Origin of the sequence: Brevibacterium sp. LS14, from assembly GCF_012027885.1 — a bacterium.
Taxonomy (GTDB): domain Bacteria; phylum Actinomycetota; class Actinomycetes; order Actinomycetales; family Brevibacteriaceae; genus Brevibacterium; species Brevibacterium casei.
The window spans coordinates 1-56,813 of sequence record NZ_SJXG01000056.1; the positions used below are offsets into that span (position 1 = coordinate 1).

The window sequence follows — 56,813 nt, forward strand, 5'->3', positions numbered from 1 at the left end:
GGCGATGTCAAGGCGTCGAAGCAACATGGGGCTCGCCGGCGAGCAGTCGAGCGAATGCCTCGGTGGGCGTGAGATAGCCCAGTCGGCGGCGGGGTCGATTGTTGATCTCCTCGGCGATGGTGGTGAGGTAGGGCTGGTGATCGGGGATCACCGTGCCCTTGGGCAGATACTCCCGGTAGAGCCGGTTCGTGTTCTCGTTGCTGGGCCTCTGCCAGGGCGAGTGGGGATCGGCGAAGTAGACCGGCATCGCCGTGGCCAGGGAGACCTTCGCGTGCTGGGCCATCTCGCTGCCCTGGTCCCACGCCAACGATGCCTTCATCATCTCGGGCAGGTCGTTGAAAAACTCGATGACCGCGTCAGCGGTTGGCTCGGCGTGTTTCGAGGGCAGGGCCAGCAGCCCGGTGAACCCGCTCATCCGCTCCACCAGCGTCGCCGCGCACGAGGTGCCGTTCTTCCCGATGATCAGGTCACCCTCCCAGTGCCCCGGCACCCGACGCTGGGCGGCGTCCTCACCTCGCTCCGCGATCGGGACCATACCTACGATTGGGCCACCGCGCGTCCGCCCGGTCGTACGTGGTCGGCGCTTGGTCCGCTTGGACTGCAGGAAGATGCCCTTGCGGGCGAGCTCACCCTTCGGGATTGCGTAGATGTACTGGTAGATAGCCTCACCGGAGACGGTTCGGCCGCGTGCGTCAGGAGAGTTCGCCATGCGTTCAACGGTCGGGTCTGTCGCCTCCAGACGCAACCGGCCCGCTATCTCGTTCGGCGTCCAGGACGCGGCCAGGTCGGCGTCCACCCTCGCCTGCAGCACCGGATCCCCCGCGACCTTCCGCTGCTGCGGGCGAGCTCGCCGACGCTGCGCTCTGACGTCTGCGGTCACGGCCTGGTAGCCGCGGGTCTTCGTCGAGTTCCGGTGAAGCTCCCGCGAGATCACCGACGGGCAACGCCCCAGGTGACGGGCGATCCTCCGCACCGACCAGCCCGCTTTCGAGGCCGCCGAGATCTCCGACCTGTCGCTGAACGACAACCCCACCCGCGCCATCTGCACACTCCACCGATCAGACCCCCGCCGACCGGGAGTGTTGCTTCGACGCTATGACACCACCCGCGACCTCTATCAGCTCTTCTGCGAGGGCGAGTTCCTCATGACCGATGCTCGCACCGCAGAACTGTCGAAGCTCACCGAGAACGCTTACCGCGACGTCAATATCGCCTTCGCGAACGAGCTGTCGATGATCGCCGACAAGCTCGACATCAACGTCTGGGAGCTCATCGACCTCGCCAACCACCACCCGCGAGTGAACATCCTTCAGCCCGGTCCAGGAGTCGGCGGACACTGCATCGCCGTTGACCCGTGGTTCATCGTCGCCACGACTCCCGACTTCTCTTCGCTCATCAAGACCGCCCGCGAGGTCAACGACTCGAAGCCGCAGTTCGTCCTCGACAAGCTCCTTCCGCAGGCCAACCGCATCAAGGATGTCAAGATCGCCGCGCTCGGCCTCGCGTTCAAGCCGAACATCGACGACCTTCGCGAGAGCCCGGCCCGTCAGATCGTCAATGAGCTCTCGGACAAGCTTCCCGACGCGACCATCATGGCTGTCGAGCCGAACATCGACGAATTGCCGTCCGATCTCGCTGAGCGGGCCAATGTCACCCTCACCGATCTCAACGATGCTGTGAAGGACGCGGACATCGTCCTGCTGCTCGTCGACCACACCGAGTTCGCACGCATTGACCGTTCGCTGCTCGCCCAGAAGATCGTCCACGACACCCGAGGCGTGTGGAACTGACCGCCTCTCAAACTAACTGAATGCGGCTGTGGGCGCCCGGATGATCCGGGCGCCCACAGTCGTTCGGTCAACTGATCGTCGACCTGAGCTCGGTCGACGACCACTCCCCTACTTGTACGACTCGTACTCCTTGACGACGTCGTCCGTGGGCCCGTCGGCTTTGAGGACGCCCTTCTCGATCCACAGCGTGCGGTTGCACGTGTCGCGAATCGAGCGCATCGAATGCGAGACGAGGAAGACCGTACCGGCGTTCTCGCGGATCTCACGGATCCGACCCTCACTGCGCTGCTGGAACTTCTTATCGCCCACAGCGAGCGCCTCATCGACGATGAGGATCTCGTGCTGCACCGCGGTCGCGATGGCGAACTTGAGGCGTTGCGACATGCCCGAGGAGTACGTGCGCATCGGCATGTCGATGAAGTCGCCAAGGCCGGTGAAGTCGACGATGTCGTCGAACTTCTCCTCGATCTGCGACCGCGACAGGCCCAAAGCCAGACCGCCGAGGACGATGTTGCGTCCACCTGAGAGGTCGGGGATGAGCGCGGCACCGACACCGAGGAGGTTCGGCCGGGCACTCGCATAGACCGCGCCTTGCGTCGTCGGAGTCAATCCGGTGATCGCCCGCATGAGCGTCGACTTGCCCGAACCGTTGCTGCCGATGACGCCGATCGACTCATTGGCGTGGGCAACGAAGCTCACGCCCTTGAGCGCGTGGACCTCGCGCAGTCCGCGGGTCTTCTGAAGCATGCCGCCGGCACCGCCGAGCTTGAGCTTCTTGCCCGTGGCCAGAGTCTTATAGATGACGTGAACATCGTCGGCGATAACGACAGGCGGGGTGGACTCGTGCACTTCGTCGTGGACCTTCTCTGCCTCACTCATCGCGACCGTACCTTTCCTCAGCCTGCCAGAAGAAGACGAACCCGAAGATGAAGATGCCGAAGGCCCAGATGGCGAAGTACCCGAAATACTCATAGGGGATCTCGTAGCCCTTCATAAGGATGCCGCGCGAGATCGAGAGCACCTCGTTGAGCGGATGCCAATCCGCGAAGGGCTGCAGCGAGGGATAGGTCTTCGCGATCATCTCGTTAAGGGAGAAGAACACGCCGGACGTGTAGAAGATCATCCGAGAAATGAACGGCGTCACCTGACTGAGGTCCCTGAAATGGACGGTGATACGCGCGAAGATGAACGCAATACCCTGACAGAAGATCCAGAAGAGGATGATGAGCGGGATGAAGAGCAACCACTCCCACGAAGGCCTCGCCCCCCACATGACCGCGACGATGATCATCAGCGCCATCGTCGGCATGAAGTTGAGCAGGTTCTGCATGACCGTCGCGATCGGCAGGACGATGCGCGGGAACGGCAGAGACTGGACGAGAGAGGCGTTCGAGATGATCGACTTCGCGCCGCCGTTCATCGACGAGTTGAAGAACTCGAGCATGAAGACGCCGATGACGACGAAGGGGACGAAGTCATCCGGCCGCATTCCGGCACCGCCGAGGATGACGCCGAAAATCACGCCGTAGATGATCGCCGAGAACGTCGGTCGCAACACGACCCAGAGCATGCCGAGCCGGTTGCGCTCATTCTCGGACTGAATCCGGTACCGGGACAGCGTCAGCGTGAAATCGCTGCGCTTCCACAGCTGCTTGATGTATTGGGGGAGAGACGGCCGCCCACCCACTCTGTCGAGTCCATGCTCGGCAGCAAGCTTGGCCATGTCCATGTAGGTAAAGATTCTCTCGTCGACAATGGGGGTTTGAACACAGGAAGTCTACGCGATGACTGCCTGCCGATCTCACAAGCGACTGTGAGCCTTGAAGTCGAATTCGGGATTCTCAAGTTGCGCTCTGGTGGGACGGTTGGACCCGGCGAGCACCCGCCGAGCCGCGGCCTGCATCGGCGGCCAGTTGAGCGTTTCGACGCCGACGAGCTCAGCTTCCGGCTCCGGTCCCGCGAAGTGGAAGACCTGGAACTTCGCCCCGCTGGGATCGCTGCGGACAATTGTATCCGTGGCATCGGGGCTGGTCAGACCCGCTGTGAAGACCTTCTCCGGGCCCTGGAAGCTCCAGTGCCACGGAACGTCGTCCCACGGCTCGACCCCCGCCGAGGCGGTCGTCCAGTCCCGTACGCCACTGTCGGCATCCTCGGCGAGGATCTGCTCGGCGAGGTACTTCCCGTGGCTCTCGGCCACTGGCTCGCACGCCCACGGATGGTTGAGCGGGAACCGGCCGCCGGTGATGTGGGCACAATCACCTGCCGCCCATACTCCCGGGTAGGCGGTGCGCAAGTGCGCGTCGACGTCCCACGCGAACGTCGGCGCCTCCCCCGCCACCGTGCCCTCGGGATCGGCAGGATGCTCGTCGGTCGTCGGCAGGGACCCGTTGATGGGGATCCGCACCGGGCGGGCGCCGACGCTCGTGACGAAGAGATCGTGGACGCCCTGCGGGATCGCCGCGGCATCGGTGTGCTCGGTGACGAAGCGGACGCCGGCTTCCCTGTGCTTGGCGAAGAGCGCCTGCCGCACCGGCGCCGAGAGCTGTCGGCGCAGCGGCTCGGTCCCGCGCAGGTAGACCGTCGCCTTGTGCCCGGCTGCGACCGCGGCACTGGCGACCTCGATCCCGAGGTACCCCGACCCGAGGACACCGACATCGAGCGGATCGCCCGCCTCGGCGACGAAACCGCGGATCCACTCCGCCTCGCCGAGGTTGTAGACCGGCAACGCATCCGGATACCCGGGGATCTCCGGCCGGTCCGCCTCCATTCCCGTCGCGAGGATGCAGTGCGTGAAGTCGAGGGTCTCCCCCGAGGCCAGGTGTACGGTTCCGGCGATCTCCGCCCCCGCCTCGGCGAGGGTCAGCGACACGGCGCGATGCCGGACAAAGGTGATGCCCTCATCGGACTCGAGGTGATAGGGCAGGTGGTAGCGGGCGTCGTCGAAGAGGTGCTTCGACAGCGGCGGTCGCTCGTACGTGTCACCCGCCTCCGGGTCGATGAGGGTGACGGGCCGGCCCGCCTGACTGAGTTCTCTGGCGGCGGTGGTCCCGGCCAAGCCGGCACCGATGATGACGATCTGCTTCCCCATAGCTCCATGCTAGACCGGGACCGCCACATGTCAGACCGGGTGAAGCGCGCTCCGGAGTGAGCGTCGTCACTGCCTGGCGGGTGGCTGGTTCGCTCGAGCACAAGCGCACTTTTCGCGCTCGATCAGGCCTGATCGACGAAGGTCTGGATCATCGTCGGCGAGGCGTGGATGCAGAGCATCCGCAGGTTGCCTTCCCCCGTGACACGGAAGCGGTGGACGGTCTCAGCGCCGACGGTGACGATGTCGCCCGGGCGGGCGTCGACGCTCTCACCGTCGGCTTCGAGCAGGGCCGAACCCTCGAGGACGACCCACGTCTCGGTGTAGGGGTGCCAGTGGAAGTCCGGGCCCTTGCCGGGGGCGGCGTCGACCCAGAAGAAGGAGACGTCGGCGCCGTGGTCGTCGCCGATGAACCGCGCCGTCGCCGATCCGTCGAGCAGTGTGTCCTCACGTGTGGTCACGGTGATCATCGGAGTCCCTTCGGCAGCGGGCACCACGGTGTGCCTCAACGTCTGCACGCTATCCGTGCCGGGCGACCCGGTCAATGGTCGCTGCTACCGCTGGCGCGCGTCCGCCTCTCGGCCCGCCAGCTCCTCATTGTTCGCGCGTGCCACGGCGACGGCGGCCGGCGGGTTCTCCCCCGTCCACGCGTCGGCGCCGCGGATGCCGAGTTTGATCGGATCGAAGACCGGGTCGAGTCCCGCCTTCTTCTGCGCCGTGTAGTCGCGCAGCACCTTCGCGACGAGCGGGGCAAGGAAGACGAGGCAGACCATGTTGATCCAGCCGAGCGAACCGTAGCCGATGTCCCCGATGCCCCAGATGAGGTCCGCGGGAAGGATCGCCGAGAGGAACGCGATGACGACCATGAGGACCTGGAGGATGCGAGTGACGATCCGCAACGCTGTGCCCTTGAAGAGGTATGCGGCCGCCGAGGTGGAGATGTAGTTGAACGCGATGAGCGTCGTGAACGCAAAGAGGAAAAGGGCGAGGGCGACGAAGACCGAGCCGAATCCGGGGAAGACGGAATCAAGGGCGACCTGGGTGTTCTCCGTGCCGGGTTCGATCCCGGGCATGTTCTCCACCAGGGTCTGCCCCGCCTCGGTGACGACGTTGTAGCTGTCGGTCATGAGGATCATGATCCCCGTCGCCGAGCACACGAGGACCGTGTCGACGTAGATCGAGAACGCCTGGACGATGCCCTGTTTTGCCGGGTGGGAGACCGACGCCGCCGCCGAGGCGTAGGTGCCTTCACCGACGCCGGCGACGTTGGAGAACACGGCCCGGCGCACACCCCACGCCACGGCCGCGCCGACGATGCCGCCGAAGACCTCGTGGACGCCGAACGCCGAGCTGAAGACGAGCGCGATGACCGCGGGCACCTTGTCGAGGTTGACGACGATGACGACGATCGCGAGCAGGATGTAGCCTGCGGCCATGAACGGCACCGCCTTGTCGGCGACCGCGGTGATCCGCTTCGTCCCGCCGATGACGATGATGCCGAAGACGACGGCGACGATGAGCCCGGTCACCCATTCGGGGGTGCCGAAGGCGACGTTGGCGCTGTTGGCGATGTTGAAGCTCTGCACTCCAGGGGCGAGGATCGCGTAGAGGATGACGGTGGCAGCGGCGGCGATGACGGCGAGCCACTTCTGTCCGAGGCCGCGTTCGATGTAGTAGGGGATGCCGCCGCGGTACTCGCCGTCGATGCGGCGCTTGAAGACCTGGGCGAGCGTCGACTCGGCGAACGCCGTCGCCCCACCGAGGATGCCCATGACGATCATCCAGAACAGGGCACCGGGCCCGGCCACGGCGATCGCCGTGGCGACACCGGCGATGTTGCCGACGCCGACGCGGCTCGAGAGCGTGAGGGCGAGCGCCTGGAAGCTCGAGATCCCTCCCTCGTCGCCGGCAGAGCTCTCCTTGAGGATCTTCACGAGATCGGGCAGCCGGCGGATCTGCACGGCCCCCGTCCAGATCGTGTAGAGCAGTCCGAGTCCGAGGGCCATATAGGCCATGGGATTCCAGATGCCGGTGTTGATCGTGCCGATGACCTCGAGCAGGTCGTCCATAGGTCTACTCCTTTGTGACATGGACTCAGTGACAGGGGCTGCGGAAACGGGACCGTTGAACGGTGAACCGGTGAACGTGACACACGCCACTCCATGTGTGTACCATTGCACAGTAACATGTCACACCGCATTAAAGAAGATGCGATCGAACCAGAGGGAGAACCCATGTCGACCAAGCCCTGGCACGGTGTCATCGTCGCCACCGCCCTGCCGTTCACCGACGACTACGCCGTCGACTACGACGCCTTCGCCGAGCACGTCGCGTGGCTCGCCGCCAATGGCTGCGACGGCGTCGCCCCCAACGGCTCGCTCGGCGAGTACCAGACGCTCTCCGACGACGAACGCGCCCGTGTCATCACCACCGCGGTCGAGGCGAGCCCCGCGGGCTTCCACGTCATGGCCGGCACCGGCGCCTACGGAGCCCTCCAGTCCCAGCGGTGGGCGGAGCAGGCAGCGGAGGCCGGCGCCACCTCGGTGATGCAGCTGCCGCCGAACACCTACCGAGCCGATGCCGAGATCGTCAAGGACCACTACGCAAGGGTCGCCGCCGTCGGCCTGCCCGTCGTCGCCTACAACAACCCCATCGACACGAAGGTCGACCTCGTCCCCTCCCTCATCGCCGAGATCCACGCCGGCGGCCACGTCGTCGGGGTCAAGGAGTTCTCCGGCGACCCCCGCCGCATCTACGAGATCAAGGAGCTCGCCCCCACCCTCGACATCCTCATCGGCACCGACGACACCGTCCTCGAGGTCGGCCTCGCCGGTGCCGTCGGCTGGGTCTCGGGCTACCCGAACGCGATCCCCCGCGCGTGCATCGAGCTCTTCGAGCTGTGCACCTCCGGCGACGTCGCCGACCTCGTCCGCGCCCAGGAGATCTACCGCGACCTCCACTCGCTCCTGCGCTGGGACTCGAAGACCGAGTTCGTCCAGGCGATCAAACTCTCGATGGACGTCCTCGGCCTGCGCGGCGGACTCTGCCGTCCCCCGCGCCTGCCGCTGTCCCAGCCGTTGGTCGAGCGCATCGTCGCCGACACCGAAACCGCCGCCGCGAAGGGGTACGCGTCCGAGACCCGGGCGACCGCCTCGGCGCTCTAGATATCATGCGACGATCGGATCCCGGGACCCGGTCACCCGAACCCCACCCCCTCACCGCCGAGGGGACCCTGGCCATCAACGAGGAGGCCGTCTTGCGCACATCCCGCGTCTTTCACGCCGTCGACTCGCACACCGAGGGCATGCCCACCCGCGTCATCACCGGCGGGGTCGGCGTGCTCCCGGGCGCGACGATGGCCGAGCGCCGCACATGGTTCATCGACAACCGCGACGAGCTGCGCACCCTGCTCATGACCGAACCCCGCGGGCACGCGTCGATGTCGGGGGCGATCCTCCAACCCCCGACCCGACCCGACGCGGACTGGGGTGTCCTCTACATCGAGGTCTCCGGATGCCTGCCGATGTGCGGCCACGGCACGATCGGCGTCGCCACCGTCCTCGTCGAGACGGGGATGGTCGAGGTGAGCGAACCGGTGACGACGATCCGCCTCGACACCCCGGCAGGGCTCGTCCTCGCCGAGGTGGCTGTCACCGACGGTCACGCCGATGCCGTGACGATCACGAACGTCCCCGCCTTCTCCGACCGCCTCGGCGCCGAGGTGGAGGTGCCGGGCCTCGGAACAGTCACCTACGACCTCGCGTTCGGGGGCAATTTCTATGCGATCGTCGACACCGAGAGCCTCGGCATCGAGTTCCGGGAGGACCGGAGCAACAAGGACGAGCTGCTCGCGGCGGGGCTGGCGATCATGGACGCGGTCAACGCGAGCGATCCGCCCGTCCACCCGGAGCGCGACGACATCAGCGGCCTCCACCACGTCTACCTCACGGCCCCGGGCTCGGATGCCGCACGGTCCCGGCACGCGATGGCGATCTCCCCGGGCTGGTTCGACCGGTCCCCGTGCGGGACGGGCACGAGCGCGCGGATGGCCCAGCTCCACGCGCGCGGGCAGCTGCCGCTCGAGACCGACTTCGTCAACGAGTCCTACATCGGGTCCCGGTTCGTCGGCCGACTCGTCGGGGAGACCACGGTGGGTGGCCGTCCCGCGGTCGTGCCGACCGTGACCGGCCGGGCCTGGGTGACCGGCACCGCCCAGTACTTCCTCGATCCGTCCGATCCGTTCCCGGCGGGATTCCTCCTATGAGTATCCTCGTAGTCAGCCGACGAAAGGACTCTCCCGTGCCGGATCTCCCCCGCCTCGATCGCCCGAAGAACCTGCGCGAGACCGTGCTGGGCCGCCTGCGCACGGCGATCATCACCGGCGACCTCGCCGAGGGTGAGCTCGTCTCGGCGCCGGTGCTCGGCGAGCAGCTCGGGGTCTCGGCGACCCCGGTGCGCGAGGCGATGATGGACCTCTCCCGCGAGGGCCTTGTCGAGACCGTGAAGAACAAGGGCTTCCGGGTGACGACGATGACGGACAAGGACCTCGACGACCTCGCCGCGATCCGCCTCCTCATCGAACCGCCCGTCATGCACGCAGTCGCCGAGAACATCACCGAGGAGGCCTTCGCCGAGCTCACGGCGCTCGCCGATGCGTGCGCCCGGGGTGCCGCCGAGGAGGACCTCGCCGAGTACCTCGCCCACGACCGCAGCTTCCACGCGCGCGTCCTCTCCTATGCCGACAACCCGCAGCTCACCGAACTCGCGACCTCCCTGCGCCTGCGCACCCGCCTCTACGGCATCGCCGCGCTCGCCCGCCAGGGCAGGCTCGTCGCCTCCGCGCAGGAGCATCATGAGCTCATCCGTCTCCTCCGCGACCGTGACGGGGCGGGCGCCGAAGCGCTCATGCGCGCCCACATCGGCCATGCCCGCTCGATCTGGGCGACCGGCGGCGAGGCGGGCGACGCTGGGGGTGTCGGCGGTGCAGGTGCCGGTGGTAGGAGCGCCGGCGGTGCGAGTGCGGGCAGTACGGGAGGTTCGGGCGGCCTGGGAGATGCACCGTGATGGGCTCGGGCGCATGAGGCGGCCGGACGGGACCAGCGACGTTCTCGTCATCGGCGCCGGCATCGTCGGCAGCGCGATCGCCTACTATGCGACCCGCGCGGGTCTGAGCGTCACCGTCGTCGAGCGCGGTCTGCCCGCCTCGGGAACCTCGTCCCGCTGTGAGGGCAACCTCCTCGTCTCCGACAAGGAACTCGGACCCGAGCTCGCGCTCACCCAGTATTCGCTGAGCCTGTGGAAGGGCGAACTCGCCGAGTTCGCCGACCGCTGGGAGTTCGAGGCCAAGGGCGGGATCATCGTCGCCTCCCGCGAATCGAGCCTGGCCTCCCTCGACCGGGTGACCACCGCCCAGCGGGCCTTCGGCGTCGAAGCGATCCCCCTCGATCCGAATCAGCTGCGCGAGCTCGAACCCCATATCACCGCCGAGGCGCTCGGGGCCGCGTTCTATCCCGATGACTCCCAGGTCCAGCCCATGCTCGCCGCCGGCCATCTTCTCGCCCTTGCCGAGGACCGCGGGGCGCGGCTCGTCACCGACTCCCCCGTCGTCGAGCTGCTGCGTGCCGGCGATCGGGTCACCGGGGTGCGGACGCCGACCGGGTCGTACTCCGCCGGGCACATCGTCAATGCCGCAGGGACGTGGGCGAGCGAGATCGCTGCGATGGCCGGGATCGAGCTTGCCGTCCTGCCGCGGCGCGGCTTCGTCCTCGTCACCGAACCCCTGCCGCCGATGATCGCCCACAAGGTCTACGCCGCCGAGTACATCGACAATGTCGGCAGCTCCGCCGACGACCTCCAGGCGAGCCCCGTCGTCGAGGGAACCCCGGCCGGGACGATCCTCGTCGGTTCGAGCCGGGAGCGCGTCGGCTTCGACGAACGGGTGAGCAGTGAGGCGCTCGGGGCGATCGCCCGGAACGCCGCCGCCCTCTTCCCGTTCCTCTCAGACACCCGCATCCTCCGCCACTACCACGGCTTCCGCCCGTACTGCGCCGATCACCTGCCGGTCATCGGACCCGATCCGAGAGCGCCGGGGCTCTGGCATGCGTGCGGTCATGAAGGTGCGGGCATCGGACTGTCGGTGGGCACGGGCAAGCTCCTTGCCCAGGCGATGGCAGGCGAGGACGCGGACCGCGACCTCACGCCGTTCGCCCCCGAACGGTTCGAGCAGTCGGGACTCCTCGACGGGCCGGCAGAAGTCACCGGGGATTCGGGGATCGTCGGGCCGGCGGGGGTCGAGGCGACAGGGCGAAATGCTGTCCCCACATGGAGGGAGGAGTCGGCATGAGCGATGAGGTCACCGCGTCCTTCGACGGATCCCCGCTGAGCGCGCCCGCGGGAGCGAGCGTCGCCGCCGCCCTCCTCGCTTCGGGACGCACGAGCTGGCGGACGACCCGGGCTGGTCGGCCGCGCGGACTCTTCTGCGGGATCGGCGTGTGCTTCGACTGCCTCGTCGACATCGACGGTCAGACCGGGCAGCGGGCGTGCATGATCCCGCTCGCCGAGGGCATGGACATCCGCAGTGCGGGCGGACACGCTCGTCGGGTGCGTCCGACACCCCGCGGTGGCGGTCGGCCTTCCCGCGCCGACGGCCCACCTCCCCGCGCCGACGGCCCACCTCCCCGCGGTGACGATGGGACGACCGCCGACAATCGGGGCAGACGATGAGTCCCGCTCTCACGGCAGACATCGCCGTCATCGGAGCCGGGCCGGCCGGCCTCGCGGCAGCGAATGCCGCTGCCGCCGGCGGAGCGTCGACCATCCTCGTCGTCGATTCGGCCATCCAACCGGGAGGTCAGTTCTGGCGGCACCGCACCGAAGCCTCGGCGGGCGATGACGGGCACCTCCACCACGGGTGGGACGACTACCTCGCTCTGCGGGCGGCCTTCGATGCGAGCATCGCCACCGGCGTCATCGACTTCCGGCCCTCAACCTCGGTGTGGGCGGTGGCAGCGGGCGAGGACGGCTTCATCCTGCGGCTCGCCCCGAGCCACGGCCCCGGACAGTCTCCCGACCCGGTCGTCCGGGCGTCGCGCCTCATCATCGCCACCGGCGGTTACGACCGGCAGATCCCCATCCCCGGCTGGGACCTGCCCGGGGTCATGGCCGCCGGCGGCATCCAGGGGTTCGCGAAGCAGAACGACCTGCTGCCGGGCAGGCGCTTCGTCATCGCCGGCACCGGCCCGTTCCTCCTCCCCGTCGCCGACACCGTCGTCCGGCTCGGCGGCGAGGTCGCCGCCGTCCTCGAATCCTCCCGCCTCAGCGGGTGGCTGCCGCACATGAGGTCGGCCGCAAGGGTGCCGGAGAAGGCGCTCGAAGGTGCCGGCTACGCGTGGACGTTCCTCCGCGAGCGCATCCCCTATCGGACCCAGACCGTGATCACGGAGATCCTCGGCGACGATCGGGTCGAGGCCGTGCGCACGGCACGGATCGACTGCCTCGGCGAGGTGGTTGCCGGCACTGAACGGATCCTCGACGACATCGACGCGGTCGGTCTGGGGTGGGGGTTCACCCCGCAGCTCGAGCTGCCGGTCGCCCTCGGGGCGGACACACGGGTCGATGTCGACGGGTCGCTCGTCGCCGTCGTCGACGAGGGTCAGCGGTCCTCGGAGCCCGGGCTCCTCCTCGCAGGCGAGGTCACCGGGGTCGGCGGTGCTGCCCTCGCGGTGGCCGAGGGTCGTGTGGCCGGAGCCGTCGCCGCCGCTGAGGTCACCGGGCGGACGGCGCCGGGGCTGCGCGCCGAGCGGGCGACGATCGCTCGCCACCGGGCGTTCGCCGCATCGATGCACCGGGCTCATCCGGTGCCTGCGGGGTGGGAGGGCCGCCTCGGCGAGGACACAATCGTCTGCCGGTGCGAGGAGGTGCCGGCGGGTGCGATCGTCCGTGCTCGCGACGGGCTGGCCGCCACCGATGCCCGGTCGCAGAAGAACATGACGCGTGCCGGCATGGGCTGGTGCCAGGGCCGCGAGTGCGGGTTCGCCGTGACGTGCCTGTCGGGTCGCGGCGGCGAGGCTGCACCCGGTGCCGGCCATCCGGCGCACGCCGAGGATGCAGCTGCGTCACTCGCGCAGACGATGAAGCGACCGGTCGCGCAACCGGTGCCGCTGTCGACGTTCTTCGACCTGTGACGCCGAAGACCGTTGTCGGTCAAGCCGGAGCGCACATATCGAAGCGAGGAACCATCGTTAAGTGCTCTCCGGCTTGACCGAGGACCGGGTTCAGAGCTCCGTCGTCTGACTGCCGCCCTCGGGACGCTGCCCGGTGACCTTGGCCTTGATCATCTGCGCAAGGCCCGCGACCTTCCCGCCCTTGAGCCCCCAGTGCTGGGCGGAGTCGGTGACGACGTGGAGGAGGCCGAGGTTCGGGTCCTCCTTGCCGCCCTCGAACCATGTGGGCGCATCGTCGTTCCAGAGGTAGTCGATCTTCGCCTGGCTGTCGACGAATTCGACCATGCCGGCCACCGAGAGCCAGTTCCCAGCCTCGGAGACGGCGATGTTGACGTGCGGGTTCTGCCGCAGGGCTCCGGCCTGATCGCCGTCGAGGCCGATGAAGAACCAGACGTCGGCATCGTCGGTGACCTGCTGCGGCACCATCGGGTGGGCGAGGAGCTTGCCGTCGGCGAGCGCTGTCGTGAGCATGACGTATTTGGCGTCACGGAGGATGCGCACGACGTCGCGCTGGTCGAGATCGTCGGTCGCGGACTCGTCCCGTCGGTGACGACGGTCAGTGGCGTCGCGCTGCGGACCGGTGGCGGCGTATCCGACGGTCGCGGACTCGTCGATCGCGGTGTGCGAGCCGTCCGGGTTGCGGTAGAGGGTGAAGCCCTCGGCGGTCGCGGTCTCCTGGGCGCGGACTTCGACGTTCTCCTCGGTGTAGCCGACCTTCGCACCCTCTTCGATGTCGGACGTGCCGCCGATCTTCTCAGTGGCGTGGTCGAGGCCGGCGGCGGCGTCGCGTGCCGTCTCTTCTCCGTTGGACTCATTCCTGTTGCGGCTCATGATGCTCCCCTTCGCAGACGGATTCCGTCCCTGAGTGCCTGCACTCGAGCGGTTGCCCGGCAGGCCACGGACGGTCATGCCGTCATTCTCACACGAGCGCGCCGAAAACAACAGTGGCCTTGTCTCAACTGGCGGCTCTCAGCCGGCGGCGGGCGCATCGCACTCGGCTGCGCGCGTTCGGCCACCTCGGCGAAACACTGCGACTGCGGAACCGCGGACCCACCGGGGACGGTCCGACCGCCTCGGCGAGGGGATGGGGCTGATGCGGCCGCCTGGGCACGGTCCTACACTGGGAGGCATGAGCGAACCATCTGTCACCGTGACCGAGATCCCCGACGGCGCCGCGATCATCGACGTGCGCGAGGACGACGAGTGGGAAGCCGGACACATCGAGGGCGCGATCCACGTTCCCCTCGGCGAACTGCCCGAACGCCTCGACGATCTGCCGCTCGACGATGACATGTACATCATCTGCCGCACCGGCGGACGGTCGCTGCGGGCGACGGCGTGGCTCAACCTCAACGGCTTCGACGCCTACAACGTCGAAGGCGGTATGGGCTCGTGGAACATCGACAACGGCAAGCCCATCGTCTCGGAGACCGGCCAGGAACCCTGGGTGAAGTGAAGCGGTCGCGGCACGACGCCGCGACCCTGGACGTGGGCTGACCACCGCCTGTGACCTGCCCTCATGCATGGGCGTCTGCGTCCACGATGCAAGAACTCGGGGGCCCTGACTGTGTCGACGCGGACGCATTTGGCAAGGTAGGCATATGACTACTCGTGCCGGCCAGCTCGCCCAGGACAGGGACCTCATCGACGTCCCCGCACTCCTCGACTCCTATTACGACCTCGTTCCGGACCCTTCGGTGCCGGGACAGGCCGTGAGCTTCGGGACCTCGGGGCACCGCGGCTCGAGCTTCAATCGGGCGTTCAACGAAGCCCACATCGCCGCGATCACCGCGGCCATCGTCGACTACCGCAAGGACCACGGCGTGCGCGGGCCGATCTTCCTCGGCCGCGACACCCATGCGCTGAGCGAACCGGCGTTCCTCACCGCCCTCGAGGTCCTCGCCGCCGCCGACGTCCCCGCCCTCATCGACGAACGCGATGGCTACACGCCGACCCCGGCGCTCTCGCACGCGATCCTCGGCTTCAATGCGGGCAAGTCGATCGGCGACGCCCAGGCCGACGGCATAATCATCACCCCCAGCCACAATCCCCCGGCCGACGGCGGCATCAAGTACAACCCGCCCCACGGTGGGCCCGCCGGCACCGAGGCGACGAAATGGATCGCCGACCGCGCCAACGCCTACCTCGAAGCCGGGTGGGAGAAGATCCCGCGCACGAGCTTCCAGCGTGCCTTCCATCTCGAGAACACCGAGAACTTCGACTTCATCTCCAACTACGTCGGCGACCTCTCCTCGGTCATCGACATGGACCTCATCCGCGACTCCGGGCTGAGGATCGGTGCGGACCCGCTCGGCGGGGCGAGCGTCGACTACTGGGCGGCCATCGCCGAGGACTTCGACCTCAACCTCACCGTCGTCCACCCCGAACTCGACCCCACCTGGTCGTTCATGACGCTGGACTGGGACGAGAACATCCGCATGGACTGCTCATCGCCGTTCGCGATGGCCGGGCTCATCGCCTCCCGGAACGACTACGACATCGCCACCGGCAACGACGCCGACGCCGACCGCCACGGCATCGTCACCCCCGACGCCGGGCTGATGAACCCCAACCACTACCTCGCGGCCGCCATCGACTACCTCCTGGAGAACCGTCCCGACTGGCCCGCCGAGGCGGCCATCGGCAAGACGCTCGTCACCTCCTCGATCGTCGACCGGGTCGTCGCCGCCCACGGGCGCCGCCTCTTCGAGGTCCCCGTCGGCTTCAAGTGGTTCGTCCCCGGCCTCCTCGACTCGACCCTGGCCTTCGGTGGTGAGGAATCCGCCGGTGCATCCTTCCTTCGCCGAGGCGGCAAGGTATGGTCGACGGACAAGGACGGCATCATCCTCGCCCTGCTGGCCTCCGAGATGACGGCGAAGACCGGGCAGACTCCGTCGCAGCGCTATGCGAAGCTCGCCGAGAAGTTCGGCACGAGTGCCTACGCCCGCCAGGACGCGCCGGCCAACCGCGAGCAGAAGGCCCGCCTCGGCGCCCTCGAACCCTCGCAGGTCACCGCATCGACGATCGGCGGGGAGGATGTCACCTCGGTGCTCACCTCGGCACCCGGCAACGACGCCCCGATCGGCGGGCTCAAGGTGACGACCGACAACGCCTGGTTCGCCGTGCGACCGTCGGGCACCGAGGACGTCTACAAGATCTACGCCGAGTCCCTGCGCGACGAGGACCACCTGCGCGCCGTCCAGCACGATGCCCGCAGCCTCGTCGACGGGGTGCTCGGCAAGCAGCCGCAGGGGTGAGGCTCGGACGCTAGGGCCTGCGGAATACTCTCGCCTGGTTCTCCGTTGACTCATTCAATCGTCAACTAGGAGGCAGTCATGCAGGCCAGGAATTCCCTTCGCTCGATCAAGAAGCAGCCGGGTTCGCAGGTCGTCCGTCGTCGCGGACGCACCTACGTCATCAACAAGCTCAACCCGCGCTTCAAGTCGCGCCAGGGCTGATCAGCTGAGACATGCAGAAGGGCGCCGGTTCCCATCTCGGGAACCGGCGCCCTTCTCGTGTGCGGTCGTCGGCGAGACGGCCCAGGACGTCCCCGCGGGGACGTCTCTCACTCTGCTGCCGCGTCGTAGGCGTCGCGGTTGGCAGCGATCTCGGCCGTGTGGGTGGCCGCCCATTCGGCAAGTGCGAGGACGGCGGGCACGAGGGACAGGCCCAACGGCGTCACCTGGTACTCGACGCGGGGAGGGATCTCCGCGAACATCTCCCGCTCGACGAGACCGTCGCGCTCGAGCTGACGCAGCGTCTGCGTGAGCATGCGCGACGAGATCCCCGGAGTCATCGACTTGAGCTCGGAGAACCTCCGCGGACCCTCCTGCAGCATGCCGATGAGCATCATCGACCACTTGTCGCCGACGCGGGCGAGGATCGATCGGAACACCTCCGGGTCGACGTTCGGACCCTCACAGATCGCCTCCATGCGCGGTTCGTCGACGCCTCCACGGGCATCGTTCCTCACTGATGGGTCAGTCATCGCCTTACTCTCCTCCCCGCGCACTGCCGACTCGCCTCGGTGCGGCGGCCCTGTCGTGCCCCTCCTCACCGAGGCGACCCACCCCAGAGATCGTCCCTGGCCAGGTCAAATGGTTACCTCCGTGTGACTCGGTGACGTTGCTGTGCGTGCCACACCCTGCGGAATAATTACCGACGGTATCTAGGTTACCACTGGTAACTATTGACAGTACGAACCGTCCGAAAGGGGCACAATGCTCGTTCTCTCCATCATCACGTGGGCCCTCTCCGGCCTCCTCGCCGCACTCTTCCTCATGGCCGGCCTCGCCAAGGTGCGCAGCCCGCACAATTCGACGAAGCCGATGCCCACCCTCCTCGACTACACACCCGGTCAGGTCCGGTGGATCGGCATCGTCGAAGTCCTCGGGGCGATCGGCATCATCCTGCCCGCACTCCTCGGCATCCTCCCCTGGCTCACCGTCGTCTCCGCACTCGGGCTCGCCCTCATCCAGTTCCTCGCGATCTTCGCCCACAGGAAGCACAACGAGGCATTCACCATGAACATCATCGTTATGGTCGTCGCACTCGCTGTCGCTGTTCTGCGCATCGCAGGGGTCTGATGACGATGAGGGAATCCACTGCAGTCGACCGGGCCGCGGCCGCTGACCCGACTCCCGAGTCAGCGACCCCGCGCAAAGGCACCGGGGTGATCTGGCTCCTCCTCGGCGCCGCCTTCGTCACCCTCCTCAACGAAACGGTCATGGGTGTCGCCATCCCGCACCTCGTCACCGACCTCGGCGTCACGCTCACCCTCGCCCAATGGACGACCACGGCTTTCATGCTCACGATGGCCGTCGTCATCCCGACGACGGGCTACCTGCTCAAGCGCCTGAGCACGCGACAGGTGTTCCTCTTGGCGATGAGCCTCTTCACCGCCGGAACGCTGCTCGGCGCACTCGCACCGGAGTTCTCCGTCCTCCTCGTCGCTCGCGTCATCCAAGCCTCGGGCACGGCGATGATGATGCCGCTGCTCATGACGACGATCATGACCCTCGTTCCCGCGCACGAACGCGGTCGGTTCATGGGACGGATCACGATCGTCATGGCCGTCGCCCCGGCCCTCGGACCGACGCTGTCCGGGTTCATCCTCAACGTGCTCAACTGGCACTTCCTGTTCTGGACGATCCTGCCCGTGGCGATCCTCATGATGATCATCGGGGCGCTGCGTCTGCGCAACATCGGCGAACAGAGCCACTCACCGCTGGACTGGGTCTCCCTGCCGCTGTCCGCCTTCGGCTTCGGTGGACTCGTCTACGGGTTCAGCACCCTCGGCAGCGCCACGCCCGATTCCGCCCCTCAAGCGCTGACCGCCCTGGCCGTCGGTGTGCTCAGCCTGGGACTGTTCATCTGGCGGCAGATCGTCCTCCAGCGGGACGACCGGGCCCTGCTCGATCTGCGAGTGTTCCGGTCACGGACGTTCGCCCTGGCCATCGGCCTCGTCGTCGTGATGATGGCGGCGATGTTCGGTTCGATCATCCTCCTGCCGATCTACCTGCAGAACGTCCTCGCCCTCGATTCGGTGACGACCGGGATGCTCCTGCTCCCCGGTGGCCTCGTCATGGGCCTGGCCGCGCCGATCGTCGGTCGCCTCTTCGACCGCTTCGGTCCGCGACCGCTCGTCATCCCCGGGGCGCTCATGGCCAGTGCCGTGCTCTGGTCGCTCACCCAGCTGGACGAGAACTCACCGGCGTGGTTCGTCCTCCTCGGACACATGGGGCTCTCGATCGGCGTCGCCTTCATGATGACGCCGCTGCTCACCTCGGCGCTCGGATCGCTCACCCCGCAGCTCTACTCGCACGGGTCGGCGACGGTCGGCGCGATCCAGCAGGTCGCCGGGGCGATCGGCACGGCACTGTTCATCACCGTGCTCAGCATCGGCACCGTCCAGGCCGCCGGTTCGGGCGCGGCCTCGGTCGCCGCGCAAGCCGACGGGGTCTCGGTGGCATTCCTCGCCGGCGCGGTGCTCTCGCTCATCGCCGTGGTCGGCAGCTGGTTCGTCCGCAACCCGGCCCCGCTCGCCGCCCCAGCGTCGCCGGCCGCGAAATGAACCGGCCAGAGAGCTGAGCAGCGCAGAGCGCCCCGTCCCGGAGGAATCCGGGGCGGGGCGCTCTGCTGTGATCACCCGCCTCGGCGGGGTTCGCACGGTTCCGGACGACCGCCTCGGTGAGACTGAGCGGATGCCGCGGTACACAGCAAAAACCCGCCCCAGAATCACCTGGGACGGGGTTCGCTGTGTCTGGGAGGAATTTCGATTGCGGCCACGCGAAGACCCTAGGCCAGATGATCATCCGGTTATAGTTGCGAAATGGCCAATCCACCTCGGCTGCAGACGCCACCTTGGTCTCAAAACGACCTCAGGGCGCTCGGGAAGGCACTCCGGGATGGAACAACGCCCCCAGGCAGGGCACCAGATTATGAGGAGGTACTTGCGTGGTACCTCGACTTCTCTGGCGATGTCCTGGAGCACCTCGAGGGCCTCGATTGGTCGCCACTGGGATTGGCAGCGGCGCCCGGAACATCGCGCCCAAAGACAGTTGGCACTTTGATCGAAAAACTCCGGCGAGATCGCTCGACTCCATTGCAGAACATCGGCGACCTGGCAGGGGTTCGCATCGACGCCGATATGTCTCTTTCGGTGCAAACTGCGTTCGCTGATTCGGTCGCGGCCACAATTCGCGACGAGGTTGGTGATGCGAACGTCTTCATTAAAGATCTGCGTGGAGGCGAACACAGTGGGTATCGTGCAGTCCACGTCTTGACCAAGTATCCGGCGGGCCGATGCGAAATTCAGCTTCGAACGCAGCTTCAGAGCGCATGGGCCAACGCGTATGAACTTCTCGCGATGATTGTGGGACGAGAGATTCGCTACGGAGGTATGCCGTCAAATGCTCCCGGGCGAAGCCTCGTAGTGTCGATGCTGCAAGAATCACGGACCATCGCAGAGTTCGAGGGTCGCCTGAACCTTCTCAGTCACTTGTCTCACGTTTCCGAATCAGTCGACGAAGCCACACGCAAGATCCTGGCGTCCAAGTACAATGAAGACAAGAAGGGTGAGGAGCCGATCCTGCGGTCGTTGCACGACATGGAGCAAAGGCTACTCGCGTTAGTGAGAGGGGACCGTGATGACTAAATTCGTCCTCGCCTATAACAAGCGCACCGCTGAGCTCGTGGTTCTGGAGAAGTTCGGTGAGTCCAAGGACGCCGTCCGACGGCGTATGGAGCTGGCCGAAACTCACTTCGGCTCCGACTGGGAATTGGCGGTTCTCACGAGCCGAGATGAAGAGACTCTGCGCTCGACACATCAGAGGTACTTCGCCTCATCAGTTTGACGCATTTGACGTGCCATGAGGCTGGCCCTCACCAGGTCTGTCTACGACTCACATCCTCGAGCGAGTTCAGTCGCGTCATCAGACTGTGGTTCGACAGGTGCCAGAATTGAGGCATGACATGCATCCTGTGTGCGATCGCCAACGGGACCGAAGAGGCCGAGATCATCTTCGAAGATGACGACTGTCTGGCCATCACTCCACTGCGCCCGATGACCCCGGCACACGTTCTCCTGTTCCCGCGCGAGCACGCAGCCGATCTGCCTTCGTATCTCGACAGTTCGCCAGAGGGGGCCGGACGTCTGATGCGCCGGGCCGCTCAGACTGCGCGCACCTTGGGCTTCGAGTCTCGTGGATACCGGCTCGCCTGGAACTTTGGGCCGGACACGAACCAGAAGATCACGCACCCGCACCTTCATCTCCTCGGTGGACGGTCGCTGTCCGATCAGCTCGGCTGAAGGTTGTTGCGGCACCGGGAAGCTGAGCGGAGGCCTGCGGCACACAGCAGAACCCCGCTGCCAGGATCACCCGGAACGGGGTTCAGCTGTCACTGCGCGTCGACGGCCAGGACGGGACCGCCTCGGCGAGGGGCCGTCGGAACCGAAATGATCAGAGGTGAGCTTCGGGCGCAGACTTGACGTACTCGTCGACGGTGTCGTTCTTGAACGCGTCCTGGAGCTTCTTCAGCTCGTCCTGGTCGACGTTGACGATCGACTGACCGTCGGCCGAACGGCCGACGCCAGCGGTCGGGGACGTGAAGAACTCGATGTCGCCGGGGCGGACGTCGCGCATCGCGAACGCGGTCGAGGAGATGTACTGGGCGTTGAGACCGGAGTCGACGTACATGTACGGGGCGAACTCGGTGACCATCTCCTGGATCTTCGCCGGATTCGACAGGGTGTCGGCGGAGATGAGCTCATTGATGAGGCCCTTGATGAACGCCTGCTGATTGCGCGCGCGCTGGAAGTCGCCGTCCTTGAAGCTCTTGCGCTCGCGCACGAAGGTGAGCGCCTCGTCGCCGTTGAGGAGGTTCTCGCCCTTCTCGAACGTGTACCCGTTCTGGGTGAACGCCTGTTCGGAGTTGACCCGGACCCCGCCGAGGCTGTCGGTGAGTCCCTTGAAGCCTTCGAAGTCGATGATGGCGACGTGGTCGATGGGGGTGCCGATGAAGTCGGAGACCGTCTTCACGGCCAGGGGCAGTCCGCCGTAGGACAGTGCCGCGTTGATCTTCGCCTTGCCCTGGCCTTCGATGTCGACCCAGCTGTCGCGCGGGATCGACATGATCTGGACGTTCGACCCGTTCTCCGGCAGGTGCATGACGAGGATTGAATCCGAGCGCAGACCGCGCGAGGAGTTGACGTCGACGTCCTTCATCGGCTCGTCGGAGCCGAGGAGGAGGATGTTCGTTCCACCCTCCTCATTCTTCGCCTCGGGACGCTGCGAACCGAAGACCTGCTCATCGCTGAGCTGATTGGCGTTGTCGTCGAAGGACCGACCGACGTTCCACAGGTAGACACCGACGCCGAGGACGCCGAGGACGACGACGACGAGGACGCCGACGAGGACCTTGCGCCACACGCGCTTCTTCTTCCGCCGCGGTCGCCGGGATTCCTCACTGTCGTTGTCGTTGGTGAAGATGTCATCGAACGGGTTGTTGTCCGTCATCGGCGCTCCGGATCTGGGTTCGGGGCGGCGCAGGGGCCGGCAGAGGAGAGTGGGCAATCCCGCTCATTGTATAGGGGTCCGATGACGTCCCGATGACCCGCTCTGCCGATTCGCGTGGCCCGTCGAACCCCTGATGACAGGGCTGCTTGCCGGGTCGGGAGCCGGTTGCGGCAGGGGCCGTCAGACGGCCTGGAGGGACGAGTCGGCAAGGGGCGATGCCGGTCGGAGGACCACCTCGGCGAGGGGATGACGACCCACGGCGACGGGCACGGATTCCGCACCGAGAACAGGAGGATCCAACGGAAGAGGACGGAACGGCGACGGATCCCGGTGAGATCACAGGGTGAGATGCCACTCAACCTGCGGGATCCGCGGTTGCGGGCTGCAAGGGCAGAGTTAGACTCGTCTGATGTTCACAAACTATCGGGAAATTCTGTCGCTTCCCGGTGCTCTCAAGTTCTCCTTGGCAGGTCTTGTCGCACGGATGCCGATCGCCGTCCTCGGACTCGGGATCGTCCTCTTCATCCAAGGCGTCACCGGTTCGTACGGCCTGGCAGGCATCGTCGCCGCCGTGTACATGATCGTCCAAGCCCTTGCAGGTCCCGGGATTGCGCGCCTCGTCGACCGTCGTGGCCAGGCGAAGGTCATGGTGCCCATCGTCATCACGCACCTCATCGCGCTCACCCTCCTCATCGTCTCCGTCTACCTCGACTGGTGGGTCGGTCTCACCTTCGTCTTCGCCGGCATCGGCGGCGCCACCGTCGGCTCCGTCGGATCGCTCGTGCGGTCGCGCTGGTCGCACCTCGTGAACTCGCCGAACCAGCTGCAGACGGCGTTCTCCTGGGAATCCGTCGCCGACGAGCTGCTCTTCGTCTCCGGACCGGTGCTCGCCACGGTGCTCGCAACCGCCGTGTGGCCGCCCGCGGGCATTATCCTCTCGATGATCTCCGCCGGTGTGGGATCCGCGCTGCTCTACATCCAGAAGTCGACCGAACCGCCGCCGATCGAACGGTCCACCGAGGCGAAGGGCCACGTCTTCTCCAACCCGGGGATCTTCACGATCATCATCGTCAACGTCTTCCTCGGCGTGAACTTCGGCGCCATCGACGTCATCGCCGTCGCATTCTCCGACGAGCAGGGCGTGAAGTCGCTCGCCGGCTTCCTCCTCAGTGCGTTCGCGCTCGGATCGCTCATCTCGGGTGCCATCTACGGAGCGAGGAACTGGAACTCCGCGACCCACCACCGTTTCGGGGTGACGGTCTCGCTGCTGGCGATCGGCACGTGCACGATGCTGCTCGCCCGCGACATGGTCACCTTCGGCCTCATCCTCTTCATCGTCGGCTTCACGATCGCCCCGAGCCTCGTCGGCGCGAACTCCGTCATCCAGCAGCTCGCCCCGCCGAGGCGGCTCACCGAGGCCTTCGCCTGGCTGGGCACCTCGCTCGGCTTCGGCGTCGCGTTCGGGTCGGCGATCGCCGGCAACCTCATCGACCACTACGGGGCGCACACCGCGATGCTCCTGCCCGCAGGCTGTGCGGTGCTCGGGGCGATCCTCGCGCTCTCGCTGCTCAAGCTGCTCAACCCGTCGCGGTCGAGCCACGAGGTCCGCATCGAGAAGGACCGCCGCCGGGCCCGCGTCGAGGAGTGAGGGGCGCCGGGCGGGTTTGGGAGACCGGCCTGGCGATTTGCTGGTCACTGCGCCGAGGTGGCGTGACAATCACTGGTCACTGCGCCGAGGTGGCGCGGCCGAAATCAGCCCAGCCGCCTCGGCGGAGTGACGAGCAAATCAAAGGGCACCTCGGCGGAGTGACCAGCAATTCGCTTCGTGCCCTACGGGGTGAAGCGGTAGCCGATGCCCATCTGCGTGTGGAGGTACTGCGGGCGCGCCGGATCGGCCTCGAGCTTCGAGCGCAGCTGCGACATGTAGACGCGCAGATAGTTCCGCTCCTTGCCGAACTCCGGGCCCCACACCTCGGTGAGGAGGGTCTGCGCCTCGACGAGCGCGCCCTTGTGCTTGACGAAGACCTCGAGCATCTTCCACTCGATCGGCGTGAGATGGACCGGCGCGCCCTCGACCTCGAGCAGGTGCGCGGCGAGGTCGACGACGACGCGCCCGTCCGCGGTGCGCACGACCCCTGATTCCCCCGTCCGGCCCGTCCGCCTCTCGATCGCCCGCAGCCTCGCGAGCACTTCGCCGAGCGAGAACGGCTTCGTCACATAGTCGTCCGCCCCGGCGTCGAGGGCGGCGATCTTCCCGTGCGAATCGTGCCGGGCCGAGACGACGACGATCGGCACCTCGCTCCACCGCCGCACCTGGGAGATGAGCTCGATCCCGTCGACATCGGGCAGTCCGAGATCGAGGAGGATGACATCGACCTCGGACTCGCTGAGCACCTCGTTCATCCGCCGTCCGCTGCCGGCGACGACGACATCGTGCCCCTTCGCCTGGAGGCCGATGCCCACAGCCGTGGCGATATCGGCATCGTCTTCGACGATGAGCACCCGCTTCATCGGCGGCCCTCCCCTGCCTGCAGTCGGTCATCCTCGGTCGTCGTCGCCACGTCGTCGGTCGCTTTCTCGCCGACGTCTGCCCTCACCGAGTCATCGTCGCCCGCCGAGGCGGTTCCCGCGGCGGCGCCGATGAGTTCGTCGTCCTCGCCGCCGGGCTCGTCCGCCGAGGCGGTTCCCGCGGCGGCGCCGATGAATTCGTCGTCCTCGCCGCCGGGTTCGTCCGCCGAGGTTGCGTCATCGTCCTTCCTGCAGCGCGGGAACGTGAGCACCGCGGTGAAGCCGCCTCCCGGCGTGTGCTCGGCGGACAGGTCGATGCCCATCGCCCGGCACAGGCCGAGCGCGACGGCCATGCCGAGTCCCAGGCCCTTCGCGTTCGACTCATCGAGCCGGGTGAACGGGGTGAAGATCGTCTCGAGTGCATCATCGCTCACGCCCGGTCCGGAATCGGCGATGCGGAGGTAGACGGCCTCGGCACCGGTCGAGGCGTCGATCGTCAGCGGTGCCCCGTCGCCGTACTTGAGTGAGTTCTCGACGATGTTGACGAGCACCCGCTCGAGGAGCCCGAAGTCGACGTCGACCCACGCGTCGGGGTCGATGTCGACGGTGATCTCGGGACCATAACCGTCTGCGGCACCCCGGCCCGACACAGTGCGCGAACTCGACCGGTCCGCGTTCCCGACCGACGCGGCCGCGCCACCAGCAGGCCCGACCACAGCCTCGGCCGCAGCACCCTCGGCGTCCCCACCGTCACCCCGCTCGCCCGCAGTCACGGTGCGGACGTTCTCGGCCCCCACCTCGGCGAGGGCGGAGACAACGAGATCGGACACGGGGACCGGGGACGTCGAGATCGTCACCGCACCGGACTGGATCCGGCTCATGTCGAGGAGGTTGTCGATGAGCTTCTCGAGCCGCAGCGTGCCGTTCTCGATGGTCGTGAGCATGAGGCGCTCATCGGCGTCGGAGAGCTCGATCCCGTCGAGCATGAGCGTCGATGTCGCCGCCTTGATCGCCCCGAGCGGGGTCCGCAGGTCGTGCGAGACCGCGGTGAGCAGGGCCGTGCGCACGGCGTTGCCGGCGCTGAGCTCGCGGGCCTGCGACCGGGTCGCGGCGAGCTCGGACTCCGTGAGCACCCGCAGCAGACGCCCCGCGTAGGCGTCGAGGATCCGCTGTTCGCCGGCGCTGAGCGGCTGGCCCTTGAGGAGGAGGGCGGTGTCGTCGTCGAGGTCGAAGGTCTCGGTCGCCTCGGCCCGGGTGGTCACCGGCTCCCCCGCCGAGGCGGTCACCGCCCACTCCCCTGCCTCGTCCTTGCTCAGCACGGCGACACCATCGAGGACGAAGGTCGTACGGATGCTCTCGACCATCGACTCGGGGCTGTCGCCTTCGGCGATCATCGACCGGGCGAGCTCGCTGAGCACCGACCCCTCGTGTTCGGCGGCCTGGGCCTGCCGGCTGCGGCGCGCGGCGAGGTCGACGACGGTGGCGACGGCGACGGCCACGGCGATGAAGATCGCGAGCGCGAGGATGTTCTCGAACTCGGCGATCGTGAATGATCCGACGGGATGGGTGAAGAACCAGTTGATGAGGGCGGTGCCGAGCACGGCTGTCATCACCGCCGGCCACAGCCCGCCGATGAGGGCGACGATGACGACGACGGTGATGTAGCTGAGGAAGTTGATGCTCAGCGACACCGCTCCCGGTCCGAGCGCGATGAAGAGGACGGTGAGTGCGAGTGGGGCGAGCGCGCCGATGACCCAGCCCAGTATCCGGCGCAGCTTCGAGATCGCACTGCCCGGCCGGGTCTCCCGGCGGGGCCGCCACACGCGCGCGGCTTGGGAGTGGGTGACCATGTGGACGTCGATGTCCGCGGCGGAGGCGATGACGCGGTTCGCGACCCCGGGGCTGAAGATCCGGCCGTACCAGGGGGTGCGGGAGACGCCGAGGACGATCTGGGAGGCGTTGACGGTGCGGGCGAACTCGACGAGCGCAGTGGCGACGTCGTCGCCGACGACGGTGTGCCACGTCGCATTGTTCGCCTCGGCGAGCTCGCGGGCGCGCATGAGGTCAGGGGCGGTGGCCGAGCGAGTGCCGTCGGGTTCGACGACATGGACGACGAGGAGTTCCCGGCCTGCCACCCGACCGGCGATGCGCAGGCCGCGGCGGATGAGGGTGATCGACTCGGCACCCCCGGTGACGGCGACGATGATCCGGTCGCGGGCGGCCCACGTGTCGCGGATCCCCTTGGCATCTCGGTACTCCTCAAGGCCTTCGTCGACCCGGTCCGCGAGCCAGAGGAGGGCGAGTTCGCGCAGGGCGGTGAGGTTGCCGAGCCGGAAGTAGTTCGACATCGCCGCATCGACCTTCGCCGCGGCGTAGATGTTGCCCTCGGACAGGCGGGCGCGCAGGGCGACCGGGGAGATGTCGACGAGCTCGACCTCGTCGGCGGTGCGGAGGAACGGGTCGGGGACGCGTTCGTGCTGGACGCGGCCGATGATCGAGCCGACGACGTCGCCCAAGGATTCGAGGTGCTGGATGTTGACCGTCGTGAACACGTCGATCCCGGCAGTGAGGATCGCCGCGACGTCCTCCCACCGCTTCTCCCGGTCACCGGAGCCGGGGACGTTCGTGTGGGCGAGTTCGTCGATGACGACGAGCTCGGGCGCTCGGGTGAGCACCGCCTCGGCGTCGAGTTCCTCGAAGGTCCGCCCCTGGTAGGGCACCTGGGCGCGCGGCAGGGTCTCGAACCCCTGCGCGAGTGCCGCGGTGTGGGCGCGCCCGTGGTCCTCGACGATGCCGACGACGACGTCGCGACCGGCGCTCTTGGCCCCAGCGGCGGCTTCGAGCATCGCCACGGTCTTGCCGACTCCGGGTGCGTACCCGAGGAAGACCGTGAGCTTCCCCCGCCGAGGTGAGCCCATCAGTTCTCGGGATCCGCGACGTCGACGGCGGTGCCGGGGGTATTCTGCAGGTCGTTGTTGAGCGTGACGACGTTGACCCGGGGTTCGCCGATGAAGCCGAGGATCGGCTGCTTCGTGTTCCTCTCGACCATCGTCGTCACTTCCTCCCTGCTCAGTCCCGTCTCCCGGGCGACCCGATCGATCTGCAGTCGAGCATACTCAGGACTGATTTCCGGATCGAGACCCGACGCCGAGGCGGTCACCGCGTCTGCGGGAATCCTCGCCGGATCGACGTCCTCCCGCTCGGCGATCTCGGTGCGGCGGGCGGTGATCGCCGCGACGAGTTCGGGGTTGGTCGCGGCGAGGTTCGACGCGCCCGAGGCGAGCCCGTCGTAGTCGCCGGCCGAGGGGCGCGGGTAGAACCAGTCGTCGCCGGTGACCGGCTGCGCCATGAGCGCGGAGCCGACGACCTTGCCGTCGGCGTTGCGGATCGTCGAGTCCTGGGTGGGCACGACCTGGGCGATGAGGACCATCGTCAGCGGGTAGGCGAGGCCGAGGAGGAGGGTGAAGACGAGGAGGGCTTTGAGCCCGGTGAGGGCCTGGCGGATGAGCATGGTCTGTCCTGTCTGAGTGAGGTGGGCGGAGGGCCGAGGGGCCCGGAGTGGGTGATGGGCCCGGGAGGGGCGCCGCGGCGACGTGAGACCCGGCCGCCGCGGACGGGGTTGTGGTGGCCGGTCAGAGGAACGGGCTGATGACGAGGTCGATGAGTTTGATCCCGATGAAGGGGACGATGAGCCCGCCGAGTCCGAAGATGAGCAGGTTGCGCCGCAGCAGGCTCGCCGCGCTCGTCGTGGCGAACCGCACCCCGCGCAGGGCGACGGGGATGAGGGCGACGATGATGAGGGCGTTGAAGATCACCGCGGAGAGGATCGCCGACTCCGGACTGTGCAGGCCCATGATGTTGAGCGCGCCGAGTCCGGGGAACGCGAGGAGGAACATCGCGGGCACGATCGCGAAGTACTTCGCGACGTCGTTGGCGATCGAGAACGTCGTCAGCGCCCCTCGGGTGATGAGCAGCTGCTTGCCGATGGCGACGATGTCGATGAGCTTCGTCGGATCCGAATCGAGGTCGACGAGGTTGCCGGCCTCCTTCGCCGCCGAGGTGCCGGTGTTCATCGCGACCCCGACGTCGGCCTGCGCGAGCGCGGGCGCATCGTTCGTCCCGTCACCGGTCATCGCGACCATCCGGCCCCCGGCCTGCTCGGACTTGATGAGGGCGAGCTTGTCCTCCGGGGTCGCCTCGGCGAGGTAATCATCGACCCCGGCCTCCCGGGCGATCGAGCGGGCCGTGAGCTCGTTGTCGCCGGTGATCATCACCGTGCGGATGCCCATCTCCCGCAGCTGGGCGAAGCGATCGGCCATGCCCGGCTTGACGATGTCGCGGAGGTCGATGACCCCAAGCACCCGGGCGGAGGAGTCCTCGATCGCCTCGGCGACGAGGAGGGCGGTGCCTCCACCGGTGTTGATGCGCTCGACCTCGGCGCTCGCCTCGGCGGGGATGTCGGCACCCCGGTCGATCGCCCACGCGATGACCTCACGGGCCGCCCCCTTGACGATCATGCGCGACCCGACTCCCTTCTCACCGGGAAGGATGATGCCGGAGAGGCGGGTGCGGGCGGAGAACGGGATGAACTCGGCGGTCGGGAAGGCCTCGAGACCTGCGGCGTCGATGCGGAAGTCGCCTTCGGCCAGGGCGACGACGGACCGGCCCTCCGGGGTCTCGTCGGCGAGTGAGGACAGGCGGGCCGCCTCGGCGATCTCCTCATCGGTCGTCCCACCGAGGGCGACGAAGTCGGTGGCCTGGCGGTCGCCCATCGTGATCGTCCCGGTCTTGTCGAGCAGGAGCGTCGAGACGTCGCCGGCGGCCTCGACGGCGCGCCCGGACTTCGCAAGGACGTTCGCGGCGACGAGCCGGTCCATGCCGGCGATGCCGATCGCCGAGAGCAGCGCGCCGATCGTCGTCGGGATGAGGCAGACGAGGAGGGCGATGAGGACGGTGAGGGACTGCGGGGCGCCGGAGAACGCCGCGATCGGGGCGAGGGTGGCGACGACGAGGATGAAGATGAGGGTGAGGACGGAGAGGAAGACGCCGAGGGCGACCTCGTTCGGGGTCTTCTGGCGGCTCGCGCCTTCGACCATCGCGATCATCTTGTCGAGGAAGGATTCGCCGGGGCTCGCGGTGATCGAGACCGTGATCTCGTCGGAGAGGACCTTCGTCCCTCCGGTCACGGCACACCGGTCGCCGCCGGCCTCGCGGATGACCGGGGCGGACTCACCGGTGATCGCCGATTCGTCGACGGTGGCTGCGCCCTCGATGACGTCGCCGTCGCCGGGGATGACCTCACCGGCGGTGACGAGGACGCGGTCCCCGGCGCGCAGCTGGGAGGCGGGGACGGTCTCCCGCTGCCCCTTGTCGAGGATCCGGGTCGCGTTCGCCGTCACCCGGGTCGCCCGCAGGGAGTCGGCCTGCGCTTTGCCGCGGCCCTCGGCGAGCGCCTCGGCGGTGTTGGCGAAGACGCAGGTGAGGAACAGCCAGATGCTGATCGCCCACGTGAACGGGGTGGGGCCGGTGATCGCGAGGACGAGGGTGACGACCGCGCCGATCTCGACGAGGAACATCACCGGGTTGCGCCACGCGACCCTGGGGTCGAACTTCTTCAGCCCGAGGAGCACGGCCTGGGTGAGCGCCGTAACCGTGATCGAGTGGCCGGTGCTCGTCGGCCGGTCGGTGGGTTCGGGTCGGTGTCCTGTGCCGGACGGCGTCGTCGGAGTGTCCTCGACGAGGCGGGAGGGCGTCGGGCTGCTGGTGAGCTTGGAGGCCTTGGTGTCGGTGCGCATATCAGAGGAGTCCTTCGTTGATCGGGCCGAGGGCGAGGACGGGCAGGAACGTCAGGGCGCTGACGATGAGTCCGGTGCCGACGGTGACCCCGACGAACAGGGGTCGGTGGGTGGGCAGGGTGCCTGGGGTCGCCTCGGTGGAGGGTTGGGCGGCGAACGCACCGGCGAGCGCAAGGACCGCACAGATCGGACCGAACCGGCCGATGAGCATCGCGAGTCCCAGGGCAGTGTTGAAGAACGGGGTGTTCGCGTTGAGTCCGGCGAACGCGGATCCGTTGTTGTTCGCCGCCGAGGTGAACGCGTAGAGGATCTCGGACAGACCGTGGGGGCTGTCGGCATTGAGGATCGAGTCCGCGGCGTTCGGCCACATCGTCGCGACCGCGGTGCCGGTGAGCACGAGGGTCGGGGTGATGAGGATGACGGCGGAGGCGAGCGTGATCTCCGTGCGTCCGATCTTCTTGCCGAGGAACTCCGGTGTCCGGCCGACCATGAGGCCGCAGATGAAGACGGCGAGGACGGCGACGACGAGCATGCCGTAGAGGCCGGAGCCGACGCCGCCGGGGGCGATCTCGCCGAGCATCATATTGAGCATGAGGACGCCGCCGCCGAGGCCGGAGTAGTTCGAGTGGAACGAGTCGACAGCACCCGTCGAGGTCAGGGTCGTCGAGACGGCGAAGAACGCGGAGGTGATGACGCCGAAGCGGGTCTCCCTGCCTTCCATCGCGGCTCCGGCCGCATCGGTGGCCGGCGTGGACAGCGTCGTCTCGGTGAGGATGACGGCGACGAGGGAGAGGACGAAGAACGAGGCCATCGCGCCGAGGATCGCCCATCCGTGCCTGCGGCTGCCGACCATGACGCCGAAGGTGCGCGGCAGGGCGGAGGGGATGAGGAGGATGAGGAAGATGTTGGCGAGGTTGATGAGCGGGCTCGGTGCCGAGAGCGGGTGGGCGGAGTTCGCGTTGAAGAAGCCGCCGCCGTTCGTGCCGAGGTGCTTGATGACCTCCTGGCTCGCGTTCGGTCCGCCCGGGATCGTCTGCGTCACCTGTGATCCGCCGGCCACGGTCTGGACGACCTGGTCCGGGGTGAGATTCTCGATGACGCCGAAGCCGATGTAGATGAGTGCGAAGACCACCGAGACCGGCAGGAGGATGCGGAGGACGGTGCGGGTGAGGTCGACCCAGAAGTTGCCGATGAAGAGCGAGCGCTGCCGCATGACCCCGCGGATGAGGGCGACGGCGACGGCGATGCCGACGGCGGCGGAGACGAAGTTCTGCACGGCGAGGCCGGCCATCTGGACGAGGTAGCCCATCGTCGCCTCACCGGAGTACGACTGCCAGTTCGTGTTCGTGACGAACGAGACCGCCGTGTTGAACGCCTGATCGGCGGTGACGGCGGGCTTGCCGTTGGACAGGGGCAGGAACTCCTGGAGCCGCATGAGGCCGTAGAGGACGAGTATCGAGACGAGGGAGAACCCGAGAACGGAGAGGAAGTAGGTCTTCCACCGCTGCTCGGATGAGGAGTCGACGCCGGTGAGACGGTAGAAGAGCCGCTCGGCCTTCGTGTCCTTCGTCGAGAGGAAGACGCCTGCCATGTAGTTGCCGAAGGGCACATGGACGGCGGCGAGGACGGTGAGGACGAGGAGGATCTGCGTGATGCCGGTGAACCAGGTCATGCGCGTGCCTCCCCGCTCGTGTCCGGGGTGGTGGGGGTGCCGGGAGTGCTGCCGGTGGTTCCGGGCGTCGTGCCGGGGGTGCTGCTCGGGTCGGTGATGCGCGCGGTCGTCGCGCTCTCAGCGGTGACCTTCTCGAAGACCTTCGCCAGGGCGGCGAGCCCAGCGACAGTCGCGACGGCGAGCAGCAGGTAGAGGAGATCGGCGAAAGGAGCGTCCATACGGTGTGGCCTCGTTCTTCTCATGCGGGTGGGTCAGTGCACGACGGCGCGGTGCGCCGCTGTGCGGTACTCCCCCATCACACACGTCTCCCGAGGTCACGGACCCGGATCCTAACGCGGTCTTAACACCTCCTAACGCACTTTTGACACCCCGATGAGGCGGTCGCCCCCACAGCAGCCCATTCAGTGGTCACTCCCCCGAGGCGGTCGGATTCGGTGGTCACTCCCCCGAGGTCGGGGACGCGATTTCGGCCCGACCACCTCGGCGCGGTGACCACCGAATGGGAATGCAGCTCACTCGTCACCGGAAACGGGAGGGACGAGGCGGTCGGCCAGCCAGTCGGCGACGACGTCGGTGCGTTCGTCGCTGTCGTTGTAGATCGTGTGATCGCCGCCGGGCCATTCGACGAGCAGCGCATCGCCGCAGGCGTCGAGGAACGGCGTCTGATCCTCCTTTTCGACAATGGGGTCAGCCCCGCCGTGGACGACAAGGAGAGCCCCGGCGATCGTCTGCGACCCGGGGTCGAACGCGAGACGGGCGAAATTCGCCTCGAGGGCAGCTTCATCGTCGCTGCCGAGCATCGCCGCCGCCTGCTCCCGGAAGGTTCGGAACGGCAGGAGGCGCGGGGTTGCAAACCCCCCGTTGACGACGGTCGCCGTGATCCTGTGGTCGGCTGCTGCGGTGAGTGCGGCGAAGGTCCCGCCGAGGCTGTTGCCCCAGATCCCGATGGGTGCACCCGCGAGGTCGGGGTGGGTGCCGAGGACGTCGACGAAGCGGCTGAACGCGGCCGGGACATCGCAGTCGAGGTGGATGCCGGAGACGAGACGGCTCTCCCCCTGCCCCGGGCCCTCGGCCATGAGGGTGGCGATGCCGCGGGCGGCGAGCGCGTCGCTCATCCGGTAGTACGTCGCACCCCAACCGCTCTGCCCGCCGAAGACGATGACGCTCGCCAGCGGGTCGACGGGCGTGCGCAGCCACCCGACGAGCACCCCGTCGCCGAAGCTCGCTTCGACGCGGCTGAGTCCGGACCCGGGGATCTCCGTGATCGCGGTGAGCGCGGCGCGAGCCTGGGCATAGAGTCCACGCTTGCGGCGGCCGTCGGGCACCGGCATCTGCGCGAAGAGGAAGTCCGCCGCGGCAGCGCGGTAGGCACGGATCGCGGTGAGGTCGTTCCCCCGTGCCGCCGCGTCGCGACCTCGGTCGAGCTGCACCTCGCCGAGGTGCTCGAGAGTCTCGTCCCAGCCGACCCCCTCATCGGTGGCTGCCCGGAGGCGGCTGACGTCGCCGTAGAGGACGCCGCCGTCGAGGAGTCTCTGCACCGGCATCGCCCGCCAGTGGGCGTCGAGCTCCGCGTGCGGATCGGTCTGAGGGTCAGGCTCGGCGACAACGTACGGCTTCCTGCCCGTGAACAGTTCTCCCGTCATGCCGACACCACTGTCGCCTCTGCCCCGGCGGTCTCAGAGTTCTGAGCACGTGGGGTTGGCACGCGCGGAGTCTGCGCACCCAGGGCCTGTTCACGCCAGGCCCGCGCGCCCCGCAGCTGACCGAGCAGTTCATCGACGAGGCCGGGCACCTCGGCCATCGACCCCGTGCCGAACACGACGAAGTCGGGCCGGGCGACATACGCCTCGGCGCCGATCGCGGCGAAATAGTCGCGGTACGTGCCGTTGTCATCGGTGACGGACCACGGATTTCCCGGCCGTGTCGAGACGATGTCCACCCCTACCTCGGCGAGGCGATCGAACTGCGACCGCGAGAGCACGGATGCGGGATCACCCGAGGTGACAAGGTTGATCCGGTTGCCGATGATGTCGTCGAAGAGCCCTGTCCGCCAGTCCTTCGTGATGACTCCCTGAGGGGAGAGCGTGCCGGCGAACGGCTGCTCACCGGGCGCGAGATACCCGGCGTCGATCGTCGGGAACGGCGGCGGTGGGGGCGCGGTTCCAGTGCGGAACGCCTCGTCGCGGGCCTTCGCCGCATCGACGTCGCGGAGGTTGGCGATCTCACCGAGGGCGACACTGGTGGCCTGGATGACGGCGACGTGGGGGCGGCGTTCGGCTTCGTACGTGTCAAGGAAGGCGTCGTCGGCGAAACCGCGGAGGACAAGGTCGAGCTTCCACGCGAGGGTGAGTCCGTCGCGCATGCCCGAGCACGCGCCCTGCCCCATGTAGGGCGGCATGGTGTGGGCGGCGTCGCCGATGAGGAACGCCCGCCCCTCGCGCCACCGCTGCGCGGTCCGGGCGGAGAAGACGTAGACGATCTGGCGGAGGATGCGCACGTCGTCGGGACCGAGGCCGTGACGCTCGCGGAACCACCGCCACGCGTACTCCTCCGTCGCCGCCTCCTCCAGGCTCTCACCTGGGAGGACGGCGACCTCGAAGCGGTGGCGACGAGCCCCGATGGGCATGAACATGTTCGGCCGGACTGGGTCGCAGAACTGGGTGCTCACGGCGAAGCGCTCGGGCAGCTCGCGCAGCTTCTCCGTGTCGAGGTTGAGCCACACATCGTTCGATTCGAGGTCGTCGCGCTCGATGCCGAGGCTCGTGCGCACGAAGCTGTTGGCGCCGTCAGCGCCGACGATGTACCTCGCCGTGACGGTGCGGTCATCCGGGTGCGTGCCATCGGATCCGTCTCCGGGCTGACCGGTCTGTCCCTGTCGGTCCTTCGACCACGGACGGATGCGCAGGGTCACTTCGTCCGAGTCCTGGCTCAGGTGCACCGCCTGCCAGCCCTGGAGGACGTCGACGGTGTCCTGGCCACGGATGTCGGCGTCGATCGCATCCTCGATGTCGGGCTGGTACATCGTGTAGTGCGCCGCGTAGCCCGAGGACTCCCCCGACCAGTCGACCGTGAGCAGCGTCTCGCCTTCCCCGTTGCGCCAGATGTACTCGCTCGCCGGTTCGCTGCCCTGGAGGGCCCGATCGACGTCGCCGACGTTCTGGATGATGCGGGCGACTTCGCCGTCGATATGAGTGAGCCGGGGCAGGCCGTAGAGGGACGCCCACCGTTCGACGGCGAGGACGCGGTGGCCGCGTCGGCCCAGCGCCGAGGCGAGGACGAGCCCCGATGGTCCGTATCCGACGACGATGACGTCGTAGGTGTCGGATGAGGCAAGGTCGCCGCATGGGCGGGGGATGCTCTCTGCGGGGAGGGAACTGCGTTCCGTGGGGTCAGGGGTGGCGGCGATCATGGGCACTCCTTCGTGACTGAGATCGAGATCGGTCCCATCACGGTAGGAGGCAGACCCGCGCGCGGCGACGCGATTCGCGACACGAGCATCCGATAAGCGACATGACTTCTTGCCCGTTCCGCAGTCCGCGGTCGGCGGCTATCGTGGGGGCATGACCGGGGTGATGAGGCCAGGAAGCGTCGACGAGTTCGAACGCTTCGTCGGTCGATCGCTCAGCCCACACCGGCTGTTCGAGATCGACCATCGATGCTTCGTGCCCGATGTCTGGTCGATGCGTCTCGGACGACTCAGCCTCGTCCAGTTCTCCCTGGGCACCGACGCGGAGGTCGACATCCCCGAACACGCCGACTACATCGACGTCGTCGTCGCTCGCCGAGGCGGGGCCGAGATCGCGATCGGAGCGGAGACCGTCCCGGTCACCGCTTCCGGCACGGCCGCGATCCTCGTTCCGCAGGCCAGAGTCCGCATGGCCCTGCAGCCCGACTACGACCAGATCCACCTGCGCATAGACGAGTCGGTGCTCCGGGCCCACAGCGAGACCCTGCGACCAGCGGCTGGTCGCTCTCCGATGCGCTTCCGCTCCCACGCCCTGCCGCTGAGTGCAGGGTTCGGCACGTGGCTCGGGGTGCTCGAGGGCCTCGTCGCCGACGGCCGTGCCGGTCAGGCCGTGGCTCCGCTGCTCACGCCTACGATCGAGGATCTTCTCCTCACCCAGCTCGTCGTCGGCCACCCGGACCTTGCCGGAGAGTCCACGAAGGAATCGGACTGGTCGACGACGCCGAAGCGGGTGCGCAGGGCGCTCGACTTCATCGCCGACCACCTCGGCGAACCAGTGACGGTGACCGAGATCGCCGAGGCGGCGGGACTGAGCGTGCGCACCCTCCAACGCGCGTTCCGAGAGGAGCTGGGCACCTCACCCGTCGAGCACCTGCAGCGTCAGCGACTCCACGCGGCCCGATCCGACATCCTCAGCGGAGACGAGACGATGAGCGACATCGCCTTCCGGTGGGGCTTCTCTCACCCGTCACGGTTCGCCGCTGCCTACCGCCGTCTCTTCGGTGAGCTGCCCTCACAGACGCGCGCGCAACGCTAGGGCGCCCGGACGACAGAACGCCCGGACGCGTCCGCCTCACTCGACGAGTTTGCCCTCGACGCTGATCTCCCCGGAGTGCATGAGCGCTGCGACCTCGGGGTCGACGGCCGGGATCGTCTCGCGGACGACTCCGGTCGCAGGCGACCACACGAGGTTGACGGTGAGCTCAGGGTCGAGCTCGGGGTAGTCGCTGCGGTTGTGGCAGCCGCGGGTCTCCCGCCGCTCGAGCGCGGACTCAAGGGTCGCGCGGGCCGCGAGCACCGAGGATCTGAGGTCGAAGGCGTGCGCGAGATCGGAGTAGCCGGCGATGTCGGGGTGGATGCCGACGTCTGCCATCCGCGCTTCGATCGCCGCGAGCTTCTCGAGTCCCGCGAGCAGTCCGGCCTCGTCCCGGACGACGCCGGCGTGCTCGGTCATGAGGTTGCGGACCTCGCGCTGCAGGGCCCGGACGTTCTCCGCCCCATCGGAGGCGAGCAGGTCATCGATCTCCGCCCGCGCCTCGGCGAGGGACTCCTGCGAGCGCACCTGAGCCTCGAGCTCATCGGAGTAGGCGATCGCCGACTGCCCGACGATCCGGCCGAAGACGAGGAGTTCGATAAGGGAATTGCCGCCGAGGCGGTTGGCCCCGTGGAGGCCGGACGAGGCCTCGCCGATCGCCCACAGTCCCTCGACGTCGGTGCTGTGGTCGACGGGATCGACCCACACCCCGCCCATCGAATAGTGCGCGGTCGGAGCGATCTCGATCGGATCCTTCGTGATGTCGAGCATCTGGGTCTCCATGAGCGTCTGGTAGACGCGCGGGAGCCGGGACATGATCGTCTCGCGCGGCAGGTGGGAGACGTCGAGCCAGACCCCGCCGTTCTCCGTGCCCCGGCCCTCGGCGATCTCCGTGTACGCGGCGAGCGCGACCCGGTCGCGGGTGGACAGTTCCATCCGCTCGGGATCGTAGCGCTCCATGAACCGCTCGCCGAGGGCGTTGCGGAGGATGCCGCCCTCACCGCGGGCGGCTTCGGAGACGAGCGTGCCCGCTGCGTTCTCGGGTTCGAGGATGCCCGAGGGGTGGAACTGGACGAGTTCGGCGTCGCGCAGGCGGCCTCCGGCTTCGACGGCGAGGCGGAAGGAATCGCCGGTGTTCTCATCGCGGCGTGAGGATGTGCGGCGCCAGATCCGGTTGTGACCGCCGGCGGCGAGGATGACGGCGTCGGCGTGGATGCGGTAGCGGGTGCCGTCGACGAGGTCGAAGCCGTAGGCGCCGAAGATCCGACCGTCGGCGGTGAGCAGCTTCGTGATGTAGACGGTGTCGAGGATCGGGATGTCGAGCTCGGCGGAGCGATGGATGAGGGCGCGCTGGATCTCCAGGCCCGTGTAGTCGCCGGCGAAGGCGGTCCGCCGCCATGTGTGAGCGCCGAAGAAGCGCTGCGAGATCCGGCCGTCGTCCTCCTTCGCGAAGTCCATCCCGTAGCGCTCGAGGTCGGCGATGCCCTGCTCGGCACCCTGGGTGACGATCTCGACGGTGCGCGGGTTGGCGAGGTCGTAGGATTCCTTGATCGTGTCCGCGGCGTGCTGCTGCCACGAGTCCTCGGGGTCCATCGTCGCGAGAGCGGCGTTGATGCCGCCGGCGGCGAGGGAGGTGTGGGCGTCGTCCTTCGGCCGCTTGCCCACGGCGATGACGTCGACGCCGGATTCGGCGACCTCGATGGCCGCCCGGAGACCGGAGCCGCCAGTGCCGATGACGAGGACGGAGGTCGAGAGAGCGTGTTCTCTGGTGCGGGCGTTGCCCTGTGTTCTGCTCATGCCTTCCACGTTAGGATCGCCTACACGATACGTCCAATGCATTGTTTGACTCAACACAATAGCAATAGACTATGGTCATGAATCTCGAACAGCTCGCAAGCTTCGTCGAGGTCGCCGACACCGGGCACTTCACGAAGGCCGCCGCGACCCTCCATCTCGCGCAGCCCTCCCTGTCCCGGCAGATCTCGACCCTGGAGAAGGAGCTCGGGGCCGAGCTCTTCCATCGCGCCCGCGGCCACATCACCCTCACCGCGGCCGGTGAGGCGCTGCTGCCGACCGCGCGGAGGATGCTCGCCGACGCCGAGGCGATCCGCCTCGACATGGACGAACTCGCCGGTCTGCGGCAGGGTCGGGTCCGTCTCGGGGCGACTCCGACCCTGTGCGTGAGCCTCGTCGCCGAGGCGCTCAGCCGCTTCCACGCCGAGCATCCCGGCATCGAACTCGAGGTCATGGAGAAGGGCTCGCGCGAACTCGTCGAGGCCCTCGGGGCCGGGCAGCTCGACCTCGCGCTCATCACCCGGACCTTCGACCTCGGGGCGATGACCCCGCGCCTGCACATGCAGGAGGTGCTGCGCGAAGACCTCGTCGTCATCGCCGCCGCCGACGCACCGGAGGCGGTCGACGCACCCGGAACCGCGGATACGGGCTCGGCATCCGCGCCAGCCCTCGGGGACACGATCACCCTCGCCGAGGTGGCCCGCCGCCCCCAGGTCGTCTTCCACCACGGCTACGACCTCCGGGAAGCCACCTCGGCGGCGTTCGAGGCGGCGGGACTCACCCCCGACGTCGTCGTCGCAGGGGTCGAGATGGATGCGGCGATCCGCTTCGTCGAACGCGGACTCGGGATCGCCATCGTCCCCGCGATGGTCCTCGTCGACCGGCCACGGCTGCGCTCGGTCCGCCTCGTCGACCCCGGGCTCTCGCGCACCGTCAGCCTCGCCCAGCGCGCGGACGTACGGCCGACTGCGGCCGCCTCGGCGATGGAGAGGACGGTGCTGAGCACGGCCTGGGCACTCGCCTCGGCGGACTCGGAGCTCTCTCGGTACGTACGGCTCGAGGGATAGGGCGACGGGGTCGGGTGAGCGGTCTCCACCCGGATCTCCACCCGCGGGTGGTTCGCGTCGGCACGACCTCGACGAAGGATGGGAGCAGCGGATCGCACCCGGCGATCCCCCTCACTCTGGAGACCAACCGTGACTCTCGATGCCCCGTGGATCCCGATCGCCAACGTGCTGCTCGCCCTCGTTGTCCTCGCCCTCATCCTCTACCGGCAGCTCAGCTGGCGGCGGCTGTCCCGGATGGTGCGCGTCGCCGTCATCGTCATCGTCCTCGGCACGATGACCCTGCCCCTCCAGCTCGGAGACGCCGACCTCACCTGGGCATCGGCCGTGACCGCCATCGTCCTCATCGTCGCCGTCTCGCTCGCCGGCGGATGGGTGATGGGGCGGTTCGCGGAGGTCTCGACCGGCCCGGACGGTGAAGTCCGAATGCGCGGAGGATGGCTCGGTGTCGCCCTCTGGCTCGGCTTCATCGCCGTGCGCATCGGCATGGATCTCGGGCTGGCTGCCGTGATCTCCCCGGAGATGGCCACCGCCACCGGACTGCTCCTCATCTCGATCGGCCTCGCCCGGCTGACGAGCACCCGCATCGCCGCCCGGCGTGCCGCTCACCAGCTGAGCGGCGGAGTCGATGCCGGGGCGCCGGTCCGCCGCGACCCTCCTCGCCCGTGAGCCGACCGAGGTCCGGACCGCATTCGCGTGCGCAGTCTCGCCCGTTCGGTGGTGGGGTAGGATCGCGGCCATGAGGCCGGATCCGTCCCGCCGCACCGACGAACGCGGGAATCTGAGCAGTCGATGGCGACCCGCGGATGTCCTCACCCTCATCCTCGGCGTCGTCTTCGGCGGGTTCTTCACACTCCTCGCATGGGAGGTGTCCGTACCCGAACTGCGGGCAGTGGCGCTGGCGGCAGTGGCGCTCTGGGTCGCGGAGATGATGCTCGGGGCGACCACGAACGACTACCGCCGGGCCTCACCCGGACAGCACGCGGTGGGCACGGGGCTGCTCGTCGTCTCCCAGGTCATCGCCTGCGCCCTCGCCTTCGCCCCAGGGTCGACGATGATCCCGCTCGCCGTCGCCGGTCTCGCCCGACTCGTCCGCCGCTCCGACCGCTCGGTCCTCGTCGTCACGCTCACCATCGTCGCCGATGCCTGCGCCCTGCTCGCAGCGGCGATCGCCGTCGGCGCCCCGACCGAACTCCTCATCATCTACCTGCTCGTCGGCGCCGGCGTGGGACTGCTCACCCGACTCCGGGCCGGTCGCCTCCTCGCCGAGACCCAGGAACGCGCGCTCCTCGAAGAGCAGCTGATCTCCCAGCGCGAGCGGGCGACGACCGCGGCGCTCGCCGAACGTGCCCGCATCGCCCGCGACCTCCACGACGTGCTCGCGCACTCCCTGGGGGCGCTGACGCTCCAGCTCGACGCGGCCGCCGCGCTCGCCCAGGCCCGCCGCTGGGAGGGACTCGACGCCCGCATCGACCGGGCGCGAGGGCTCGCCGCCGACGGTCTCGCCGAATCCCGCCGGGCGGTGGCAGCCCTGAGGGAGCAGCCGCGCCAGGACCTGCTCGACGGCGTCGCCGAGCTGCTGCGCGCTCATCGTGACAGCGGCGCCGAGGTGCTCACGATCCTTCCGAACCGACCGCAGGCGGTGCTCGCCAGGCTCAGCCCGGAAGGGGTCGAGGCCCTGCTCCGCGCCGTCCAGGAGATGCTTACCAATGCCCGGCGCCATGCGCCCGGGCAGGCGGTGACCCTCGAGATGAGGTTCGCGGACGCCTCTCTCGATTCGGGCGCGGGCCACGGACCCGGCCCTGCCGGCGCCGAGGCGCCTCCCGTTCCCATCGTGCGCGTCAGCGCCCGCAACCTTGTCGAGGGCACTTCGGAGATGCGTGCGGCGATGCCGCGCTCCTCGGTCCCCGCGGCGGGAACAGGCACCGGCGGGTTCGGACTGCTCGGCATGCGCGAACGCTGCGAGGCTCTCGGCGGCGGCGCGGAGGGGCGCCTCGTCGGCGGGCGAACCTTCGTCGCCGAGGCATGGGTGCCGGTGGTGCCCCCGACCGATGCGGATCACTCCACGACCTCACCCGTCACACCATCGAGGGCCGACCGATGAGCATCACGGTGCTCGTCGCCGACGACCAGGCCCTCGTCCGCGACGGCATCGTCGTCGTCCTCTCCCTCACCGACGGCATCGAGGTCATCGGCGAAGCCCGCAACGGAACCGAGGCCATCGCCCTCGCCGCGGAACTCGAGCCGGACGTCGTCCTCATGGACCTGCGCATGCCCGGCCTCAGCGGGGCCGAGGCGACCGCACAGTTGACGCAGAGCCGTCCCGACATCCGAGTCCTCGTGCTCACAACCTTCGCCGACGACGCGAGCATCGACTCGGCGCTGCGGGCCGGTGCCGCAGGCTATCTGACGAAGGACGCCGGTCGTGAGGAGATGGTCGCCGCCATCCGTGCGACGGCCGTGGGCGGCACTCCGTTGGACACCCGCATCGCCGGACGGGTCGTCGCCGGCCTCCCGGAGGCGCGCCCGGCCTCGGTGCGCGACCGGTTCCCCGAGCTCACCGCGAGGGAGGCCGAGGTCCTCAACCTCATGGCCGAAGGCGCATCGAACCCCGAGATCGCCGAGCGCCTCTTCCTCGGCGTCTCGACTGTGAAGTCCCACATCAACGCCCTCTTCGCGAAGCTCGGGGTGAGCCGGCGACAGGACGCGATCGCCCTCGCCCACGGGGAGGATCGCCCGCCCGAGAGCTGATCGAGGTCGAGGCCCTGCGATGGAGTGTGCTCAGCCCTCTGCCGTCAGACGCCATCCGGAACGGGCATCGAAGGTGACGAGGCCGAGGTCGCGGAAGGCGTGCAGCCACCCCTCCATCGGCCATATCCTCCACCGGTCGAAGAAGATCCGCGCATTGGCGACGATGTCGGCGACGTGTTCGACGGGTGGGGAGCTCACCGGGTGGTACCGGTGGAAGGCGTGCGCGCCGCCGACCCAGCGCAGTCCCACCCCGGCCCTCCTGGCAGCGAACGCGAAGTCGGTGTCCTCGCCCCCGTATCCGGCGTAGGTCTCGTCGAATCCGCCGATCCGGGCGAAGACCTCGGGACGGCACGCGAACGACAGCGACCAGAAGAGGGCGAACGGATCGGGAGCGCCCGGTCCGTCTGCCGTCGCGTCCGGGTCGACGTCGACGACCTCGCCATCGTTCGGATCGGGTCGAGCGGGGTGAGGGTGTGGGATGACCGGCGCCGAGGCGGCCAGCCCTTCCGTCTCCTCCTCCGTGAGGTAGGTGACCGGCCCGAGGAGGAGCCGACGGGTCGCAGTGCCGTCGCGCCCGGCCGCAGCGCGCTCGACAGTCCCGGCAGCTTCCTCGTAGCGTTCGAGGAGGCGCTCTGCCGGCAGGCAGTCGGCGTCGAGGAAGACGAGCAGCGTGGCGCCGAGCTCGACTGCGGCGGCGGCTCCGGCGTTCCGTGCCGCTCCGAGTCTGACCTTCCCGCCCGTCGCGTCGGCGGCGGTGGTGTCGATCGTCGCCGGCAGCGCGCCTGCATGATCGGCGAGGACGGATTCCGCGGAGGCTCCGGGGGAGAGCAGGCACACGACATGGCGGAGACTGCCGTCGTCGATGCGGTCGGGGTGGAGGCGCCGGAGTTCCGCGTGCTGACTCCGGATCCGGTCGAAGCGGTCGGGTGAGGCGAGGCTGATGACCACGGTCCGCTCAGACGACATGGGTCAGACCTCCGGAACTCGCGCACACCCGATGGATGACGTCGGCGGCCCGGCCGGGTGCCCCCTCGGTCTGCCAGGCCTCCCATGGGAAGTCACACCGGGAGACGGCGTCGACCTCCGCGTCGAAAGGCTCCCCGATCTCGAGTCGGTCGCGCACGGGGAACCCGAGCGCCTGCAGGAGGAGGCCGTTGGCGACCTGCTCGTCGAAGGGCCTGGTCTGAGGGACGAAGATCGCGGGGCTGCGCGCGGCCATGATGTCAGCGATCGCACCGAGACCGGCATTGCTGAGCACGAGCGCCGAGGACCTCAGCGCGGCATGGACGTCAGAGGTCCACGACTGCACATCGAGTCCGATCGCGCTCCAGTCATGGCGACTCCTCTCCCGCAGCCGCTCGAACGTCGAGGCTCCGAGGCTCGTTCCGCCGCGCGATCCGAGGAGGAGGAAGCGTCGACCTTCACCCGCCTCGGCGCTGCCATCGGTCGGAGTGGTGCTGTCATCGGTCGGAGCGGTGCTGCCGCCGGCCGCTTCGGTGCTGTCGTCGGTGGGCGCGGATGCGGAGATCCCGCCGACGAACGTCGTCTTCGCCGCATGCCTGACCGTGTGCGGCAGAGCCCGGGCATAGACCGCGTCATCGGCGGCCTGCGGTGCCGGCAGGGGGACGAGGAGTGCGTCGGCGAGCGCGTAGGCCTGCCGGTGCGCGGCGTCGGTGCGCTCTCCAGCCTGCGCGATGACCGTCACCGGCACGCCGAGGAGACGGGAGAGGAGGACGACCTCAGCCGAGACGTCGACGACCATGCCCGAGAGACGCGGTGCCGCCTCGGCGATCCTGACCATCCTTCGCCGGTGACCGGGAGCGTTCGTCGGCACCCAATGGAGGTGCCCACCGGCGGTCGGGTCGGCGGGCTCCCCGTGCGGGGGCGTGTCCGCCTCGAGCTCGATCCACTCCACGTCACTCGTGCGCGAGCGCGGCAGCCGCTGCGGCCGGGGCAGGCTCGAGAAGACGACGACGTCGTCGTCGAGGTGGGGGACGACCGCGGTCATCCGCCGCAGATGCCCGTGCCCGTGGTGGTGGACGTACCAGCCGATCACCCGGCGCCTCCGGTCCGCGCCAGCCGGGAGGCGCCGAGGCGGGAGCCCTCGCGATCGGGCCCGACGGTTCCGAGGTCAGGGGTGCGCGCGGCCACGGCGGCGGTGAACCGGTCGAGGAGGACCTCGGCGCACGCCCCGACGCTGAACCGGGACACGGCGTGGTCTCGGATCCTCGCGCGAGCGGTGCCGACCGCGCCGGAACTGCTCGCGGTGAGCACACGGCGGGTCGCCTCGGCGAGGTCGTCGAGGACCTCGTCGTCGGCGCGGGCCGCGGGGACGAGGGTGACGCCGTCGACGTCGGAGTAGAGGTCGGCGAAGGCACCACGCTCGAGTGCGACGACGGGGGTGCCGCAGAACAGGGATTCGATGACGACCTGGCCGAACGGCTCGTTCCACATCGGGGTGACGACGGTGGCAGCGGAGGCGCCGACGACCTCGGCGGTCTCCCGCTGGCTGAGGCACCCGAGGTAGTCGACGAGTCCATGGGAGCGCGCGATCGCGGGGGCGACGTAGGCGTCGAAGTAGTCGGGGTCGCCGATCGGACCGATGATCCGCAGCGGCACCCCGATGCGGGTGGCGACGTCGACAGCGAGGTGCGGGTACTTCTCGGGCACGATCCGCCCGAACCAGCACAGGCCGGGGCCGCCCGCGCCCAGCGGCCAGACCGTCGCGTCCGCACCGTTGGTGACGACGTCGGTGGCGACTCCGGCGTTCGCCCACGAGGACTGGGCGTACCGGGAGACGGTGAAGACCCGCTCCGCTCCGGCGGAGTCGATGACGTCGACGAGGTCCATCCGCGGCGGGGTGTGGAGGGTTGTGAACAGCGGCACCGGGATCTCGGCCGCTCGGGTGAGGGGGACGGTGCTCACGGCATGGTTGTGGACGACGTCGAACCCTCGCCCCTCGACCGCGAGGTGGTCCATGACGGTGTGGAGGCACGCGGCCTGGTGAGCGGCGACCTCGTCGGGCAGGTGCGCATCCGATCGGGGAGCGCTCAGCGGCCATGGCAGCTCGGGGTAGACGAGGGCCGGCGGCGAGTTCTCGAGGAAGTCGGAGCCCTCCTTCGCTGCGAGGGTGACGTCGTGGCCGCGCCGCCGCAGCTCCCGCACGAGGTTCCACTCGTGCGTCTCGAGCCCGCCGCGCAGCGGTTCGCGCAACGGGTAGCGGTAGTCGGCGATGACGAGGATGCGCAGCGGCCGGTTCACCGGGCACCTGCCGTGTCAGCGGGTGAGGGCGTTGCCGGTGTCGTTGCAGTTGCCGCAGTGGCTGGCGGTGTCGCAGTTGGCGGCGTCACTGCCGGAGCCGCGGCTGGCGTCTTCGCCCGTCTCGCCGCGACCGACCGGTAGAGCCGTGTGTGCGCGTCACGGACCTCGGCGAGCAGGCGGAGTCCGTCCTCACGGGAGCGGGGTGGCAGCGGCGGCGCCTCGGCGATCGCGTGCAGGCCAGCGCGCAGCGAGTCGGCATCATGGAAGTCCACGCCGAGGTTCGTCCCGGGCCGCTGATCGGCGAGATGGCCGACCTCGGCGTAGAGGACCCGCGTGCCGAGGTCGTTGGCCAGATCGAGCAGCCCTGAGTGAGTTCCGTGCCGGTAGGGCAGGACGAGGACATCGAGACGGGCGAGCCAGTCCTCGAGTTCGCGATCCGACATCGACGCCCAGACCTCGACGTCGGCGGATTCGGACCGGTCGAGCAGGCGCTTGAGCTCGGCGACCTCGGATTCCCGACCGGCGCGCACGGTCGGTCGCCGGATCACGGTGAGCCGCCAGTCATCATTGCGGAGAGGATCGGTCCCGAGGGCCCGGGCGAGGGCGGCGATCGCCGCGAGATCAAGCGACGGGCGGGCATCCTTGAGGAGGATTCCGGCAGTGTACGGTCGCCGCGCGGCGAACGGTCGCCGTGCGGCGAACGGTTGCCGCGCCGCGACGGGCGCGCCGGGCGACGACGGACGGTTCGCGACGGGCGCGCCGGGCGGTTGAGTGCTCGCCACCACAGCCTCGGCGACGTCGGAGCCCAGCGGCGGGTGCGGCACAACGGACACCTCGCGTGACCACCGCCGGATGATCTCCGCACGTGCGCCCTCGGTGAGGGTGATGACACGGACGGCATGCCGGAGGAGGACCTCGAGTCGGCGAGCGAAGTCGTCCTGGGCATGCTCGGGCAGCTGCGGATTCTCGAGGTCGTGGACCGTGAGGACGAGCGGCAGTCCGAGCCTGTCGAGGGCTGCGACGAATCGCTCGAGTGCGGACAGAGGAACGAGTTCGAAGCCGAAGTGAACGTGGACGAGATCGGCGTCCGCTGCCTGGTCCTCGTCCCACGCCTCGATGAGGAACTGTTCGACGACGGCGTCGGCACCGGAGGATCCGTCACCCGGCGCGGGCAGGATCTCGACCGCCGTCGGGTCCGTGATCGCGAGAACGTAGGGGTGATCGGCGGGAAGGGAGATCGCTCTGATCCTCTCCGCTGTCACCCTGTCACCTCCGTCGAATCGTCATGGTCGGAACGCTGAGAACGGCCGGTCCCGTCTCCTCGGCGCTCACAGTCTTCTCAGTGCTCAGGCCGTCGTCCCCGCATGCAGAAGCGGCAATGCACGTACTTGCGGCAGCGCACGGACGAGCAGCAACACACCCTGCCGATCGAACATTACCTTACGATGTAAACAAGTGATAGGGGCTATTTGATCGGATGCCGTCATCGCGGCCGGCTGACCTGTCGCGCCCTGGCGGCTAGACTGCGTGGCACAGGTCACCGCACCATCCGTTCGAATGGTTGCCCGCCCCGAGGAAGGACCCGACCATGACCGCAGGCCCCGATCGCCGCGACCTCCTCATCAGCGAGGACCTCATGCTCCTGCTCCTGCCCGAATCCGGGAAGATCCCCGAGATCACCCCCGGACTCGAGTCCGCACTCACCGGGGCACTCCTCGTCGACCTCGCCGAGGCGGGGTTCATCGACATCCTTCCCGGCTCCGACCCGGCCTCGCCGTTCGTCCGTCCCGCCGAGGTGCCGCGCCCGACCGATCCGATGTTCGTCAACGCGATCGCGCTCCTCGGGCAGAAGGAGCGACCGCTGTCGTCGGCGCTGCCGATCCTCCTCCCCCGCCTCGACGACGTCCTCCTCGTCCGGCTCGGCAACCACGGCGTTCTCCACCACCGCAGTTCCCGCTTCCTCGGACTCTTCCCCACCTCGTCGTGGCAGGTGCTCGACCCGGCACCCGAGGAACGGCTGCGCGCGGAGATCGGCGCCGTCCTCGACGGCGGTGAGTCGGTCGACGTCCGCACGGGCACGATCATCGCGCTCCTCCACGGCGCCGAGGCGGCCCGGCAGATCTCCCCGCCGCTGACCTGGGATGACAAGGTCGCCCAGCAGGTGGCGATGGCCGCGTGGGCGAGCGCACCGATCCGGGACATCCTCGAGGCGGCGACCGCCTCGGCGAAGCACACGACCGAGACCGCGAGCGCGATCAGCGACTCCGCGACCGGGGCACGGGTGGCCCGCGCCTCGACCTGGCCCGACACCTGAGCCCCGCTTCCAACCGCCAACCGCGAGCCCGTCGATCCACGCTCGCAACCCCCCGATCAGCGCTCGCAACCCCCGATCCACGCGACACTCGAAATCCGCGCCGCGGGCGACGCGGATTTCCGGCCCCGCGTGGAACGAGAGAACCGGGATTCGCCGGAGCGTCGATATTCGAGCCCCGCGTGGATGGAGAGCCGAGCCCCACCGCCGACCGACCGCCACCCCACCACCCGTGAATGCGACCGGCTCGCACCCCACTACCCGTGAATGCAGCACCCAGCCACCCATGAATAGAGCAGGTCCCCTGACGCCTCCGTCCGGGGACCTGCTGTGCTGAGTCGAGGCTCAGCGCGGGATGCGACCCGCGGTGACGAGTCTCAGCTGTTCGTGCCGCCGTTGCCGTCGTCCTTCGTGCCGGGCAGGCCCTGGGCCTTGCGGCGCATGAGGAGGACGACGATGACGATGATGGCGAGCGCACCAACGCCGAGGAGGATGATCATCGGCATCGACATGCCGGTGTCGCTGCCGGTCGATTCGCCGATCTGACCGCGCTCTTCGGTGTTCTTGCCGGGTTCGTCGACGACGGCTCCGCCGAGGCCGGCCTTCGTCGACTGTTCGACCGAACCGCCGGCGCCCTCGGCGTCGCCGATGGTGAAGGCGAAGTCGCCGGAGATGGGGTGACCGTCGGAGGAGACGACGCGCCACACCACGGTGTACGCGCCGGGCTTGAGGTTGTCGGGCAGCGCGACGGAGAGCGTCGTGCCTTCCGCGGTGAGCTCACCTGCGGAGACGTCGGTGCCGTCGACCTTGACCATGACCTCGGAGCCCACGGCCTGGATCTCGCCGGAGAACTTCATCTCGAGCCACTCCGGCTGCTTGTCGAGCTGCGCCCCGTTCTCGGGGTTCGTCGAGATCAGCTGATCATGGGCGCTGGCCGGTGCCGCCGCGACGACGCTGAGCGCGGCGACGATGAGGGCGGCGAACACGAGCCTGAGAGCGGACCACTGTGTTCGAGTCATTTGCGATTCTCCTTCAACGATTGTCACGGCAAGGGGACTTCGCCATCGGCGAGTCCCGCCCCCTCCAGTATCCCAGATCCCAGCCTCACCGAGGATGCGCGGCGACGGCGCGCAGGTGATCTGTGAGGCCGGTCACAGACCTCTCCATTGTCTCAAGGGTTTCTTCGAAATCGGTCAATCGGCCGCCGTACCACGGGTCGGGGACGTCAGGAGCGGGTGCGTCATCGTCTCCCCCGCCGAGGCGGCCCCCGCTCCCGTACGGATCCGCCGTCCCGCCTCGGCGGGGGTCGACCGACGCCTCGGGGTCGAACTCGCGCAGCATGCGCAGCTCCGGGCGCGCCTCGGCGGGAAGGTCGGCGATGAGACGCTCAAGGGCGCGGTAGTGGCGGGCGGTCATCGCGACGGCGAGGTCGCGGTCGGCGAGCCATTCGGCGGTGATCTGCCGGGCGGCATGGTCGTCGGTGCGGTAGCCGGCGGCGGCGAGCACCCGCGCCTGCCGGGGGTCGATGGGGTTGCCCTCCTCCTCGTCGCTGATGCCGGCTGAGTCGACGACCGCCTCGGCGCCGATGGTCTCCAAGTGACGTTCGAGGACGCGTTCGGCGGTGACGGACCGGCAGATGTTGCCGGTGCACACGAACACGACGGACGGCAGAGCCATACTCTCACTCCTCACTCAGGGGACAAGGCCACCGTCCACGATACTGTTGCACCATGACTTCTCACACCTCGACGTCACCGGTGAATCCCGAGTCCGCGGGAGCCTCTGCCGACATCGCTCCCCTCGAGTCGGTGCGCCCGCAGGACGACCTCTTCCGCCACATCAACGGGCGGTGGATCGACGCGTTCACGATCCCCGACGACCGCGCCGGCGACGGAGCCATGCGCGAGCTCTTCGACACCGCGGAGACGAAGGTGCGCTCGATCATCCGCTCCGTCGTCGACGACCCGCAGGAGGCCGGCGGCGAGGGGCAGAAGGTCGCGGACCTCTTCTCCTCGTTCATGGACCTCGAGCGGATCAACGAGCTCGGCATCACCCCGCTCGAGGCGACGTTCGCCGCCATCGACTCAGCCGAGTCGAAGGCGGAGCTCGCGAACCTCCTCGGGCGGCTGGAGACCGAGGGCATCGGGGGGCTGCTCGGCGGGTACGTCACCGCCGACGCCAAGGACTCCGACATCTACGCCCTCTACCTCGTCCAAGCCGGGATCTCCCTGCCCGACGAGGACTACTACTTCAACGACGACTTCGCCGAGGTGCGGGAGAAGTTCCTCGCGCATGTGCAGAGGATGTCCGGATTCGCCGGCCTCGGTGAGGCTGCGGGGATCACCGACGCCGAGGTGGCCGCGAAGGTCATGGCGTTCGAGACCGCACTCGCCCGCCACCACTGGGACCGCGTGGCCACCCGTGATGCCGAGAAGACGTACAACAAGCACACGCTCGCGCAGTTGCGCGAGCTCGGCCCCGGGTTCGACTTCGATGCGTGGTTCGCCGCGGTCGCCGCCGACATCGACGGCGAACTCGAGACCGTCGTCGTCGGCCAGCCCTCGTACGTCGCCGGCATGGCCCAGGTGTGGGAGGACACCGACCTCGAGACGCTCAAGGTGTGGCTGCGATGGTCGGTGCTCACCTCGACGGCGTCCCTGCTCACCGACGAGATCGTCGAAGAGGACTTCGACTTCAACTCCCGCACGCTCTCGGGCACTCCGGCGCTGCGGGACCGCTGGAAGCGCGGGGTCGGGCTCGTCGAGTCCCTCCTCGGCGAGGCGGTCGGCAAGCTCTACGTCGAAGCCGAGTTCCCGCCTGCCGCGAAGGACGCGATCGACCACCTCGTCGACATGCTCATCAAGGCGTACGAGAAGTCGATCACCGAACTCGACTGGATGAGCGAGGAGACGAAGCAGCGGGCGCTCGTCAAGCTCTCGAAGTTCACGCCGAAGGTCGGCTACCCGGTCAAGTGGCGCGAGTACCCGGCAGAGATGGCCGCCGACGACCTCGTCGGCAACGTCCGCCGCGCCGCCCGAGCCGAGCACGCCCGCCAGATCACGCGCATCGGCGGGGAGATCGACCGCACCGAGTGGCTGATGACCCCGCAGACGGTCAACGCCTACTACCACCCGGTGATGAACGAGATCGTCTTCCCCGCCGCGATCCTCCAGCCTCCGTTCTTCGACGCCGAGGGTTCGGTGCCGGCGAACTTCGGGGCGATCGGCGCGGTCATCGGCCACGAGATCGGACACGGCTTCGACGATCAGGGCTCGCGCTACGACGGCGACGGCAACCTCGTCGACTGGTGGACGGCCGAGGATCGGGAGCGCTTCGAGGAGCGCACGAAGGCCCTCATCGACCAGTACGACGCGCTCGTTCCCGCCGGTCTCGAGGCCGGTCAGCACGTCAACGGGGCACTCACCGTGGGAGAGAACATCGGCGACCTCGGCGGACTGTCGATCGGGTGGAAGGCGCTCGAACTCGAACTCGGCCGCACCCCCACCGAAGCGGAGGCCGCGGAGTTCTTCGCCGCATGGGCGAAGGCGTGGCGGACGAAGATGCGCACCGAGGAGCGCGTCCGCAGGCTGAGCATCGACCCGCATTCGCCGGAGGAGTTCCGGTGCAACCAGGTCGTGAAGAACATGACGGCCTTCCACGACACCTTCGGCGTGAGCGAGTCCGATGCCATGTACCTCGCGCCCGAGGCCCGCGTGACCATCTGGTAGGTCTCGTCCCGACAACCCTCCGGGCGCTGGGCAACCCTGCGCGGGGTTGCCGAGCGCCGGAGGGTTGCCGGAATCGGGGTCGCCGCGCCTCTATCGGTGCCGGCGGACCATCGTGACGACGCGGAAGTCGAACTCCTCCCAGCTGCCGATCGGCGCCTTCGCCGCCAGCGCCGCCTCGAATTCGCCGATCTCGCGGTACGTCGATTCGAGCGGCAGCGTCATGTCCGCCTCCGCGTAGATGAGTCCGGTCGAGTCGGTGCCGACGACGTCGAGTCCCACCGAGGCAGGGTCGAGTTCGCTGTTCATGACGATCGGCACCCGACCGGGTGTCGTCGCGGGCGGTTCGGGGGTCGCCTCGGTGTGGCCCTGCTGGTCGCGCAGCTCCCGCTGGGCGGTGATGACGAACTCCGCGAACGCCCCGATCCCGATGACCGGCAGCCGTGAGGTGAGCGCATCGGTGGCGACCCTGACCAACCGCGAGCGCGCCTTGCGCGTGAGCGGGGCGAGATCGCCGCCGGACATCGCGACCCCGTCGAAGCCGACGAGCGACTGGTCGATCTCGTCCTCGTTGGGGTTGAGGACGGTCATGTCGAGGCCGAAACGCGCGTACCACGGTCGGGTCGCCTCGGCGCTCGCCTCGTCCCACCAGCGGTAGAAGAGGAAGGGGACATTGATGCCGGCCTCCGAGTAGAAGAACGGGGGCCGCCGTTCTCCGGCGGTGACGGCGAAGGGCACGACGTTGCCCGGCACCGGAGCCGGGCACGTGGCGAACGCGGAGAACGCGAACGGGTAGTTCACCGCGCGGTTGAAGTCGACGACGAGCGATCCGTCGGCGTTGGGGATGCCCAGATCGAGGGTCCGCCACGCCGAGGTGGTCCTCCCGTTCGTGGCATCGTGGAAGTCGAGCTGGAGTCCGGTCGCCGGGCACCCGGAGGCGATGAGCGTGACCTCGCCGTCGGGGCCGGTGAACGTGACCTCGCCGACGACCGTCGTCGTCAGCTCGAGACCCTCCTGCGCGGTGGAGACCGGTTGTGCCTGCGGCTGCTCATAGGGGGTGAAGCGACCGAGGAAGACGAACTCACGGTTGGGGTCGTAGACGGGGACCTCGACGAATTTGCTCAGCAGCGGCGACTTCGCGTCGCGGATCCGCACACCGATCCGCCCACCGCGGTCGATGAGCTCGTAGAGCACGTGCCCGACGGTGAACCAGCCGAGCGAACCGCCCGGCGGCAGCTTCGCACTGAAACCGGTGTCGTTGACCCTGACCTGGGGCGAGTCGTCAGCGGAGGCCTCCCCGGCGGAAGCCCCGTCCCCGGCGGAAGCTCCGTCCTCGGCGGAAGCTCCGTCCTCGGCGGGGCGGGAGAGAAGATCCAAGGTCTGTGCGGCGGGGCCGGCCTTCGTGCTCGGGTCGAGCGCGAGGCGCACCCAGCCGTCGTCGTCGACGGTGAAGGTGCCGGGGGCGTCGGGCCAGGTCGACTCCTCATCGAGCCAGTGCAGGCCGACGACGCTGAGCCAGCCGAAGGGGGTCGCCAACGACGAGTTCCGCGAGTCTCGCCAGGTGTTCCATTCGGCCACGAATTGGTTCACGTCGAAGTCCCCTCGCAATCTCATTCGTCGTCCCGCGTCTGCCGCTTCGGAGCTGTGATCAAAGCACCTGTGATCAAAGCTACCGCAAAGGATAGGCTGAGAAAATGAGCACTCCTCCCACCGACCGGACAGCAAACGCGCAGGTCGCAGCCGATCTCTCGGAATTCGTCTCTGCCTCTCCCAGCTCCTATCATGCCACCGCTGCCGCCGCCGACCGTCTCGGCGCCGCCGGCTTCCACCGGCTCGACGAACGCGACTCCTGGGCGCTCGAACCCGGCCGCGGATACTTCGTCGTCCGCGACGGTGCGATCATCGCGTGGATGACGCCGACAGAGACCACCTCGGTGATCCCGCCGTTCCGCGTCCTCGGGTCGCACACCGACTCCCCCGCCTTCAAGCTCAAGCCCGGTGAGGAGTTCACGACCGCCGGGGTGCGCCAGGTCGGCGTCGAGATCTACGGCGGGCCGCTGCTCAACTCCTGGCTCGACCGGGAGCTCGCGTTCGCCGGGCGCCTCAGCCTCGCAGACGGCACCGTCGTTCTCGCGCGCACCGGGGCGATCGCGCGCATCCCGCAGCTGGCCATCCACCTCGACCGGCAGGTCAACGAGGGCCTCACCCTCGACAAGCAGCGGCACACGACCCCGATCGTCGGTCTCGCCGACCTCGCCGAGGCCGACATCCTCGAGCTCCTCGCCGCCTCCGCCGAGGTGGACCCCGAGCTCATCGTCGGCCACGACGTCTACACGATCCCCGTCCAGGAGCCTGCGCTCTTCGGTGCCGCGGACGAGTTCTTCGCCTCGCCGAGGCTGGACAACCTCCTCTCCGTCCACGCCGGGGTCACTGCGATGGTCGGGCTCGACGCCGAGGCGCTCGACCACCTCGCCCTCTTCGCCGGGTTCGACCACGAGGAGATCGGGTCGAACTCTCGGTCCGGGGCGAGCGGACCGTTCCTCGCCGACGTCGCCGAGCGCATCGTCGCCTCCCTCTACCCCGACGCGACGCGCAGCGACCACCTCGCCGCGCTGGCCGGGTCGGTGTGCGTGTCCTCGGACGCCGGTCACGCGGTGCACCCGAACTATCAGGAGCGGCACGACCCGCAGGTGCGGCCCCGCCTCGGCGGCGGACCGCTGCTCAAGCACAATGCGCAGCAGCGGTATGCGACCGACGCCGTGGGCACCGCGGTGTGGGCTAAGGCGTGCACTGCGGCCGGGGTCGAGTACCAGGACTTCGTGTCGAACAACTCCGTGCCGTGCGGGTCGACGATCGGACCGCTGACGGCGACGCGGATGGGGATGACGACCGTCGACGTGGGACCGGCGCTCTACTCGATGCACTCGGCGCGGGAGATGTGCGCGATCAGCGACGTCGTCGCCCTCGGCGCCGCCGCGAAGGCCTTCCTCCAGGGGGCGTAGGGGCCGGCGCCGCCACTCCGCACGCCGATCCATGCGGGGCCGGCGCCGCCATTCCGCACGCCGATCCACGCGCAGCCGACATTTCCAGCCCCGATCCACGCGGGGCCCGAATTCCGCGTCGCCCAAGACGCGGAATTCCGCCTGCGCGTTGATCGAGAGCGACCGACTTCGCGGGAGCATCGATTTTCTCCCGCCGCGTTGATCGAGCGCGACCGGGTACGCGTGGATCGAGGGCGATCAGCGGTCGACGGGCGGTCGACGAGACGGCCGCCGAACAGTCGACAAGGCGGTCGACGAGGCGGCCGCCGAACGGTCGACGGGCGGTCGACGGGACGCGCTGTTTTGTGGCGACGCGCACACTGTGATAGTCGTTGTGTGACCCCACGGGGGCCTCCGGCAGGAGGCTGAGATCGGGCTAGGGCCGCTCGAGACCGTTGAACCTGATCCGGTTGATACCGGCGGAGGAAGAGAGGATCGCAGATGACTGCGCCCACCCCTGACACATCCGAAAACACCACGCCCGCCGAGGACTTCTCCCTCGAGCAGTACCCCTCGCATTCGCTCGCCTGGGTCGAGGACAGCGAGCACGGCATCCGCGTGCCGGTCACCCGCATCGACCTCGAGGACACGAACGGCCGCCCCAACGAGCCCGTCCACGTCTACCGCACCGTCGGCCCCGGCGCGGTTCCCGAACACGGGCTTCCGCCGCACCGCGCGCCCTGGATCGCCGACCGCGACGACACCGAGACCTACGAGGCGCGCGGACACCTCATCGAAGACGACGGCCGAGCCGCCGTCCGTCGCGGGGCGCCCTCTCAGCAATGGCTGGGTCCGGAACGGTCACCTCGGCGAGCGAAGATCGGACGCACCGTCACGCAGATGCACTACGCCAGGAAGGGCATCATCACTCCGGAGATGCGCTACGTCGCGATCCGCGAGCAGTGCGACGTCGAACTCGTGCGCTCCGAGGTCGCCGCAGGCCGGGCGATCATCCCGTCGAACATCAACCATCCCGAGTCCGAACCGATGATCATCGGCAAGGCGTTCCTCGTCAAGATCAACGCGAACATCGGCAATTCCGCGGTGACGAGCTCGATCGCCGAGGAGGTGGAGAAGCTCCAGTGGGCCGCGAAGTGGGGTGCCGACACCCTCATGGACCTCTCGACGGGCAACGACATCCACACCACCCGCGAATGGATCATCCGCAACTCCCCGATCCCCATCGGCACCGTCCCCATCTACCAGGCGCTTGAGAAGGTCGACGGCGACGCCGAGGCGCTCACCTGGGAGATCTACCGCGACACCGTCATCGAACAGTGCGAGCAGGGCGTCGACTACATGACCGTGCACGCGGGCGTGCTGCTCCGCTACGTCCCGCTCACCGCGGACCGGGTCACCGGCATGGTCTCTCGCGGCGGCTCGATCATGGCCGGCTGGTGCCTGGCCCACCACGAGGAGAACTTCCTCTACACCCACTTCGACGAGCTCTGCGAGATCTTCGCCCAGTACGACGTCGCCTTCTCCCTCGGCGACGGGCTGCGTCCCGGATCGATCGCCGACGCCAACGACGCCGCGCAGTTCGCCGAACTCGACACCCTCGCCGAGCTGACGAAGCGCGCGTGGGCCCACGACGTCCAGGTCATGGTCGAAGGCCCCGGCCACATTCCGCTCCACCTCGTGCGGGAGAACGTCGAGAGGCAGCAGGAGCTCTGCGACGGCGCGCCCTTCTACACCTTGGGTCCGCTGGTCACGGACATCGCTCCCGGCTACGACCACATCACCTCGGCGATCGGGGCCACGGAGATCGCCCGCTACGGCACCGCGATGCTCTGCTACGTCACCCCGAAGGAGCACCTGGGCCTGCCCGACCTCGAGGACGTCAAGACGGGCGTGATCACGTACAAGATCGCCGCGCACGCCGCCGACGTCGCGAAGGGCCATCCGGGGGCGAGCGCCCGTGACGACGCACTGTCGAAGGCGCGGTTCGAGTTCCGCTGGCGCGATCAGTTCGCCCTCGGCCTCGACCCGGAGACAGCGGAGGCATTCCACGACGAGACCCTGCCCGCCGAACCGGCGAAGACCGCGCACTTCTGCTCGATGTGCGGGCCGAAGTTCTGCTCGATGCGCATCTCCCAGGACATCCGCGACACCTACGGAAGCGCCGAGGCGCAGGCCGCGATCGCGGGCATGCAGGCCAAGAGCCGGGAGTTCCTCGAGCGCGGGGCCCAGGTGTACCTTCCCGAGCCGACGGTCGGCCCCCGCCGAGGCTGAGGCGCCGGGGGCGCTGCCAGCGTCGTTCCACGCGGGGCCGGGACCC

49 protein-coding genes, 1 pseudogene and 1 riboswitch are annotated in these 56,813 nt (G+C 68.5%); of the genes and pseudogenes, 25 read left to right on the forward strand and 25 right to left on the reverse strand.

The window, feature by feature from the left end; genetic code table 11:
• Nucleotides 1-7: 7 nt before the first annotated feature.
• Nucleotides 8-1,042: an IS30 family transposase gene (locus tag EZE58_RS12735; protein WP_009381402.1), complete on the reverse strand. Its 1,035-nt coding sequence runs from the start codon at nt 1,040-1,042 to the stop codon at nt 8-10.
• Between the two features lie 64 nt (nt 1,043-1,106).
• Between EZE58_RS12735 and EZE58_RS12740 the strand changes: the two are divergent.
• Nucleotides 1,107-1,790 (forward strand): annotated as a pseudogene (locus tag EZE58_RS12740) (nucleotide sugar dehydrogenase); the annotation flags it as partial.
• A gap of 108 nt (nt 1,791-1,898) precedes the next feature.
• Here the strand turns inward: EZE58_RS12740 and EZE58_RS12745 are convergent.
• From EZE58_RS12745 to EZE58_RS12765, 5 genes are all read right to left on the reverse strand, one after another.
• Nucleotides 1,899-2,669 carry an ABC transporter ATP-binding protein gene (locus EZE58_RS12745; protein WP_009377269.1) on the reverse strand — a complete coding sequence of 257 codons (771 nt, stop codon included), beginning with the start codon at nt 2,667-2,669 and terminating at the stop codon, nt 1,899-1,901.
• Nucleotides 2,662-3,513, reverse strand: a complete 852-nt coding sequence (locus EZE58_RS12750) for an ABC transporter permease (RefSeq protein ID WP_227006988.1) — start codon at nt 3,511-3,513, stop codon at nt 2,662-2,664. The genes EZE58_RS12745 and EZE58_RS12750 overlap by 8 nt, the downstream gene beginning before the upstream one ends.
• A gap of 78 nt (nt 3,514-3,591) precedes the next feature.
• Nucleotides 3,592-4,878, reverse strand: a complete 1,287-nt coding sequence (locus EZE58_RS12755; RefSeq protein ID WP_119296865.1) for an FAD-dependent oxidoreductase — start codon at nt 4,876-4,878, stop codon at nt 3,592-3,594.
• 122 nt (nt 4,879-5,000) lie between these two features.
• Nucleotides 5,001-5,384, reverse strand: coding sequence for a cupin domain-containing protein (locus EZE58_RS12760; RefSeq protein ID WP_227006989.1), 384 nt, complete (start codon nt 5,382-5,384; stop codon nt 5,001-5,003).
• Between the two features lie 45 nt (nt 5,385-5,429).
• A complete protein-coding gene (locus EZE58_RS12765) occupies nt 5,430-6,944 on the reverse strand; it encodes an alanine/glycine:cation symporter family protein (protein WP_009377277.1) in 1,515 nt (504 codons plus the stop codon).
• Nucleotides 6,945-7,109: 165 nt separating this feature from the next.
• Between EZE58_RS12765 and EZE58_RS12770 the strand changes: the two genes are divergently transcribed.
• The 6 genes from EZE58_RS12770 (at nt 7,110) to EZE58_RS12795 (ending at nt 13,058) form a co-directional block, all read left to right on the forward strand.
• Nucleotides 7,110-8,039 carry a dihydrodipicolinate synthase family protein gene (locus tag EZE58_RS12770; RefSeq protein ID WP_009377279.1) on the forward strand — a complete coding sequence of 310 codons (930 nt, stop codon included), beginning with the start codon at nt 7,110-7,112 and terminating at the stop codon, nt 8,037-8,039.
• A gap of 92 nt (nt 8,040-8,131) precedes the next feature.
• Complete coding sequence (locus tag EZE58_RS12775) at nt 8,132-9,139, forward strand: proline racemase family protein (RefSeq protein ID WP_009377281.1); 1,008 nt, start codon at nt 8,132-8,134, stop codon at nt 9,137-9,139.
• A gap of 35 nt (nt 9,140-9,174) precedes the next feature.
• Nucleotides 9,175-9,939, forward strand: coding sequence for a GntR family transcriptional regulator (locus tag EZE58_RS12780; RefSeq protein WP_009377283.1), 765 nt, complete (start codon nt 9,175-9,177; stop codon nt 9,937-9,939).
• Nucleotides 9,940-9,952: 13 nt separating this feature from the next.
• Nucleotides 9,953-11,218: an FAD-binding oxidoreductase gene (locus tag EZE58_RS12785; RefSeq protein WP_100227434.1), complete on the forward strand. Its 1,266-nt coding sequence runs from the start codon at nt 9,953-9,955 to the stop codon at nt 11,216-11,218.
• Nucleotides 11,215-11,598: a (2Fe-2S)-binding protein gene (locus tag EZE58_RS17245; RefSeq protein ID WP_009377286.1), complete on the forward strand. Its 384-nt coding sequence runs from the start codon at nt 11,215-11,217 to the stop codon at nt 11,596-11,598. Before EZE58_RS12785 ends, EZE58_RS17245 begins: the two co-directional genes overlap by 4 nt.
• Complete coding sequence (locus tag EZE58_RS12795; RefSeq protein ID WP_009377287.1) at nt 11,595-13,058, forward strand: (2Fe-2S)-binding protein; 1,464 nt, start codon at nt 11,595-11,597, stop codon at nt 13,056-13,058. Before EZE58_RS17245 ends, EZE58_RS12795 begins: the two co-directional genes overlap by 4 nt.
• Nucleotides 13,059-13,148: 90 nt before the next feature.
• Here the strand turns inward: EZE58_RS12795 and EZE58_RS17250 are convergent, their stop codons facing one another.
• A complete protein-coding gene (locus EZE58_RS17250; RefSeq protein ID WP_101624486.1) occupies nt 13,149-13,928 on the reverse strand; it encodes a pyridoxamine 5'-phosphate oxidase family protein in 780 nt (259 codons plus the stop codon).
• 298 nt (nt 13,929-14,226) lie between these two features.
• Here EZE58_RS17250 and EZE58_RS12805 point away from each other — a divergent pair, with 298 nt between their 5' ends.
• The 3 genes from EZE58_RS12805 to ykgO all read left to right on the forward strand — a co-directional run bounded on the left by EZE58_RS12805 (nt 14,227) and on the right by ykgO (nt 16,555).
• Nucleotides 14,227-14,553, forward strand: a complete 327-nt coding sequence (locus tag EZE58_RS12805; RefSeq protein WP_009377292.1) for a rhodanese-like domain-containing protein — start codon at nt 14,227-14,229, stop codon at nt 14,551-14,553.
• Between the two features lie 145 nt (nt 14,554-14,698).
• Nucleotides 14,699-16,354 carry a phosphoglucomutase (alpha-D-glucose-1,6-bisphosphate-dependent) gene (gene pgm / locus EZE58_RS12810; protein ID WP_101624401.1) on the forward strand — a complete coding sequence of 552 codons (1,656 nt, stop codon included), beginning with the start codon at nt 14,699-14,701 and terminating at the stop codon, nt 16,352-16,354.
• Nucleotides 16,355-16,432: 78 nt separating this feature from the next.
• The gene (gene ykgO / locus EZE58_RS12815) at nt 16,433-16,555 is read left to right on the forward strand and encodes a type B 50S ribosomal protein L36 (RefSeq protein WP_009377295.1); all 123 of its coding nucleotides are present in this window, start codon (nt 16,433-16,435) and stop codon (nt 16,553-16,555) included.
• A 107-nt stretch (nt 16,556-16,662) separates the two neighbouring features.
• On the opposite strand, the gene EZE58_RS12820 is transcribed toward ykgO, so the two are convergent.
• On the reverse strand, nt 16,663-17,085 hold the full coding sequence (locus EZE58_RS12820; RefSeq protein WP_223289975.1) for a helix-turn-helix domain-containing protein: 423 nt from the start codon (nt 17,083-17,085) through the stop codon (nt 16,663-16,665).
• 232 nt (nt 17,086-17,317) lie between these two features.
• Here EZE58_RS12820 and EZE58_RS12825 point away from each other — a divergent pair, with 232 nt between their 5' ends.
• The 5 genes from EZE58_RS12825 to EZE58_RS12845 all read left to right on the forward strand — a co-directional run bounded on the left by EZE58_RS12825 (nt 17,318) and on the right by EZE58_RS12845 (nt 20,907).
• Nucleotides 17,318-17,683, forward strand: a complete 366-nt coding sequence (locus EZE58_RS12825) for a DoxX family protein (RefSeq protein ID WP_009377301.1) — start codon at nt 17,318-17,320, stop codon at nt 17,681-17,683.
• Nucleotides 17,684-17,688: 5 nt separating this feature from the next.
• Complete coding sequence (locus EZE58_RS12830) at nt 17,689-19,170, forward strand: MDR family MFS transporter (RefSeq protein WP_197464193.1); 1,482 nt, start codon at nt 17,689-17,691, stop codon at nt 19,168-19,170.
• 258 nt (nt 19,171-19,428) lie between these two features.
• The gene (locus tag EZE58_RS12835) at nt 19,429-20,253 is read left to right on the forward strand and encodes a hypothetical protein (protein ID WP_081590981.1); all 825 of its coding nucleotides are present in this window, start codon (nt 19,429-19,431) and stop codon (nt 20,251-20,253) included.
• A complete protein-coding gene (locus tag EZE58_RS12840) occupies nt 20,246-20,452 on the forward strand; it encodes a hypothetical protein (RefSeq protein ID WP_009377306.1) in 207 nt (68 codons plus the stop codon). The genes EZE58_RS12835 and EZE58_RS12840 overlap by 8 nt, the downstream gene beginning before the upstream one ends.
• 113 nt (nt 20,453-20,565) lie before the next feature.
• The gene (locus tag EZE58_RS12845; protein ID WP_009377308.1) at nt 20,566-20,907 is read left to right on the forward strand and encodes an HIT domain-containing protein; all 342 of its coding nucleotides are present in this window, start codon (nt 20,566-20,568) and stop codon (nt 20,905-20,907) included.
• 151 nt (nt 20,908-21,058) lie between these two features.
• Here EZE58_RS12845 and EZE58_RS12850 read toward each other — a convergent pair whose 3' ends face one another.
• Nucleotides 21,059-22,114 (reverse strand): LCP family protein, encoded by a 1,056-nt coding sequence (locus EZE58_RS12850; protein WP_009377310.1) that lies wholly within the window; start codon nt 22,112-22,114, stop codon nt 21,059-21,061.
• A gap of 409 nt (nt 22,115-22,523) precedes the next feature.
• On the opposite strand from EZE58_RS12850, the gene EZE58_RS12855 reads away from it, so the two are divergent.
• On the forward strand, nt 22,524-23,762 hold the full coding sequence (locus EZE58_RS12855; RefSeq protein WP_040341563.1) for an MFS transporter: 1,239 nt from the start codon (nt 22,524-22,526) through the stop codon (nt 23,760-23,762).
• A gap of 182 nt (nt 23,763-23,944) precedes the next feature.
• On the opposite strand, the gene EZE58_RS12860 is transcribed toward EZE58_RS12855, so the two are convergent.
• The 8 genes from EZE58_RS12860 to EZE58_RS12895 form a co-directional block, all read right to left on the reverse strand.
• On the reverse strand, nt 23,945-24,625 hold the full coding sequence (locus EZE58_RS12860) for a response regulator (RefSeq protein WP_009377314.1): 681 nt from the start codon (nt 24,623-24,625) through the stop codon (nt 23,945-23,947).
• On the reverse strand, nt 24,622-27,540 hold the full coding sequence (locus EZE58_RS12865) for a DUF4118 domain-containing protein (RefSeq protein ID WP_063250410.1): 2,919 nt from the start codon (nt 27,538-27,540) through the stop codon (nt 24,622-24,624). The genes EZE58_RS12860 and EZE58_RS12865 overlap by 4 nt, the downstream gene beginning before the upstream one ends.
• Complete coding sequence (gene kdpC / locus EZE58_RS12870; RefSeq protein ID WP_009377317.1) at nt 27,540-28,133, reverse strand: potassium-transporting ATPase subunit KdpC; 594 nt, start codon at nt 28,131-28,133, stop codon at nt 27,540-27,542. The genes EZE58_RS12865 and kdpC overlap by 1 nt, the downstream gene beginning before the upstream one ends.
• A gap of 121 nt (nt 28,134-28,254) precedes the next feature.
• A complete protein-coding gene (kdpB, locus tag EZE58_RS12875; protein WP_009377319.1) occupies nt 28,255-30,417 on the reverse strand; it encodes a potassium-transporting ATPase subunit KdpB in 2,163 nt (720 codons plus the stop codon).
• Nucleotide 30,418: 1 nt separating this feature from the next.
• Complete coding sequence (gene kdpA, locus EZE58_RS12880) at nt 30,419-32,089, reverse strand: potassium-transporting ATPase subunit KdpA (RefSeq protein ID WP_167560678.1); 1,671 nt, start codon at nt 32,087-32,089, stop codon at nt 30,419-30,421.
• Nucleotides 32,086-32,307: a hypothetical protein gene (locus EZE58_RS12885; protein WP_167560680.1), complete on the reverse strand. Its 222-nt coding sequence runs from the start codon at nt 32,305-32,307 to the stop codon at nt 32,086-32,088. The genes kdpA and EZE58_RS12885 overlap by 4 nt, the downstream gene beginning before the upstream one ends.
• A 294-nt stretch (nt 32,308-32,601) precedes the next feature.
• Nucleotides 32,602-33,732 carry a dipeptidyl aminopeptidase gene (locus EZE58_RS12890; RefSeq protein WP_167560682.1) on the reverse strand — a complete coding sequence of 377 codons (1,131 nt, stop codon included), beginning with the start codon at nt 33,730-33,732 and terminating at the stop codon, nt 32,602-32,604.
• Entirely contained in the window at nt 33,729-35,498 is a 1,770-nt protein-coding gene (locus EZE58_RS12895) for a bifunctional 3-(3-hydroxy-phenyl)propionate/3-hydroxycinnamic acid hydroxylase (RefSeq protein WP_167560684.1), read from the reverse strand. The genes EZE58_RS12890 and EZE58_RS12895 overlap by 4 nt, the downstream gene beginning before the upstream one ends.
• Nucleotides 35,499-35,649: 151 nt before the next feature.
• Here EZE58_RS12895 and EZE58_RS12900 point away from each other — a divergent pair, with 151 nt between their 5' ends.
• Complete coding sequence (locus EZE58_RS12900) at nt 35,650-36,591, forward strand: AraC family transcriptional regulator (protein ID WP_082834972.1); 942 nt, start codon at nt 35,650-35,652, stop codon at nt 36,589-36,591.
• A gap of 36 nt (nt 36,592-36,627) precedes the next feature.
• Here EZE58_RS12900 and EZE58_RS12905 read toward each other — a convergent pair whose 3' ends face one another.
• Nucleotides 36,628-38,385, reverse strand: a complete 1,758-nt coding sequence (locus EZE58_RS12905; protein WP_167560686.1) for an FAD-binding protein — start codon at nt 38,383-38,385, stop codon at nt 36,628-36,630.
• A gap of 77 nt (nt 38,386-38,462) precedes the next feature.
• Between EZE58_RS12905 and EZE58_RS12910 the strand changes: the two genes are divergently transcribed.
• From EZE58_RS12910 to EZE58_RS12925, 4 genes are all read left to right on the forward strand, one after another.
• Nucleotides 38,463-39,449 (forward strand): LysR family transcriptional regulator, encoded by a 987-nt coding sequence (locus tag EZE58_RS12910; RefSeq protein ID WP_167560688.1) that lies wholly within the window; start codon nt 38,463-38,465, stop codon nt 39,447-39,449.
• A 129-nt stretch (nt 39,450-39,578) separates the two neighbouring features.
• Complete coding sequence (locus EZE58_RS12915) at nt 39,579-40,115, forward strand: hypothetical protein (RefSeq protein WP_167560690.1); 537 nt, start codon at nt 39,579-39,581, stop codon at nt 40,113-40,115.
• Nucleotides 40,116-40,185: 70 nt separating this feature from the next.
• Complete coding sequence (locus EZE58_RS12920) at nt 40,186-41,550, forward strand: histidine kinase (RefSeq protein WP_167560692.1); 1,365 nt, start codon at nt 40,186-40,188, stop codon at nt 41,548-41,550.
• A complete protein-coding gene (locus EZE58_RS12925) occupies nt 41,547-42,197 on the forward strand; it encodes a response regulator transcription factor (RefSeq protein WP_063250403.1) in 651 nt (216 codons plus the stop codon). Before EZE58_RS12920 ends, EZE58_RS12925 begins: the two co-directional genes overlap by 4 nt.
• Nucleotides 42,198-42,227: 30 nt before the next feature.
• Here the strand turns inward: EZE58_RS12925 and EZE58_RS12930 are convergent, their stop codons facing one another.
• From EZE58_RS12930 to EZE58_RS12945, 4 genes are read right to left on the reverse strand one after another with little or no spacing between them, the layout of a single operon-like run.
• The gene (locus EZE58_RS12930; RefSeq protein ID WP_095375105.1) at nt 42,228-43,163 is read right to left on the reverse strand and encodes a galactosyltransferase-related protein; all 936 of its coding nucleotides are present in this window, start codon (nt 43,161-43,163) and stop codon (nt 42,228-42,230) included.
• Nucleotides 43,153-44,253: a glycosyltransferase gene (locus tag EZE58_RS12935; RefSeq protein ID WP_063250401.1), complete on the reverse strand. Its 1,101-nt coding sequence runs from the start codon at nt 44,251-44,253 to the stop codon at nt 43,153-43,155. Before EZE58_RS12935 ends, EZE58_RS12930 begins: the two co-directional genes overlap by 11 nt.
• Nucleotides 44,250-45,458, reverse strand: a complete 1,209-nt coding sequence (locus EZE58_RS12940; protein ID WP_063250400.1) for a glycosyltransferase — start codon at nt 45,456-45,458, stop codon at nt 44,250-44,252. Before EZE58_RS12940 ends, EZE58_RS12935 begins: the two co-directional genes overlap by 4 nt.
• Nucleotides 45,455-46,720: a glycosyltransferase gene (locus tag EZE58_RS12945; protein ID WP_167560694.1), complete on the reverse strand. Its 1,266-nt coding sequence runs from the start codon at nt 46,718-46,720 to the stop codon at nt 45,455-45,457. Before EZE58_RS12945 ends, EZE58_RS12940 begins: the two co-directional genes overlap by 4 nt.
• A gap of 326 nt (nt 46,721-47,046) precedes the next feature.
• On the opposite strand from EZE58_RS12945, the gene EZE58_RS12950 reads away from it, so the two are divergent.
• A complete protein-coding gene (locus EZE58_RS12950; protein WP_063250398.1) occupies nt 47,047-47,772 on the forward strand; it encodes a GPP34 family phosphoprotein in 726 nt (241 codons plus the stop codon).
• Nucleotides 47,773-48,146: 374 nt separating this feature from the next.
• Here the strand turns inward: EZE58_RS12950 and EZE58_RS12955 are convergent, their stop codons facing one another.
• Nucleotides 48,147-48,788 (reverse strand): copper resistance protein CopC, encoded by a 642-nt coding sequence (locus EZE58_RS12955; protein ID WP_063250397.1) that lies wholly within the window; start codon nt 48,786-48,788, stop codon nt 48,147-48,149.
• 85 nt (nt 48,789-48,873) lie between these two features.
• Nucleotides 48,874-49,446: a low molecular weight protein-tyrosine-phosphatase gene (locus EZE58_RS12960; RefSeq protein ID WP_063250396.1), complete on the reverse strand. Its 573-nt coding sequence runs from the start codon at nt 49,444-49,446 to the stop codon at nt 48,874-48,876.
• Between the two features lie 53 nt (nt 49,447-49,499).
• Here EZE58_RS12960 and EZE58_RS12965 point away from each other — a divergent pair, with 53 nt between their 5' ends.
• Complete coding sequence (locus EZE58_RS12965; RefSeq protein ID WP_162909101.1) at nt 49,500-51,497, forward strand: M13-type metalloendopeptidase; 1,998 nt, start codon at nt 49,500-49,502, stop codon at nt 51,495-51,497.
• 90 nt (nt 51,498-51,587) lie between these two features.
• On the opposite strand, the gene EZE58_RS12970 is transcribed toward EZE58_RS12965, so the two are convergent.
• Nucleotides 51,588-53,084, reverse strand: a complete 1,497-nt coding sequence (locus tag EZE58_RS12970) for a DUF1684 domain-containing protein (RefSeq protein WP_236586916.1) — start codon at nt 53,082-53,084, stop codon at nt 51,588-51,590.
• Nucleotides 53,085-53,188: 104 nt separating this feature from the next.
• Between EZE58_RS12970 and EZE58_RS12975 the strand changes: the two genes are divergently transcribed.
• Complete coding sequence (locus EZE58_RS12975; protein ID WP_167560696.1) at nt 53,189-54,496, forward strand: M18 family aminopeptidase; 1,308 nt, start codon at nt 53,189-53,191, stop codon at nt 54,494-54,496.
• 373 nt (nt 54,497-54,869) lie between these two features.
• Nucleotides 54,870-54,980, forward strand: a riboswitch (TPP riboswitch).
• Nucleotides 54,977-56,767, forward strand: a complete 1,791-nt coding sequence (thiC, locus tag EZE58_RS12980; protein ID WP_167560698.1) for a phosphomethylpyrimidine synthase ThiC — start codon at nt 54,977-54,979, stop codon at nt 56,765-56,767. It overlaps the preceding riboswitch by 4 nt.
• The last annotated feature ends 46 nt before the right edge of the window (nt 56,768-56,813 follow it).

Coding starts and splice junctions, on each gene's coding strand:
- EZE58_RS17250 (WP_101624486.1), bottom strand. CDS start 13,928: ATGAGCCGCAACAGGAATGAGTCCAACGGAGAAGAGACGGCACGCGAC.
- EZE58_RS12855 (WP_040341563.1), top strand. CDS start 22,524: ATGTTCACAAACTATCGGGAAATTCTGTCGCTTCCCGGTGCTCTCAAG.
- EZE58_RS12735 (WP_009381402.1), bottom strand. CDS start 1,042: ATGGCGCGGGTGGGGTTGTCGTTCAGCGACAGGTCGGAGATCTCGGCG.
- kdpC (WP_009377317.1), bottom strand. CDS start 28,133: ATGCTCATCCGCCAGGCCCTCACCGGGCTCAAAGCCCTCCTCGTCTTC.
- EZE58_RS12950 (WP_063250398.1), top strand. CDS start 47,047: ATGACCGCAGGCCCCGATCGCCGCGACCTCCTCATCAGCGAGGACCTC.
- EZE58_RS12840 (WP_009377306.1), top strand. CDS start 20,246: ATGACTAAATTCGTCCTCGCCTATAACAAGCGCACCGCTGAGCTCGTG.
- EZE58_RS12960 (WP_063250396.1), bottom strand. CDS start 49,446: ATGGCTCTGCCGTCCGTCGTGTTCGTGTGCACCGGCAACATCTGCCGG.
- EZE58_RS12920 (WP_167560692.1), top strand. CDS start 40,186: ATGAGGCCGGATCCGTCCCGCCGCACCGACGAACGCGGGAATCTGAGC.
- EZE58_RS12830 (WP_197464193.1), top strand. CDS start 17,689: ATGAGGGAATCCACTGCAGTCGACCGGGCCGCGGCCGCTGACCCGACT.
- EZE58_RS12850 (WP_009377310.1), bottom strand. CDS start 22,114: ATGACGGACAACAACCCGTTCGATGACATCTTCACCAACGACAACGAC.
- EZE58_RS12785 (WP_100227434.1), top strand. CDS start 9,953: ATGAGGCGGCCGGACGGGACCAGCGACGTTCTCGTCATCGGCGCCGGC.
- pgm (WP_101624401.1), top strand. CDS start 14,699: ATGACTACTCGTGCCGGCCAGCTCGCCCAGGACAGGGACCTCATCGAC.
- EZE58_RS12845 (WP_009377308.1), top strand. CDS start 20,566: ATGACATGCATCCTGTGTGCGATCGCCAACGGGACCGAAGAGGCCGAG.
- EZE58_RS12820 (WP_223289975.1), bottom strand. CDS start 17,085: ATGACTGACCCATCAGTGAGGAACGATGCCCGTGGAGGCGTCGACGAA.
- EZE58_RS12885 (WP_167560680.1), bottom strand. CDS start 32,307: ATGGACGCTCCTTTCGCCGATCTCCTCTACCTGCTGCTCGCCGTCGCG.
- ykgO (WP_009377295.1), top strand. CDS start 16,433: ATGCAGGCCAGGAATTCCCTTCGCTCGATCAAGAAGCAGCCGGGTTCG.
- kdpB (WP_009377319.1), bottom strand. CDS start 30,417: ATGCGCACCGACACCAAGGCCTCCAAGCTCACCAGCAGCCCGACGCCC.
- EZE58_RS12910 (WP_167560688.1), top strand. CDS start 38,463: ATGAATCTCGAACAGCTCGCAAGCTTCGTCGAGGTCGCCGACACCGGG.
- EZE58_RS12755 (WP_119296865.1), bottom strand. CDS start 4,878: ATGGGGAAGCAGATCGTCATCATCGGTGCCGGCTTGGCCGGGACCACC.
- EZE58_RS12900 (WP_082834972.1), top strand. CDS start 35,650: ATGACCGGGGTGATGAGGCCAGGAAGCGTCGACGAGTTCGAACGCTTC.
- EZE58_RS12765 (WP_009377277.1), bottom strand. CDS start 6,944: ATGGACGACCTGCTCGAGGTCATCGGCACGATCAACACCGGCATCTGG.
- EZE58_RS12975 (WP_167560696.1), top strand. CDS start 53,189: ATGAGCACTCCTCCCACCGACCGGACAGCAAACGCGCAGGTCGCAGCC.
- EZE58_RS12745 (WP_009377269.1), bottom strand. CDS start 2,669: ATGAGTGAGGCAGAGAAGGTCCACGACGAAGTGCACGAGTCCACCCCG.
- EZE58_RS12905 (WP_167560686.1), bottom strand. CDS start 38,385: ATGAGCAGAACACAGGGCAACGCCCGCACCAGAGAACACGCTCTCTCG.
- EZE58_RS12955 (WP_063250397.1), bottom strand. CDS start 48,788: ATGACTCGAACACAGTGGTCCGCTCTCAGGCTCGTGTTCGCCGCCCTC.
- EZE58_RS12750 (WP_227006988.1), bottom strand. CDS start 3,513: ATGGCCAAGCTTGCTGCCGAGCATGGACTCGACAGAGTGGGTGGGCGG.
- EZE58_RS12825 (WP_009377301.1), top strand. CDS start 17,318: ATGCTCGTTCTCTCCATCATCACGTGGGCCCTCTCCGGCCTCCTCGCC.
- EZE58_RS12965 (WP_162909101.1), top strand. CDS start 49,500: ATGACTTCTCACACCTCGACGTCACCGGTGAATCCCGAGTCCGCGGGA.
- EZE58_RS17245 (WP_009377286.1), top strand. CDS start 11,215: ATGAGCGATGAGGTCACCGCGTCCTTCGACGGATCCCCGCTGAGCGCG.
- EZE58_RS12865 (WP_063250410.1), bottom strand. CDS start 27,540: ATGGGCTCACCTCGGCGGGGGAAGCTCACGGTCTTCCTCGGGTACGCA.
- EZE58_RS12930 (WP_095375105.1), bottom strand. CDS start 43,163: ATGTCGTCTGAGCGGACCGTGGTCATCAGCCTCGCCTCACCCGACCGC.
- EZE58_RS12795 (WP_009377287.1), top strand. CDS start 11,595: ATGAGTCCCGCTCTCACGGCAGACATCGCCGTCATCGGAGCCGGGCCG.
- EZE58_RS12925 (WP_063250403.1), top strand. CDS start 41,547: ATGAGCATCACGGTGCTCGTCGCCGACGACCAGGCCCTCGTCCGCGAC.
- EZE58_RS12805 (WP_009377292.1), top strand. CDS start 14,227: ATGAGCGAACCATCTGTCACCGTGACCGAGATCCCCGACGGCGCCGCG.
- EZE58_RS12835 (WP_081590981.1), top strand. CDS start 19,429: ATGGCCAATCCACCTCGGCTGCAGACGCCACCTTGGTCTCAAAACGAC.
- EZE58_RS12890 (WP_167560682.1), bottom strand. CDS start 33,732: ATGACGGGAGAACTGTTCACGGGCAGGAAGCCGTACGTTGTCGCCGAG.
- kdpA (WP_167560678.1), bottom strand. CDS start 32,089: ATGACCTGGTTCACCGGCATCACGCAGATCCTCCTCGTCCTCACCGTC.
- EZE58_RS12770 (WP_009377279.1), top strand. CDS start 7,110: ATGTCGACCAAGCCCTGGCACGGTGTCATCGTCGCCACCGCCCTGCCG.
- EZE58_RS12860 (WP_009377314.1), bottom strand. CDS start 24,625: ATGAAGCGGGTGCTCATCGTCGAAGACGATGCCGATATCGCCACGGCT.
- thiC (WP_167560698.1), top strand. CDS start 54,977: ATGACTGCGCCCACCCCTGACACATCCGAAAACACCACGCCCGCCGAG.
- EZE58_RS12895 (WP_167560684.1), bottom strand. CDS start 35,498: ATGATCGCCGCCACCCCTGACCCCACGGAACGCAGTTCCCTCCCCGCA.